Source organism: Bacillus sp. G1(2015b) (assembly GCF_001482475.1).
In the GTDB taxonomy this organism is placed as follows: domain Bacteria; phylum Bacillota; class Bacilli; order Bacillales; family Bacillaceae; genus Bacillus; species Bacillus safensis.
In genome coordinates this window covers 1-57,671 of record NZ_LKIC01000027.1, presented here as the reverse complement: position 1 = coordinate 57,671, position 57,671 = coordinate 1, and the positions used below count along the sequence as shown (strand labels likewise).

The following is a 57,671-nucleotide window of genomic DNA, read 5'->3' as shown; positions in this document are numbered from 1 at the left end:
GTATCAAAAAGGTCTGGCATATCGTTTGCCCCCATTTTGACGCGGATCATATCTTCATAGCTGTTGCCTGGGAAATTGGCATCGAATCGAATGTGTTGATGCTCCTTTTCAAACTCACGAATCACTTCTTCAAACGCTTTTCTTTCCCCGCTGTTGCTCATCGTTGAAAATAGCGTCAAGGTGACCTTTCCATTTGCTTCAGAAGAGCCGTTATTGCCGCAAGCAGACAAAATCATGGTCAAGAAAATGGCTGCAATCAGCAGCATGATTTTTTTATTCATGGTTTCCTCCTTTTGATCACTGAAAATTCAGACGATAATCGGTAGAATTCATGCAGTTGCGGAAACAAAAGAAGTCCATTATACTGGAATTCTATTCTTTTCAAAGAGATAAGAGAGCATACCGGCAGGCTGCCTTGTTCTTAGCATGATCTGGCCATCATGCTAAGCAGCTTGTTTTCTGCTTTTTTGTCTCTTTTTTGTTTGCTGAAATCGATGGTTCACCCCCTTTCATGGATGAGACATGTACTGCCTCGCTCGATGAGTGTTGTTGGCACGACGACTTTTAGAGGAAGTTTTCTTCCGTTTATTCTCTCAAGCAAAAGCTTCAGACCGACTTCCCCCATTTCTTCTGTATATACTTTGACAGTCGTAAGCGGCGGGCTTGAAAATGATGCGGCTTCAATGTCATTAAATCCAACAATGGATACATCTGAAGGAACGTGTAGACCGGCTTCATGGAGAGCGCGCATTGCCCCGATGGCCATAGAGTCACTTCCAATGAAAAAGGCCTGCGGCAGTTTTCCTTTTTTGATAGCTTGCTGCATAAGCGAATAGCCTTCTTGCATGGAATATTCACCAATGTGGATGTCTTCCATATGAAGAGCGCCCGCTTCCTGCATTCTTTTCATAAACGTCGTTTGTCTTTCGTCCTCAATCACAGCGTTGCCTTCGAAATAATGCTCCCGCTCTTTCCCGCCAATATAGCCTAGATGTGTATAACCGAGTGATTGCAGATGACGAATGGCGCGATCTGCCGCTCTGACAAAATCCACATGTACACAATCATACAAATCTTCATCCGCATAATGATTGATAAAAACAATGTGTTCCATTCGATTTGTCATTTTTTCAACCGTATCGGGGCTGATTCGTCCAATGACAATCAAGCCGTCAATATCCTTTAGCATCGCCCCTTTATCCATGCTTCTTAGGCGAAAGGTATGGAGAGTAGACAGGCCTTGTTTGGCATATTCTTTTTCAATTCCTTTTCGAATCGATGAAAAAAAGGGATCATTTAATTCTTCGTCAATGGATTGAGCGACAACGATACCGATGACTGGGGATTCAGATGGGTTTTTTTCTTCTGCTTGATCGGCTTTTCTTGCTCTCACTGGGGTATAGTTTAACTTCTTAGCAATGTCGAGGATGTTTTGTCTCGTTGCATGTGAAACGGCAAGTGTTTGATCGCCATTTAACACACGGGATACAGTGGAAACGGACACTTTTGCATCATGAGCAATATCTTTGAGTGTGGTCATAGGCAAACTCCTCATCGTTATTTGACTAAATATTTACTAAAGATATTTGAAGGATAACATATTAATAAAGCGCTTTCAATTATAGATTTGCGATTTTTATTTTGTTTTTGGGTAAGTTTTGGTGAGTAAATATCATTTTAGTAAAAATTGCGTAAAAAAAGAGGATGGGTTTCATCCTCTCTTTTACTAACGCGATTCGATTGAAGCTGTTTCTTTTGAAAATATTTGCTTCATTGTTTCCCAAGCAGTGTCGAGTTGTTTATGAAGTCCAAATAAACCTGAGGTGCCGATGATGTAGATCTCATTTCCAGCCTCAGCAAGCAGCCGGAACGTGCTCTCATTACAAGAGCCGTCTACTTCAATTGAAAACGAGTATCCTCCGTGTTTTTTGATATCTTTCACCTGTTTAATTTTCTGAAGCATTTCTTTAATAAATGGCTGTCCGGCAAAGCCTGGATCGATCGTCATGATCGTCACTCGGTCTATTAAATGAATAAAGGACTCTAATGCTGCAACTGGTGTGACGGGGTTTAAAACAAAGCCAACCTCACATTTTCTTTGGTGAATATGCCGTATGATTCGAAAGGCATCTTTCTGCACGACTTCTGGGTGTAAACAAATCATCGTTGCGCCTGCATCAATACATGCATCGATTAAAAATTCCTGGGGGTGTTCAGCCATTAGATGAACATCAATCGGTACATTTGTCAGTTTCCGAAGCTGTTCAATGAAAAAGGGTGATAACGTCAAATTCTTCACATAATGCCCATCCATCACATCGACATGGTACCGGTCTGCTCTCGTGTTGAGAAAATGAATTTGTTCACGGAAGTGCGTGAGATCCATGCACATCAATGAAGGTGAAAAAGTGGCTGTCAATCTCAGTCTCCTCCTTTTTACAGCTGAAATAAAAACTTGATCAATCCAATTAAGATTCCGATGATACCAAAGTCTGTATCTCCAAACGTTGTCCCTTCAAAGCCGAGGGTTCCGAGCACAGGTAATAAACAAGCAGGTAAAAAGGAAAGAAGCAATCCATTTACAAAGGACCCAGCGACAGCACCTCTTACCCCTCCTGTTGCATTGCCATACACTCCTGCTGTAGCACCGCAAAAAAAGTGCGGGACAAGACCAGGGACAATGACAGTTAAACCAAACAAAGGTAAAAGAAAAATGGATACGATGCCTCCTGCAAAGCTGCATAGAAAACCGATAATCACCGCATTTGGCGCAAATGGAAAAACGGTTGGCGCATCAAGTGCCGGCTTTGCTCCCTTCACGAATCGATCGGCAATCCCCTTAAAAGCAGGCACGATCTCGCCAATGGCCATCCGTACCCCTGCTAAAATAATGTACACACCAGCAGCAAACGTAATCGCCTGAATGAGAATGAAGACAGCGAAGTTCGTGCCCCCGCTAATTTGTTCTATAAAAGGAATTCCTGCAAACGGTGCAATCGCAAAGAACAGCAAAGCCATCGTAATCGAAATGGCAACAGATGTATCTCTTAGAAAACCGAGTGATTTAGGCACTTGAATGGTTTCCGTTGATTTTTCAGGAGAACCAACCCATTTGCCGATCATTCCCGCAGTAAAATACCCGAAAGTACTGAAGTGTCCGAGCGCGAGATCATTGCTTCCGGTGACTTTCCTCGTAAACGGCTGAAGGATTGCGGGGGCAATGACCATAGCTGCCCCTAATATCATTGAGCCAGTGGAGATGAGCAGCCACCCGTGCATACCGGCGGTCGAGAGAACGACGGCGAGCATAGCCGCCATATACAACGTATGATGCCCAGTCAAAAAGACGTATTTAAAGGGTGTGACTCTTGCAAGTAACAAATTGACCAGCATGCCAAAAATCATAATGAGTGCTGTCTGTGTACCGAATTCCTTTTGAGCAATGGCGGCCATAGCATCTGTATTTGGCACAACCCCTTGAATGTGAAAGGCTGCTTCAAACATCTTTCGAAAAACCCCGAGTGAATCAGAGACGACTGTAGCGCCCGCCCCTAATATTAAAAAGCCCATGGTTGTTTTCAAGGTGCCTGACACAGTATCTGCGGCTGATTTTTTCTGCAAAAGTAAACCGGCTAGAGCAAATAAACCGATAAGAATGGCAGGTGTGCCCAATATATCGTTCATGATCAGTTCTATCATGATGTGAATCCCCCTTTTTCATGACTTAAATGTGTTGACGAAGGACGTCCTTAATGGCTTTCTGGTCTAACAAATTATTTAAGCCAGCCACATTTCTTGTGCCGTCATTCAGCTGGTCAATAATATCAGCTGCGCCGATATAAAGATCTGCTTGTTCATTTTTACTTGTACTGAGATCGGTATGATCCACTTCAGCTTTAAGACCTAATTCTTCTAATGCTTTTTTGACATTCATTTCTACAATAAAGCTGCTTCCTAACCCGTTTCCACATACAACTAGAATTTTTTTCATTCTCTTTTTCCCCCTTTATACTTGTGAAAATTGATCAATTAATTCTTGCACCGATGCTAAATCTTCTGCTTCAATCAATTGTTTCGTCCGTTTCTCTTCACTTAACAGCATGGTCAGCTGTTTGAGTGCTTTCAAGTGGCTCATGCTGTCAATAGCGGCTAACACAATGACGAGCCTCACCTGCTTTTTGCCATCCTTTGAAAACGAAATGGGCTGTTTGAATGACATGAGTGTCATGCTCAATTTGTTCACGCCATCCTCGGGCCTTGCATGTGGAATGGCCACTTGTGGTGCAATCACAATATAAGGACCATTTTGATGAACAGACTGAATCATGGCTTCTACATAACTTGTTTCAATGGCATTTTGGTCAAGTAAAGGCTGCGCCGCTTTTGTAATCGCCTCTTGCCATGTGTCTGCTGTTTGGTGGAGCTTAATGGTTTGTTCTGTTAATAAATCGTTTAACACTGGGTTCCACCCTTTCTGATAGGATACATATGTGGGATGAAGCAGCTCCTGAATGTCACGAAGCAGTGCTTGTTTATTTTGTACGATGGTATGCTGCTGAATGATGTTGAATAGAGCGTTTACATGCTGCTCGTCAACCATCGTTTCTAAGCCTTTCCCGTATTGAAGTAATGTTTTTTTCTCATAGGCAGTTAAAATAGGATGAACGAGATGAACTGGTTTTCCTTTAAACGAAATAGGTGTTGTGGACACAACGAAATCTGCATCAACGGCTGCTAATTCTTCATATGCACGCTTTGATAACAGCCCTCGTACTTCGATGTAGCCGATTAATTCGAGGAGCTGAGTTTTCAGCATGTAACTTGTGCCGATTCCTTCTCCGCAGACAATGTATACAGAGCGCTTAACAATGGATGAAATTCCTTCCCTTCTCATCCAGCTGCCAAAATGCATGGCGAGATATGCAACTTCATGGTCACTCAACTTTGAACAGGCCGCCTTTTCTAAATGGCAGGCAACTTTTTGAGTGATTTCAAATACTTCTGGCTGTGCTTTTTTTATAGACTCCGTCAGTTCGTTGATTATACCAATGTGATAGATGAGCCTGTAATAAGCTGGAATTAAATGCATGGTTAAGTTTTGCTCCAATGCTTTTGGTTCTTGAAAGGAAATACAAGCATATCGCTGAAAGTCAAATATCATTTGTCTGGCGATGGTGCGAATGAGATGTTCTTCTGGTTTTTTAATTGATGGAAGTTTTTGCTTTTTTGCACTGAGCCATAGGGTGCTAAGAAAATAGATCTCATCATCATGAACAATGAGACTGGCCTCTTTTTGAATCTGTGCCATGAAACGAATAGCCGCCAAGCATTCCTCTGTTTCCTGCAATGTTCGCTTTTCTTCGTTTGAAATGTGTACAGCATGCCCTAGCTTCATCCGCTTGAAGTAGAAAAAGAGATCCAAAGAGAGCTGATCCAGCATCTCATCTGCAAATTCAAGCTTAAGTTCTTGTTCTGACTGCTGGAGGAGATGGTGTACCCGTTTGGACGAAATAGGTCCCTTTAACCAAAATGACGGAAACGTTTTTTCGTTTTTTATCATTGTGCGAATGAAATGTATATAAGGTTTGAGTGCCAATCGAATGACCCTTTCGTCTCCTGAAATCACATAGCCGCTTGTTGCCTGATAGCGGAGTGTGATCTCCTGCTTTGAAAGCGCCTCTTTTAGCTGTTTCATATCCTCGAGCAATGTATTTCGGCTCACCTTTGTCATCTTCATGAAATCATCAATTCTTAGGCAATGCTCACTGCATGCTATGGATAAAAGCAAGATAGCCCTTCGTTCCTTTTTACATGGTTCATAATCGTGACCAACAAGAATGGTATCAGCTTTTTGAATAATGATTTCTTTTTCCAGAGGATTTAAATAATAGCCAAGTTGACCTTTTCGCTGCACACCACTAAGCTGATGAGTTTCCAGCCAGCTGTTCATTCGTTTGATTTCAGCGTAAACTGTTCGAGTCGAGACTTTCATCCGATTCTGTAAATCTTCTATTGATAGATAAGATGTCGTGTGAAGCAGCATAGATAGTAAAGTCGTGCCCCTTTTGGTTAAGTACAGTTGGAATTCCTCCTTTCTTCTCTTTGCTTATAAGTCTAATCAACTCACATGCATCAAAGAAGTCCAAATGTCTTCAGCACGTGCTGTGCAGCGATTGTGTGTTCTTTTCATAAGAAAAACACACTGATTGAGTGTGCTTTCAGGCTTTTATACAAAGAGTTCTTTAGAAACCTTTTTTGAATGCTTTTTTTGATCCTTCACAATGCTTTTGGCATTCGTGATTCACACATATTGACTGGACTTCTAAAAAGTGTTCTTCTACTAAGGTATCGTGACCAAAAAAAGGACGCCGAACAAGGCATTTAAAATGTTCAAGGCGTCAGCGTCCGTAGGCTCTGGCTTCTTGGCAAATTTTCACTCATTTTGTTATTCCATTTTCATTGCTTCCTCCCTTTGCTCTATTCATCTATCGTTTCTTCTAGTGAATCGATATTCTGATGATTCGAAAGATTGAGAAAATGGAACTCTAGGCAAAATAAAAAGAGCCCATTAATGGACTCTTTAAATTATTACCAGCCTAAAGACTGTCTGAATAGGTTTGGTGGTAATCCAACAAGTTGAACATCAAGTTTCAATGATCCTTCAACTCTGGAACTAGCGTTATGAATACGAGCAGAGATTGTCCAACCCTCATCAAGAACAATTAAAATCGTGTTATCTGATTCAGGCTTGAAATGAATATCATAAAATCTTGTTGGCAGTCTGAATTGCTGCATTCTTAGAGTTGGTCTTACGCCAGGAGATCCCTGATTCAATGTTCCTTGTAAGTTGAAACCTTGGAGCTCGGTTGTTCTGCGACCAGTTTTAACAATCGCTTTGTAGAAATCGTGTCGTCCCAATAAGTACGTTAATAATCTTTGAGGAATCTGACCACGATAAATCCCATCTAGTCTCCACAATTCATCGATTAACGCATTAAGGACGGGTATATAATATCGAGTAGCCTTATCAGGAATCTGGTTCCATAACGTACCTTGCGTTCTTAAATTACTTAGCTCGTTAAAGATTGGTACTATTTGGCGGAAATAATCAGCTGTTGAATTATAACCAAACCAGGAATCGCCTACATCAATTGTTGCTGATAAACGTGAATGCTTAAGAGCAGCATGATTATTCTTACAAGAGATTCCTATCTCCCAACCTTCAGTGCTCCTAACAGCTAGCACGTCACGAACATCACCAGCTTTACCTGCTGAATCAGGTAATATTGAAAGCTGTAAAGTTCCATTGTCATGAGTTAGACGTGGCTCTAATTGAAGAATGGTATTTATTCCTGCGTCAGCACCTTCACTCATTTTCTGTTGTGTCATCTGTGGAAGGGATAAAAAAGCGTTATGCGCTGTTTGTAACTGAGGAGAACCAATTACTTGAACATTAGCTCGTCCATTTAAAGATTGATCAAGAGATTGTAAAAATGCAAATTCTAAGGCCTTTCCATTTACTGTTTGACTTGCCATTAAATCACTACCTTCGTTTTCTCTCTTTCTATGGCTTTCTCGAGTGCTTCGGCAAATTTGTACCCAACGGCTTCGGCAAGTTTCGGTGGAACAGCATTTCCAATCTGCTTATACTTACTAGTTAAATCCCCTTCAAATACAAGAGATTCTGGAAATGTTTGAACAGCCGCAGCCTCCTGCCAGCTGAATCGTCTTGTTGTTCCTTCACCGAATTTCCATAAGTCTTTTTCAAGTTTAGTCATATCTGGTGAACTTGGATGTAATGTTACTTGTTTAGCCATTGCTGGTATAGTGTAACTCACATTATCCCAATCACGTTTTCTGTTTCGACTCATGTATCTTGATGAATATGGATCTTGGCAAACATCATTTGAATTTGGTTCTGGAAAATGTCCAATTGCCTCTCTAAGAGTAATTCGACCAGTGGGCTCGGGAAACTCAAACCCTTTATCAATATCTTGTCTGATTCCGACTAGAATTACTCGTTCACGATCCTGTGGAACTTGATAATCGGCAGCATTAAGAACTTGGTGATACAGATTGTAACCTTTTGAACTAAAGTCTTCAACAATTTTCTTTAAGATCAGACCATCTTCCATTGTTGTAAGTCCTTTAACGTTTTCCGCTAAAAATCCAATCGGCTGTTTAGCCTCTACAACTCTACAAAGTTCTAAATATAGTTTATTTCGTACATCAAGAGCTTGGCGTGGACCAGCTGCCGAGAATCCTTGACACGGAAATCCACCGGTAACTATGTCAATATCGTCTGGAATTTCATCTGCACTAATATTTTCTACTTTGCCGGGTACTACAATTGCATCTGACCACTTCGAAAAAGTCTTACAAGCATCCTTGTCCATATCATTGGCAAAGATCGTCTGGAATTTTCCAGTTGCTTCTAATCCTAAGTCTAGACCACCAGCCCCACAAAATAAAGAGACTACTTTAAATTTCTTCATATTATTTACACCTCATAACTTGTATTATATCTTTTTTTATCTGCTTATCCAACCATTTAAAATCGGAATATAATGCGAACTCTTGTTCTCATTTTACTATAAATGACCGAGCTTGTAAAAATAAAAAAGGAAGGTTGGCACTTTTTGTTCCTTTTGATATTGAGGTATTAAGTAGATTGCTTCTCAATATCGATTTTTGCCTTGTAGATTTGACGATATCGCTTTTCCGTCATTTGTCACATTCATCATTTGAACGTACAATGCCATTATAGCTTGCTGCTCCGTCTCTGACAGCATATTCATCTTTTAAATTTTGAGCAAGCTGCAATGCTTTGTTTTAAATTGCTTTAATGTCTCTTTAGAAACAGAATCCCTGATCTTCATTTCACTCGCTCCTTGCCGAATAAGCACCACCTTACGCTATTCGCTTAAATAGATTTTGAAATGATGACTACACTCCGAGAGGATGCCAAGTACAGTCAATCATCAAATAAAACGAAAAACTGTCCTCGATACGGCTGCCGCAGACCAGCTGCTATCCAGGCTCAGAATGTCCATCTCGTATGACCACATTCCTCAACACCTTTGTTCCGTATCCAGATACGCCCTTGATAAGGGAAAGGCGCGTCTCCCAAATAAAAAAAGCGGACACCAATCAAGGCACTTAAAATGCTCAATGATCAGCATCCGCAGGTTCTTCCTTCTGGACAAAATATTCACGTTGGTTTTGCTTGTCTCTTTCATATGATAATCCACATAGAAAAAAGGTCCCCTTTTTTATACCCCTTTTTGTCGGGGTTTTCTTGGTATGAAGACCAATAAACACAAAAACCTTGATAGGCATAAAGCCAATCAAGGTTTTTTACTTCCTACTATAAATCTTTTATTTTTCCTATACGTGACGTTTAGAATTATTTTTTGTTTAAACTAAATCCGAAATCCAAATCGTTTTCAAATGAAATACAAATACACCAATCACCTTTTAATGATATAAAGTAGTGGTGCTGTGGGATATCTAAAAAATAGACTAGTAACTCTTCTAAATGTTTTAATTCAAACTGGTACCCAAACTCTGTAAGGTTATCCCCTATGTAAATTACTTGTAAGTGATTAGCTAAATATTTGCCTTTTAATTCAGTTATAAATAGAAGAGCATCAGGAAGTAACGATTCATTATTTGAGCTCTTACTATAATGTTTATTGGTTTGTAACCAATCTATTTTTGAACCAGCAAAATCAAATTTTTGTTCTATTAAATCTAAATAAATTTCGGGATTTTTATGTACTTTGACACTTTTAAGAAGGTCTTTTAATTCCAAATCCTTTATTAGTTCTTCATCATAAGAAATCAATAAAATTAACCCCTTTATCTAAAATGTATTTAACTGCCTTCTTGTCAAAATTCATAGGAATCGGTGTTCCATCATTTGTCGCATTCATCATTTCGGCTTACAATGCCATTGTAGTTTGCTGATCTGTCTCTAACAAAGAATATTCACCTTTTAAATTTTGATCGAGTTCTATTAAATCTTTAACCGTTTCTTCCGCAGCTGAGATCTACAGAAGATGGAAGTAAGATTGGTGGTTCATTGAGATTTGATTCGAAATACGACTCACCTTCATGTATCTAATATGAGGTCTAACCAGCATTGATTATGGACAATATAGGAGTAGTCTCTCTTGTAAACTTTCAAAGATTTCTACAGGCATTTCCCGGACCTTGATATCATCGCCTAGGAAAAATAGCCAATTTGTTATTTCGGTTATTTCTTCTGAATAATTAACATTGATAAAAGTCTTTAAAATGGCTGTAGTTTGGTAAGGATTCGTATAAGAAATTGACATTTTGAAAGGATGGTATTTTTTGAACTGTGCAATTGCCTTTGGACCAAGTTCAAGGACAAGGTTGATTACCTCCTCCTGCTTACTTAGTTTTTCTAAAATCTTTTTCCTGCTTAATCTATTTTTCGTAGAGCATGGTTTTACATCTGTGAGATTGTCGACAGGCAGAATCCGTTTCTTCTCTTCCTTTACATCAAAGCCTTCAATCAACCACAGGCTTTTTTCACGATAAAGGTTCAAAAGGTAAATGGGATAGGACTTGATCACTTTCTCCTCTCTAACGGTAATCAGTAAATATCGATCCAAAATAAGCAGTTGGATTAATTTTTCTAACATGGGGTGAGGGAGATCGGACAAATCAAGCAAATCAGGATTATTCGGGTTGGTCCCTTCAAATAGCAAAAGGCGATTTAACAGAACAAGGTCATCTTGCTGGGTTTCAGAGATGAGTCCTAGTAATTTTTCAGCTAAAGACTGGCGACTCTTTAAATAAGGGAGTTGTTGGTTTCTCGTGGCCATAAAGGCAATAAAAAGAGCTTTAATCTCATTATCGGTAAAACGGACAGTTGGCAGGACAGAATTGTTCATTACAAAATATCCTCCGTCCCTTCCTACTTCTGCGACAAGTGGCATCCCCATAGCTTCAATTTCTCTGATGTCTCTAATTGCTGTCGAACGAGAGATATGAAATTCTCTCATGATTTCAGTAATTGTAAAGTTGGAGCGGTTGTTAATATACCGCATGATGGTATTAATCCGTTCAACTTTTTTCATCTGGTCCTCCTAAACAGTATCATTTTTTGACATGGTTTAAGCCTATTATATACCTATCAAGTGAAAAGACAGAATCACTTGGTTCATTTTTCGAAAAGGAAGTGTTGAATATGGCAGAATATATACTAGAAGAAAAAGACAGCTTTCACGTGTTAGGTATTGGAACTGAACTTAAGAGTCATTACACAGACTATGCGGGCATAACGAAGGAAAAAGCAGACTTTTGGCAAGCAGTCAACCAAGAAGGTAAGCTTGACACCTTAAAAGCCATTGCCACAAATGACTATATTTTTATCGTAAACGAAGCGGTAAATAATAAGCTGATGCATTATGTCGGGGTCATGACAGAGGAATCGTTACCAGAAGCGGACAGAGTGATTCAATTTCCTAAAGGGGAATATCTAATCGTTAAAGGGGAAGCTAAAACCGCTGATGAATTGCATCAAACGCTTACTGGTATTGCATTTGGTCAAGTCTTGCCTGAAGCAAAGAATTTCGCCTATGTTGGTGGACCAAATGCAGTGGTAGAAATGGGACAGCGAAACGACTTATTACTTGGTGAGATGTGGATTCCTGTTGTACGGAAATAACAAGGATATGGAGGGATAGAAATGGCTTATATCGTTGATTTTAAACATGTGTCTACGATTGGTTTAGAGTCTTCACCTGTAGCAGAAGCACTTGCTGGCTTACGAGCGAATGAGGCTCGTTACTTTATGAACAAATATAAGCATGCATTTACAGTATTACCTGCCAGCGAAAGTCAGGAGACCCTTGATTATGTGAACCGAGTGTTAAAAGAAGAACGTGAACTAGAGTTTGCAGCCAAACCATTAGAAACGGCAAGTTTTCAAGTGGAAAATATCAAATGGACCTACGTCTTTTATGAGGATGGTCTTGCAATTAACGTCCTGTATACAGTGGATGACCCGAAAAAACGTGCTGTTGGTTTTAAGCTTTCTGAAGGGATGGAAGTACCAAAGGAATTAGAAGGAAAATTTAAATTTGCTAGGCAGAAGTCTAAACTAGCTGGAACGATTCGTGGGTCATTCTTTAAAATTAAAGGGGAATATTGAGTTGAGAAACCCTTTCTTCACTCGAATTTGTGAAACTGATTGAACAAATAAATTAAAATAATTTCCACCTTCTAAACAGAGCAGCATTCTCTATGCATTATTAGAGGATGTTTTTCTGTTTATTGTACCAACCTCATTTTCTTATGAAGAAGTTCGCCGTTAAAGTGGCTGGTCTGTTTAACATCTATACTTTTTCAAGAAAAAGATGTAAAGTATCCCTCATTCAAAAAACACTCACTATAAAAGCTGTGAGTGCTCATTTTGGCTTGTCTCTATCATACGTGACCCACACAGGAAAAAAGGTCCTCATCTCCCTTTTTGTCGTTTTTTTCTCAATTTGAAGTACAATAACACAAAAAACCTTGAAAGGCATTAAGCCAATCAAGGTTTTTTTGCGTAATCTCATTAAAAAAAATGAACTAATTTGAATGCATGTTTGAAAGAAAGTCTTGAAGAACTCCTTTTACTGGTGAATTCGTAGTAGTAGCCACTACATGATTTACACGTTCTAAAATTTGAGGTTTGTTCAATATCAATTTCTTGCCTTCTTCAATTGGGAAACTTCTCAAAGTATCAATACAAATCTCAAATAATTCGTTATCATTAGTATTCAACAAATCTATTAAAATATTTAACTCATATTCTTTGCACTCATTATCCAGACAATAAGCGATTTTACGCCGCCACTCTATTGGTTTATTAAGCACCTGATTTGATAGTTCTTTCCAGTCGTTTAGGCTAAAATCAGAGAGTATCTCACTAGCAATCAAACACCCGTCATCAGACCATGAATCTACTGTTGTATCAGCAGATAAAAGATTATCTAATTCTCTAAACATATAGAGTCTCCTAATTATGAAATTACTCTGAGAACACATTCGAGTACCTACAGCCTCAAAAATTGATCAAAAACGAGTAAAACTGAAGAAACTAGCGATGTTAATTTGTTAGTAAATAAGTATCTATTATTTTATTTCCACCAGTTGGATGTAATTTCTTTCAAATGAAATTCTATAAAATCAATCACTTTGGTATAGTCATCCGAGCTGAATTCCTCAATAGGATTGTCCCAATCTGTATTTTTAACTATTAGAACAAGGTAGTTACCATCAGAAGATAAATCAGGATACCACCCTAAATCCAATGTTATTGATGATTTCTCATGATAAAGTTGTAATAAACTTTCAGTGAACATAAACCATCTATCATCTTCTGCTTCTAACTTTTTAGGGTCAATTTCCCTAAAATTATTATAACGTACAATCCAACCTTCAGTTATTCTTAAAGGGTGAATGTTTACTTCGGGAATATCAAGTTTCACATATTTTCTCATCATCATCTGACCTCTTTGTTAATATTCTAGTTATTTTATTCCTAATTTATTTAAATATTTAGTTAATCTGTCTCCAGCAATCGGGTGGCCGTGATACACATTGCCACTCGTCAGTTCTCCCCTAATCCAACTAGTAGATTTACCATTATCATAACCAACAATTTTACCTGTATCATAAATGAAATAAAAATTATTGTTGCCGTTATCAATGATATGCCCTTTTTGAAGAGGAAGATGTCACTAGTCGAGGCAATCCCTACATGAATTAGGAATGCACTTAGAAAAAGCACACCCGCATCAGTGTACTTTTTACGATTTAGACTTAAGCAATTGAAGTTCTTGCTCCATGATATCTGCTGCTTCAGATATAAATTGAATAATTAAATCTAATTCTTCTGGTTTGTATTCATTTGTGAGTTCCTTCGTTGATGTTGATAAGGATCGAAAGAGTTCTTTCACCTGTGATTTCCCTGCCGTTAATGGAACGATGATAACTCTTCGTTTGTCCTTTGGGTCCTTTTCTCTTTTGGCGTAGCCCGCTTTTTCAAGGCGGTCAATAAGAGCTGTGACTGCACCTGAGCTAAGGCCAGTTTTTTCACTTAATTCTCCTGCTGTGAGGGGGCCGAGTTCGTTTAATAAATCGGCGGATTTGAGATCTGTTGGAAAAAGGCCAAGTGATTGTGCGGCCGCTTGGTGGAATAAAACGGTTCGTGTGGCGAGGCGCCTCATTGTATGGATGATCTGGGTTGCTCTGTCTTCAGCCTCGTTCTTTATTGACAACTTGTTCTCCTCCCTTTAAAATCAATTTATCTTGATCATCAAGATAAATGTTCTCTTACTTTAATATTTAAGTTGATCATAGCAAAAATAATGAGAGAACGTAAGCAGGAGGTAAATGAAATGAATCATGTGGATAAAGGCAAGGCATCCACTCGCTTTGTTGTCATCGGTTTGCTGTTAGGTATTTTTATGGCAGCGATGGACAATACCATTGTTGCAACAGCGATGGGAAGCATCGTAGCAGATTTGGGCAGTTTTGATAAATTTGCTTGGGTGACGGCTTCTTATATGGTGGCAGTAATGGCGGGAATGCCTATTTACGGAAAGCTTTCTGATATGTATGGTCGAAAGCGTTTTTTTCTGTTTGGACTTATTTTCTTTTTAATTGGATCAGCGCTGTGCGGTATCGCACAAACGATGGATCAGCTTATTATTTACCGAGCCATTCAAGGGCTTGGAGGCGGTGCCCTTCTTCCAATCGCATTTACAATTATCTTTGACATCTTCCCGCCTGAAAAGCGCGGAAAAATGTCTGGTATGTTTGGAGCTGTCTTTGGTTTATCAAGTGTACTCGGACCGCTCTTAGGTGCTATTATTACGGATTCGATCGGCTGGCATTGGGTTTTTTATATTAACGTACCAATCGGTATTGTCAGTGTCTTCTTGATCGCCAGATACTATCAGGAATCGCTTGAACATCGTAAGCAGAAAATCGACTGGTCAGGTGCTATTACACTTGTCGTTGCGGTTGTCAGCTTAATGTTCGCCCTTGAGCTTGGCGGTAAATCTTATGCTTGGGATTCGGTGCAAATCCTCACCCTTTTTGCTGTGTTTCTTGTGTTCGGTACGATCTTCTTTATTGTTGAGCGTAAAGCTGAGGAACCGATTATCTCATTTTGGATGTTTAAAAATCGATTATTTGCGACATCTCAAATTTTGGCGTTTTTATATGGTGGGACATTCATTATTCTTGCCGTCTTTATTCCTATTTTCGTGCAAGCGGTGTACGGTGAATCTGCGACAAGTGCAGGGTTTATTTTAACACCGATGATGATTGGATCAGTCATTGGCAGTATGATTGGCGGAACGATGCAGACGAAAGTGCCTTTCAGACGTCTTATGACCATCTCTGTCATTTCATTTTTCGCTGGGATGCTGCTGCTTGCCAATATGTCACCAGATACAGCAAGACTGTGGCTCACACTCTTTATGATGATATCAGGCTTTGGCGTTGGATTCAGCTTCTCCCTCCTACCGTCAGCTTCAATGAATGATCTTGAGCCGCGCTATCGAGGCAGTGCAAACTCGACCAATTCATTTATGAGATCACTTGGGATGACGCTCGGTGTCACGATTTTCGGGACGATTCAAACCAATGTGCTGACAAATCGTTTAGCTAATGCCTTTAGCGGAATGAAAGGAGCCCCTTCTCAAATAGGCGATCCACAGGCTATTTTCCAAGAAGGTGCCCGCTCACAAATTCCGACTGATATTTTAAATAAAGTCATCGATGCAATGTCACAAAGTATTACGTATGTATTTTTGCTTGCTTTATTCCCGATTGCACTTGCGGCGATTACAGTCATATTTATGGGAAATGCACGAGTACGTACATCAAATGAAATGAAAGAAAACGAATAATGTGAAAAAGCAGAGCAATTGCAGCTCTGCTTTTTTTCTTATTGATATAGCGGATGGGCTTTGCCCTCACTGCCAACGATTCGGATTTTCGATTGGACCATGTCTTTTGCTGCTTGTTTTGCTTTTTGTAAATACATACGCGGATCTAAGCTTTCAGGTTCATTTGAGAAATGATCACGTATGGCCTCGGAGTATGCATTTTTCAATTCAGTTGAGACATTCACCTTTGCCATACCAAGTGCAACGCATCGCTTCACATCCTCATCCGGTACAGCAGAACCACCGTGGAGAACAAGTGGTACATCGACCAGGTCCGCAATTTGTTCAATGCGGGCAAAGTCAATATCCGGCACCCCTTTATAAATGCCATGGGCAGTACCAATCGCAGGCGCTAAAGTGGGCACCCCAGTTTCTTCTACAAATTGACGGCATTCTGATGGAACGGCTTTTTCAGCATCCTTTTCATCAACAACGATATCATCTTCAACACCGCCTACCTTGCCTAATTCTGCTTCGACATTTACACCCACTTTTAAGGCAAGATCCACGACTTCTTTTGTGCGACGAACATTTTCTTCATATGAATGCATAGATGCATCGATCATAACGGATGTATATCCCGCTCTGATACAGGTGAGAATCACATCAAAGTCTGTGCAATGATCGAGGTGAAGACCGATTGGGATTTGATATTGATCAGCCGCCGCCTTCACTGTATCTGCAATCGCTTTTGCTCCAAGAGATTGAACCGTTCCAACCGTTGTTTGCAATATCACAGGTGACTTTAATTCTGCTGCCGTTTCGAGTACCCAATAGATACTGTCAAAGGAGTGTACATTGAATGCCACAATTCCGTATTTTTCTTTTTTCGCAGCCTCAAGCATTGGTGTTGTTGAAAGTAAAGGCATGATCAAACATCCTCTCTAGTTAAAATATCCGTTTTTAATACAGCCAGCATGTCTTCATTTGTTCTTGTTTCCAGCAGTTTTTGACGTTTCGTTTCATCCATTAAGCCTCGTGAAAGGGCAGAAAGAGCCTTTAAATGAGTCGTACCTGCTTCACTTTTAGGAATCAATAAGGATAAGAAGAAAAAGCAAGGCTTCCCATCAAAAGCGTCCCATTCAATGCCTGTTTCCGTGCGGACGATCACAAGTGCTGGTTTCGTGATGGCTTCTGTTTGTGTATGCGGAATGGCAAATCCATCTTGAAAACCGGTTGTACTCAGAGCTTCTCTTTCCGCTAAGCCTTTTTTGACTTCCTCTGGTGAGGTGCAAATACCTGCTTTGTAGGCAATGTCAGCAATGGCTGCGAACACGCCAGCCTGTGAAGAAGCTGTTTCGTGAAGATTCATATAGATATGTTCCATTATTTCTCTTCCTCCCTCTTAAACTGCGGGTTTGTCTATTTTTTTACGGTAAAGTCCGTATAGAATCGCACCTACAATTGATCCGATTAGTATGGAAAGCACCCATTGGAATGCACCTGTGACAACTGGAAGGACAAGGAATCCACCATGCGGAGCTGGAACCTGCACGCCAAACAAATATGTCAATATAGCAGAGATGGCGGAACCAAACATGATAATTGGCAGGACAACGACTGGGTTTTTTGCCGCAAATGGGATGGCTCCTTCTGTAATATGTGTCGCCCCCAGAATATAGTTGATTGCCCCAGCATTTCGTTCTTGTGGCGTGAAATGTTTTCGGAAAATGGTTGTAGCAATCGCAATGATAAGTGGTGGTGTGATACATGCTGCAGACACACCTGCCATAAAGTAAAGGTTGCCTTGTGCAAGTAAAGCCGTTCCTGTAACATAGGCTGCTTTGTTAAATGGTCCGCCCATATCAAATCCACACATTGCTCCCACAATTAAGCCTAAAAGCAGCGGATTTGTGGATTGTACAGATGAGAGAAAATCCATTAAGGAATTATTTAACCCTGTGATGGGAACCAATAGCGGGGTCATCACAGCCCCAATTAAGAAAATACCGATGACAGGATAGATGAAGATCGATTTTAATCCATCAAGTGATGCTGGTAATTTTTGAAGCAAGAATTGAAGCAATAAAATGATATATCCTGCTGCAAAACCTGCGATAATACCGCCTAAGAAGCCAGCACCTCCATCATTTGCAAGGAGCCCTCCTATAAAACCGACGACCATCCCTGGGCGTCTTGCAATTGAATCAGCGATAAATGCTGCTAAAATTGGTACCATTAAGCTAAAGCCAAGTCCGCCAATGCTTTTCAAATAGGCAGCAAACGGATGATACGTTTCGTGCTGAGGATCAGCAGAGTAGATTCCGAATAGGAAGGAAATAGCTATTAAGACCCCGCCTCCAACGACAAATGGCAGCATGTGCGATACACCGTTCATTAAGTGCTTATAAATAGTGTGTATCCATTTATTTGCCGACTTTTGTTGAGAGGATGAAGGAGCAGATGGTTTCTCTGTTCCAGAAGCTCTTCCTTTCACTTGATGAACGGGAGCATCTCCATTGATAATGCTCTGAATCAGCTCAGTCGGCGTGCGAATGCCTTTGGCTACAGGCACTTCAATCAGTGGCTTGCCGTGAAAACGGTCTGTATGCACATCTTTGTCGGCTGCCACAATGACTCCATCTGCTTCCATAATGTCTTGATCAGTTAAAGCGTTTTCAATTCCTACTTGACCATGCGTTTCGACTTTGATGTCGACCCCTAGTTGCTCAGCAGCGATTTTTAATGCTTCAGCTGCCATAAATGTGTGTGCAATGCCTGTTGGACAGCCGGTTGCAGCGACAATTTTTTTACGGCTCATGTGTATTCCCCCTTATATTTTCTGTATGTGTACTTGCTCAATCAATGAATCAATGTCATGTAAATCACTTAAGCCTTTCGAAAATGCGGTAGAGGCTCCTGTTGCAATGCCGTATCGTAAGCATTCTTCAGGTGAATGTCCTTCAAGCTGTTTACTAAGAAAAGCTGCAAGCATCGCATCTCCAGAGCAAGCTGTGTTTACTACAATGCCTGTCGGTGCGTTTCCTTTTAAGACGGCGTTTTTCGTAATGAACAAAGCCCCTTCTCCCCCGCGGGAAATAAGCACTTGCTCTGCACCCATCTCAATAAGCTTTTCTCCTGATTGAATGAGTTCTTTTTCTGACAGAGGATGTGTTTTGCCGAAAAAAGCAGCAATTTCTTCTTCATTTGGTTTTAATAAATACGGCTTGTATTGAAGCGTCTCAAGAACCGCTGCAGAGCTTGTGTCTAAAATGAACTTGACCTTCTGTTGATGGCAAATAGCTGCTACTTCTGAAAAAATGCTGGCAGGAACGCCCTTTGGCAAACTGCCTGACATGATGAGGATGCCCCCCTGCGGGATAGCTGCAATTTTCTCACGAAAGGCGTGAAGCGCTCTTTCTTCAATCGCAGGGCCCTGGTTCACGAGCTTGTATTCTTCTGTCGTATTGATAAAAACATTAATGCGTGTAATTCCCTCAACCGAGATAAAATCGGTCTGAATAGAGAGATCCTTTAAGGATTGTTCAATATAAGAGCCTGAAAACCCAGCGATAAACCCTAATGCAGTGCTGGTGAAGCCATATTTCTTTAGCATAATCGACACGTTCACGCCTTTTCCATTCGGCTGATAATCTTCATCTTCCGTACGGTTGACTGCATTTGCCCGCATTTCTTTTAATGCAATATATAGGTCAATAGCAGGATTTAAGGTGCAGGTATAAATCAATTGGTTTCACCTTCTTTCTTTTCTCTAAAGAAAGTATCTCATACGATTCAGTGAAAATGTTTTCAGAATGTGTAAAGGTTTTCATGAGAAAAAGCCTTCCAGATCAAAGTCTCGAAGGCTTTCTTATTGGTTATTTCATTCGGATCACATAGGCATCGAGTAAAATGCGGGCAATGACATGGAGAGACAGGCGGGATCTGACTTCATAATCTGGGAAGAAAGATTGTTCCCCTTTATATCCGACTAGTGTCATATCTGATATTTTGCTTAATGTAGAATCAATTCTTGTCGTGACAGTTATAGTTGTGACTTGCTTCATGCTGAGGTTTTGACACGCTTCAACGAGCTCAGCTGTTTCGCCATTTAATGAAACAAAGATGGCAAGCTCACTTTTTTCAATGTCTCGCGATTTCAGCCGAATGATATTTGGATCGTCGTGTACTTCACATGTTTTCCCGATGAGCTGTAATTTGATGGTCATCTCTTTGGCGATCATTTCTGAGAAGCCTCTGCCGAAAATATAAATTTTGTCTGCATTATGTATTTTTTGAACGGCATCTTCAATTTGTCCAATACTTTGCAGCTGGATCGTCTTTAAAACCTCTTCTTCATTTTTCCGAATCGCTAGTTTGATGTCTTCATCAATATTCTTGAGCTGGTCGCTTGCATCTGTCATTTTCTTTTCTTGTTTCAATCGATATTTAAAGGATGTATAGCCATTATAACCAATTTTTTTCATCAGTCTGACAATTGTGGCTGTCGATACATTGGCTCTTTCGCTTAAAGTGACAATGGATAAGGTGGAGATATCCTCTAAATGCTGGTGAATATAATTGAGTAAATAACGTTCTGTTTCACTTAACGTTTGATATACATCGCTTGGGATGTTAAATAATGATTCGTTCAATTCGATTCCCCCTTACTCATTTCATACTATAATTAAATGCCCAATAAAAACAAGATGATTCTTTTGTCATGTATTTAGGTGAAAGGCGAAAATGAGTGAAATTTTATTTTTGACATAAACTAAGGAAAATTTGTGTCTATGTGAAAGGAGCTGATCCGTATGCTTCATCTTTTGTTTTATCTGATCCTTCTCTATGTCGTTTATGTCTTTTTGACCGCATTTGTTTTGTTTTATTTACCGATTCAAAAAACATGCAAAGAACATTGTATCTATAAAGCCTCTTCCATCTCAGGAGACGATCAGGGCACAAATCAAGTGATGCTTCTTGACGATGGATTTGAGTCTGGCCAGGCCAGAATTCAAATGATTCGTGAGGCAAAGAGGATGATCCGTCTTAGTTATTACTCCATTCAAAAGGGAAAAACAGCCGAATGGGTACTAGGTGCTTTAATTGAAGCAGCTGATCGTGGGGTGAAAGTTCAGCTGCTTTTAGACGGCATCTGCCACAGTTTGCGTGGACCGCTGAAGCATTTACGGTATGCCGTGGCAAATCACCCGAACATGGCCATTCGTTTTTATGAGCCCTTTCGGTTATTTAAGCCATGGACGTGGCATAACCGCCTTCATGATAAGCTGCTGCTGGCAGATGGCCGAGTAGCTGTCATGGGCGGAAGAAATATCGGTGATAAATACTTTGCAGATCAGCCGCCGAAAGACTTTGCATTCGACCGCGATGTGCTGCTTTATAACGACAAAAAAGGAAAAGTATTAGATGAAATGGAGCAATATTTCGTTTATTTATGGAATCATAACTTTACGAAAAAAACAAAAGCCGTGTTCTCCAAGCAAAAAGCAAAAAAAGGCTTAAAACTAAGAAAGAAACTGCTTAGGTCCTATCAGGAGGCAGTGCGTACGAAAGAACCTTTTGTGATGTCGTCCTTTAATTGGGCAGCAGATACCACCTCAGTAAAACAGATTGCATTCTTTACAAATCCAGTGGAGCGCTTCAATAAGCGTCCTCTTGTACTGAAAAAATTAAACGATCTTGCTCACCGGGCAAAGCGATCTGTGCTAATACAGACGCCTTATATTATCCCGACACGACCCATGAAGGACGGCCTCACTCCATTAGCTAGCGAGATTCAAACAACAGTTGTCACGAATTCTCTGACAGCCACACCAAATCCTTTAGCTTTTGCAGGCTACTTAAGCACGAAAAAGGAACTGATGAAAACAGGCGTTCATTTGTACGAATATGAAGGTCCGTATTCCATTCATGCGAAATCGATGGTCATTGATGATTATTTAAGTATTATTGGAACATATAATTTAGATGCGAGGTCTAGTTTTTTAAATACAGAGTCGATTTTGGTCATTGATAGTGCCCCGTTTGCGCTATCACTTACTCAGGCAATCGAACGTAAAATCGCCTATAGTATTCTCGTCGCGAAGGACAAAGCAGCCTATAAAGCGGACGGCTATGGGCAGAAAAAAAAGCCTTTGATGAAAAGGCTCCTTTTAAATGGTTTATCCGCGATAACCGTTTTATGGCGGCGGTTGATCTAAAGGGCAGCTACTCTTGTGGCAGCCCTTTTTCTTCTGATTGCTCTTCTTCTGCTGGTTCCAATTTGGTCAATTTAAACACCAAGATCCCTGCAACAATCACAATGACACCTAATAGTTTTGCGGGAGAAAATTCCACTTTCTCTAACCCAAGCCAGCCAAGCGAATCAAACAAAAGCGCGCAGCCAAGCTGTGAAATCAGGACAATTGAGATTCCATAAGTCGGACCAAGACGTTTGATTGCTTGAACGAGGCAGATGACCACCCCTACTCCAATGGCTCCGCTAATCCAGTACCACGCTTCCATATGTCTTAATTGAAACATGCCGGTTCCTTCTAGCAAAAGACCCATCAAAAGTGAAGCAATAAAGCCCATACCTAGAACGAGAGTGGTTGTTGACCAAGAGCCTGTCTGCTCATTGACCTTACTGTTAAAAATGGTTTGTAAGCTGACGAGTGCGCCAGCCGCGATGGCTAATCCTATTCCTATGATCATGTCTGAATCCCTTCATTTCTTCTATTCATAAATGTTGTGCTCTGCTATTTCTAAGAGCCCTTTCCGGTCAAGAATCGTAATCTCGCCTCTTTGCCTCTCTATCAGCCCTTTTTCACAGAATTGCTGAATCACCCGGTTAATATGCCTGTAGCTTGTACCAATTAAGCTCGCCGCATCGGTAAGACGAAGTGCGCTCGCGCTGTTATCACCTGTTAACACAGACAATAAGTAGCTTGCGAGCCTGACCTCTACAGGATATAAAAGGTGGAAGCTCAAATCGTTTGATTTCGTATAAAATTTGTTTGTAATACCTTTTAATAAAAAGGTTAATATGCGGGGGTCATCCTTCGCATGACGCATGAGCGCTTGATGAGAAATCCTTAGCATATGTACTTCTGTGACAGCCTCCACTGTATTGACCATATCTGTCTGCTGAACGTATTCAATATCTCCAATCGCTTCAAGAGGATGTTTAAAACTAAGAATAAAGGTCTTCCCTTCCTTTGTGGTGGTGAAAATCTTTAATTTCCCTTTTACTAACAAGTACAAGTGCTCCCTCTGATCTCCCTTTGAACAAATCAGCTCACCTTGCTCATAGCGCCATAAGCTGACATGTGATATGAGTTTCTGATGAAAGACGTTTTCTAATTGATGTGCCTTGAGATAAGAGGAAAATAGACATTCATCATGAAGCTCTTCCATCTGACGCCCTCCTTTATAGCTTTAAAATGATTACACCCGCGATCATCAATAGAATTCCTGCATAATGCGGCCATTTCATTTTCTTCTTCTGTACACCAAACCATCCTTTTGCATCGATTGCAAAGGTAAATGCCAGCTGTGCAATGAGTAAAGCAGCGATCGTCAGTGTGACACCGATCATTTGAATCGCAGTGACTTCATTAAAAATAATAATGGCTGCAAATGCGCCGCCTACTAAATAAAGCGGCTGCACCTTTCGATATTCTCGAACGTGTCCGTCACGTACGATCAGTAAAATGATAAGTGCGATAACAAAACCTGTCAGCTGCGTGATGGTTGCCGCCTGCCATGTCCCGATATCCTGGCTGATTCTTGCGTTTGCTACGCCTTGCAGTGTAATACAAGCGCCTCCTAATAAAGCGAAAATAACACCTTTCATTCGTTCAAATGCTCCTTCTTTTTTCAGTCTAGTTCCATTAAATGATAGATGCCCTGATGTTGAAAAGGACATATGTCCCACTTTGCGTATTATATCAGAAACTTTTTCTTTTACAGTTTCATCGTTTTAGATTTTTCACAGTGGGTACAGTTTTATATCACCTGAAAACAGAATATTGAATGGAATCACATATAAAAAGGAGACATGTCAGAATGAGAAATCAAGAGAAACATTTTATTAACGGAGAATGGATCGCATCAACAGGAAACGAAACGACAGAGGTTATCAATCCTGCTACAGAGGAAGTCATTGGCACCATTAGTTTAGGTACAAAAGAAGATTTAGATAAGGCAGTCCAAGCTGCTCGTGCCGCCTTCCCTTCTTTCTCAAAAACATCTCGAAATGAACGCGTAAAGATGCTTGAAAACATTGTGCGCGGCTACGAAAAACGTAAGGATGAACTGATAGAAGTCATGACACAAGAGCTCGGTGCACCGCTGAAAGTATCAGAAGAGGTTCATTACAAAATGGGACATGAACATTTTTCTAAAGCAGCGGAAGCACTTAAATCTTATACATTTACTGAGGACCGCGGCGGGCATACCATTATAAAAGAAGCGATTGGTGTCAGCGGATTGATTACACCTTGGAATTTCCCAACGAATCAAACATCACTTAAAATCGCAGGTGCCATTGCAGCAGGTTCACCAGTCGTCTTAAAGCCTGCGGAAATTACACCTTTTGCCGCAATGATTCTTGCAGACATCATTAATGAAGCAGGCGTACCAAAAGGAGTCTTCAACCTAGTTAACGGAACTGGTGACGTCATTGGTGACGGCATTAGCTCACACCCTGATATTGACTTTGTTTCATTTACTGGATCAGGTGCTGTCGGCTCTAAAATAATGGAGAACGCTGCAGACAATATTAAGAAAGTGGCTCTTGAGCTCGGCGGGAAATCCCCTCTTATCGTCTTAGATGATGCAGATGTGGATGAGGCAGCCGAAACAGCCGTTCATCATATTGCGATGAATACAGGTCAAGTATGTTCCGCAGCTACACGTGTGCTGATTCCTGAATCAATGAAAGACGCATTTGAAAAAGCGCTGCTGAATGCCCTGCCGAAGTTTACAGTTGGTGATCCGCGAGAAGATCACGCCACTGGCCCGCTTGTCTCCAAAAAGCAATGGGATACCGTGCAGTCTTATATTGAAAAAGGAATTGAAGAAGGTGCCAATCTGCTTGCTGGGGGAACTGGGAAGCCGGACGGACTAGACAAAGGATATTTTGCCAAGCATACTATTTTCACAAATGTGAAAAATGATATGACCATTGCGCAAGAGGAAATATTCGGACCCGTCATGAGTGTGATCACATATCAAGACCTGGATCATGCCCTTGAGATTGCCAATGATACAGTTTACGGTCTTGCTGGCTATGTAGTTGGAAAAGATGAAAAAACATTAAAATATGTAGCTGAACATATTCGTGCCGGTCAAATTACCATTAACAATGCCGAAACAGATTACTTTGCCCCGTTTGGCGGCTTTAAGCAATCTGGTATCGGAAGAGAATGGGGCGACTTCGGAATCGAGGAATATTTAGAAGTGAAAGCTGTGATGGGACTTCCAACAGCATAATTTGAGAAAGGAGAAAAACCTTAGGGTTTTTCTCCTTTTTCATGATAGAAAGAATCTGCCCCTGCTCCCCTACTTATCCATCATGATGTGATATTTTTTGACCGTTGCTTTAGGAGGAGCCGATTCTTGTAATTCATCAAACCAAACCTCAATCGTTTGACCCTGTGACAGCTTTTTAGAATCTACTTTCGTTAAATCAGAACATAAAAAAGTCATTGGGGTTTAAAGTGGTGACTATAATAATGATCGTGAATTCACTTTTCCACTGATCCCAAAAATTACTTCAACCTCTTTAATATGATCTAATTCATAGAACATAAAAAATTCAGCTTCTTTTCGATTTGGAGATTTCATTAAAATCTCGAAACGGTCAGAATAATGAACACAAGAAATTACCTTCCAATTCATAGCTCTTCTCTTTTGCATTTGTTTATAATCCTTTTGAAATTGTTCCTCTCGTTTTAATTTCATGTCATATATTTCATCAATTAAATTAAAAAGTTTATTTGTTTTGGAAACATCAAATCTTCTACTGAGAAGAACAATAAAAACACATAACAATATACTTAAAGCGATATTCAGATAAGTATCCATTATATTTATTGAAATTTCATCGAAAGCATTTTGCAATTTCGAATCGTTAGTTTTGTGCTTTTTAGTAATAAAATCTAATCCATAGTTAAAATATGAATTAAAGTAGGAGTTCAAAAATAAAAATGCTGGCACAATTGTTATTGTTATAATTGAAGCTTTTGTGGAAAAATTGGCAGCTCTCTCATATTTATCTTTCGCATAAATTCGAAGATCTGCAACTTGATTCAGATTTAATTTTTCTAATTCCTTTCTATAGATAGACACCTTCTTTGCTAATTTAAACTTAACTTTTGGATCTTCCAAATCTCTAATAATACTCATATTTCCTCCTTGACAGAATAAACTAATTTCACCTTGCAAAGGTATTAGAAATCTTAATCATGACAATCAATATTATATATTTTACTTAATGGCAAACTTTCGGTAAAGTTCAAATTGAACCTATATATATAATTCCTATCGAATTAATCTATGTTTATATTCCTTGTGAGGTGGATATCGTTGCAACTTCATGTATTGAACAGTCCGTTTAGTCAGCAGCAGGCAGAGCTGCTTAATCAGCTGCTTCCGACTTTAACAGATCAGCAAAAAATTTGGCTTACCGGTTATTTATCAGCACAGGCAGCTTTAACCGGATTAGAAAATACTGCCCAAACCCCTTCTCTTTCTGCTGAAGCACCAGCGCAGCCTGTCAGCAAAGATGTGACCGTGCTTTATGGCTCGCAAACAGGCAATTCTGAAGGGTTAGCAAAAAAGACAGCGCAGCATCTTGAAGAGAAAGGTTTTCAAGTGACGCTCTCTTCTATGTCAGATTTTAAACCAAATAGTCTGAAAAAAATAAACAATTTACTGATCATTGTCAGCACACATGGTGAGGGAGATCCGCCTGATAATGCCCTTTCTTTCCATGAATATGTTCACGGCAGACGTGCACCAAAGCTTGATCATTTAAGCTTTTCTGTCCTTTCACTTGGTGACAGCTCTTACGAATTCTTCTGTCAAACAGGTAAAGAATTTGATGAGCGTTTAAAAGAGCTTGGCGGAACGCGTCTTTTCGATCGAGTGGACTGTGACCTTGATTATGATGAGCCGTTTTCTGAATGGCTTCAAGGGGTGGCATCTTCACTTAGTGAAGGCGGAGCCGCAGCAACCCAGCAGGAATCAGCAGGAGTAAACACTCAAACCGCTGCATCTGAATACTCAAGAACAAATCCTTTTTATGCTGAAGTGCTTGAAAATCTCAACCTAAATGGCCGCGGCTCTAACAAAGAAACCCGTCATTTGGAGCTTTCTCTTGAAGGATCAGGACTTGTTTATGAGCCAGGTGACAGCCTTGGTATTTATCCAACAAATGATCCTGCGCTTGTTGATGAACTGATCACAACATGCGGATGGAATGCAGAGGAAACCGTCACCGTTCATAAAAACGGCGGCACGCTTCCTTTAAAAGAAGCACTCACCTCTCATTTTGAGATTACCGTATTAACAAAACCTCTTCTTCAAAAGATGGCGTCCTTTACAAAAAGCGAAGCCTTGCAGGCCCTTTTAGAAGAAGGAAGCGAAGAAAAATTAAAAGCGTATATAGCAGGAAGAGATTTAGTAGATGCTGCTCGTGATTTCGGTCCTTTTGAAGGAACAGCGGCAGACTTCGCTGCGATTTTAAGAAAAATTCCTGCACGCCTTTATTCCATTGCAAGCAGCCTTAAAGCAAATGAAGAAGAAGTTCATTTGACGATCGGTGCTGTGAGATATGATGCTCACGGAAGAGAACGTCAAGGTGTCTGCTCAATCTTATGTGCGGAGCGCTTAGAGCCAGGTGATAAGCTACCTGTTTATATCCAGCACAATCAAAACTTTAAGCTTCCTGAAAACCATGATGCACCGATCATTATGGTGGGACCAGGCACAGGTATCGCCCCTTTCCGTTCATTTATGCAGGAGCGTGAGGAAGTTGGTGCAGATGGAAAGTCATGGTTGTTCTTCGGTGATCAGCACTTTGTGACGGATTTCTTATATCAAACCGAATGGCAAAAGTGGTTAAAAGATGGTGTGTTAACGAAAATGGATGTGGCTTTTTCAAGAGATTCAGAGGAAAAAGTATATGTCCAGCACCAAATGAAGAAACAAAGTAAAGAATTATTCGAATGGCTGGAACAAGGTGCCTATGTATATGTCTGCGGAGATGAAAAACATATGGCGCATGATGTTCATGATACCCTTCTATCAATCATCCAAGAAGAAGGTGCGATGAGCAAAGAGAAAGCAGAAAGCTATCTAGCCAACTTGCAGCAGCAAAAACGCTATCAGCGTGACGTATATTGATTGAATGCTTGAGAGAAAGGAGCTTTTACTTACATGGTGAAGACAGCATTAACAGCGCCGGATGGACCTCCGAGCGACGTAGAGGAAATCAAAGAAAAAAGTGATTATTTACGGGGTACATTAAAAGAAGTGATGCTTGATCCGATTTCAGCGGGTATTCCTGATGATGACAACCGCCTGATGAAGCATCATGGCAGTTATTTACAGGATGATCGTGACCTGAGAAATGAACGGCAAAAACAAAAGCTTGAGCCTGCCTATCAATTTATGCTGCGCGTCCGCCTGCCTGGCGGAATTGCTACATCCAAGCAGTGGCTTGTCATGGATGAGCTTGCTCATAAATATGGAAACGGTACGTTAAAGCTGACAACTCGTGAAACCTTTCAGCTTCACGGTATTTTAAAATGGAACATGAAAAAGACCATTCAAGACATCCACTCTACTATGCTTGATACAATCGCTGCTTGCGGCGATGTGAACCGTAATGTCATGTGTACGTCAAATCCCTATCAATCAGAAGTACACCATGACGTATACGAGCTCGCCAAAAAATTAAGTGATGACCTGCTTCCGCAAACAAGAGCATATCATGAAATTTGGCTTGATGAGGAAAAAGTAGCGGCTACGCCTGATACAGAGGTTGAGCCGATGTATGGTCCGCTTTATCTGCCAAGAAAATTCAAGATTGGTGTGGCGGTCCCTCCTGCTAACGATATAGATGTCTTTTCGCAGGATTTAGGCTTCATTGCGATTATTGAAAATGATCAATTAGTCGGCTTTAATGTCGCGATTGGCGGCGGAATGGGCATGACGCATGGTGATACAGCGACCTATCCTCAGCTTGCAAAAGTGATTGGCTTTTGTACACCGGAACAAGTTGTAGAGATTGCCAAACAAGTGATCACTATTCAACGTGACTACGGAAACCGTTCGGTGAGAAAAAATGCCCGCTTTAAATATACAGTGGACCGTCTCGGTCTTGAGAATGTAAAAGAAGAGCTTGAACGCCGCCTAGGGTTTACCCTTTTAGACGCAAGAGATTACCACTTTGATCATAACGGTGACCGCTATGGCTGGGTAAAAGGCATCAATGGCAGATGGCATTATACGATGTTTGTAGAAGGCGGCCGCATCACGGATTACGATGACTACCCGCTGATGACAGGCATCCGTGAAATCGCAAAGATTCATACAGGTGACTTCCGCTTAACAGCGAATCAAAATTTAATGATTGGAAATGTCACAACGCATAAAAAGAAACAAATCGAGCAGCTCATTCAGGAGTTCGGTTTATCAGCTGGCCAGCAGCACTCGGCACTGCGCCGCAGTTCAATGGCCTGTGTTTCTCTTCCAACATGTGGTTTAGCGATGGCAGAAGCAGAACGCTACCTCCCGCGCTTGATTGACAAAATTGAAGAGATTGTCGAAGAAAACGGCTTAAGTGATAAAGAAATCACGATTCGTATGACTGGATGTCCAAATGGATGCGCCCGTCATGCACTAGGTGAAATTGGCTTTATCGGGAAATCACCTGGCAAATACAACATGTATCTTGGCGCTGCTTTCGATGGCAGCAGATTAAGTAAACTGTACCGAGAAAATGTTGGAGAAGAAGACATTTTAGACGAGCTTGGCTCTCTTCTCCCCCGCTATGCCAAAGAACGTGAAGAGGATGAACATTTCGGTGATTTTGTGATTCGGGCAGGAATTGTAAAAGCAACAACAGATGGCACGAATTTTCATGTGCAATAAAAAAGACAGGGATCTCTCCTGTCTTTTTTTATATACTTTGTTTCCTTTTCAAGTATTCGCAAATGCATTTGTAGACATTCGGATTATCTAAAGAAGATAGATCGGGTGAAGGCTGCTGTTCATACGCGCCTTTTAATAAACGCCGGACGATTTTTCCGTTTCTTGTTTTCGGTAAAGCTGAAATGAGATGAATTTCCTTTGGAGTGAGCGCTTTCCCCGCATATGAACCAACATGAGTTTTAAGCTCTGAAATGAGTGCTGCTTCTTCGAAAGACTGTAAACTGGCTACAACGAAACAAACAAGTGCTTCTCCCTTCACCTCATCCTTGACTCCAATCACAGCAGCCTCATGTACGGCTGGATGCCCGACAAGAATGGATTCAATTTCAGCTGGACCGACGCGTTTTCCTGCTGTATTAATGACATCATCCGATCTGCCCGTGATATGGAATGCGCCATCCTCTGATTGCATCACCCAATCACCGTGTGTCCACACCCCATCAAATCGTTTGAAATATGTGTCTTCATATCGCTCCGGATCTTTCCAAAATCCACATGTCATACCGACCCATGGCTTTTTCACAACAAGCTCCCCTACCTCATTCATCATGCTCTGTCCTGCCTCATTAAACACATCTGCCGCCATTCCTAAGATTGCCGCATTAAAAAGGATCGGTTTGATTGGACGAAGCAGCGTACTTCCTACAATACCGCCAGAAACCTCTGTTCCCCCTGAGTAATTTAAGATCGGAATGTGCTTTTGACCAATTGTGTCAAAAAGCCATTGCCATGGTGCTTCATTCCACGGTTCACCTGTAGAAATGATGGCTTTGACATGCGGTAGCTCAATGTCTGCAAGGTTTTGCTGCATCGCAGAACGTACAAAAGTAGGTGAAAGTCCAAAATGGGTGACTTTTTGCTCGTGGATGAATGACCAAAGGTGCTGTTCATCTGGATAATCGGGAGCGCCGTCATATAAAACAATTGCAGCTCCATTGATCAAACCGCCAAAGACGAGAAATGGCCCCATCATCCATCCCATGTCTGTGAGCCAAAACAAGCGGTCTCCTTTTGCAACATCCATACAAAGACCAGCATCAAAAGCCGCTTTTACAGGAAAGCCTGCGTGGGTATGAACAGCCCCTTTTGGTGTACCGGTTGTTCCAGACGTGTATAAGATCATAAGAGGATCTTCATTTGAAAGATAAGTCGTTTCACTTAGTGGTTCTTCTTTTAACAAATCGTTTAGCTTCATATCCTCTTTATATCCCGTATGAGAGGAAGCGTGTACAATGACTGTTTTGACGGTCTTGGTTTTGTCGATTGCTTCTGCCGCACATTCCCGCATGTTGATCGTTTTTCCCCGGCGCGTCACGCTCGACCCTGTGACGACAATGCTTGCCCCCGATGCACGAATACGTACGGCAAGAGGCTCGCTTCCATAGCCAGAAAAAACTGGGCTAAAGATGACACCAATCTTTGCAAAGGCAAGCATGACGGCAGCCGTTTCCGGAAGCATCGGCATATAAATGACCGCCACATCCCCTTTTTGAATTCCCTTTTTCAAAAAACCAGCAGCGAGACGATTGACCTTTTCCTGAAGTTCGAGAAACGTCCATCTTCTTTCTTCTCCCGCTTCATTTCTCCAAATCACGGCTGTTTGATGCTGGGTTTCTTCATCTTCTGCCCATTTGTCAACAGCCGTTTCGACCACGTTGAGCCGGCCGCCTTTAAACCAATTGGGCCACATGAATGAATCTTGGCCTAAAACGGCTTCATACGGCTCCTTCCACACGGTGCCGACCGCCTTTTCAGCTTCTCTCCAAAACCAATCGGTATGGTCGATACTAGCTTGATAGAACGCATCGTAAGTAGAAAAACCAAGTGAATGCATCCATTTGTAAAGACGTGTTTGTTTGATCATCTGCTCCTCGGGGATCCACGCTGGTTTTAGGTTCATCATGAGGCCGCCCCCTTTAGACCGGATAAACCGGGTGTTTTCGTCTTGTAAATGTCATCTCTTTTGAGGTATAGGCTTGTAATCTATGACAAAGCTCATCTCGCAAATGGTCAAATGGGATGACACCATCGACAATCATTTCTGAGGCAAGCTCATATATATTCATATCTTCCTGGTATTCCTTTCGTTTCTCTTGTATAAATGCCGCTCTCTCTTCGGCAGGCAGTTCGGCAATTTTATTCGCATAGACAGCATTTACAGCGGCTTCTGGCCCCATGACAGCAATTTGTGCTGATGGAAGTGCGAGACAGCAGTCCGGTTCAAAGGCTGGTCCTGCCATCGCATATAAACCTGCACCATATGCTTTACGAACAATGACGGATATTTTCGGAACGGTTGCCTCTGACATGGCGGAGATCATTTTCGCCCCATGCCTAATAATACCTGCTTGTTCCACTTTTGTTCCGATCATAAACCCCGGTATATCCGCAAGAAAAACGAGTGGAATATGAAAGGCGTCACATAGCTGAATAAACTTGGCGGCTTTGTCGGCCGAGTCATGGAATAATACCCCACCTTTTACCCTCGGCTGGTTGGCGATAAGACCGACAGGCTGACCATTCATACGGCCAAATCCTGTGATCAGCTCTGCGGCAAATAGCTTTTTGATTTCAAAAAATGATCCTTCATCAATGAGTAAATCAATAAGCTGATACATATCAAAAGGGGTATTCTGCCCTTTAGGGATGAGGTCTTGAATGGTAATCTCTGATGGTTTAGGTGAGATTGCGGCTGCCCGTTTTGGTTTTTCTGTATAATTGGCAGGCATGTAAGTTAAATAGGTGCGAGCGATTTGAATGGCTTCTTCTTCTGTTTTTGCTAAAATATCGCCGCACCCAGAAATGCTGCAATGCATTTTCGCCCCGCCCATTTCTTCAAGTGATACTTTCTCTCCAATCACCATTTCGGCCATTCGCGGTGAGCCTAAATACATTGAGGCATTCCCTTCGACCATGACGACGATGTCACAAAAAGCAGGAATGTAAGCACCTCCGGCTGCAGAAGGACCAAATAGTAAACAAATTTGCGGAATACGTCCAGACAGCTTTACCTGGTTATAAAAAATGCGGCCTGCCCCTCTTCTGCCTGGAAACATGGCGATTTGATCGGTGATTCTAGCACCCGCAGAGTCGACTAAATACAGCATCGGACAGTTGAGTTTTTCGGCTGTTTCTTGGATTCTAATGATTTTTTCTACCGTTTTGACGCCCCATGATCCTGCTTTGACGGTAGAATCATTTGCCATGACGCAAACCGTCTGCCCATTCATCCGCCCCGTCCCTGTGACTACACCATCTGCTGGTAAATGTGCATCTTGACACTCGGCAAACATGGCATCCTCAATGAAAGAATCCTCATCCAATAACAACTGAAGGCGGTCACGGACGAACAATTTTCCTTTTTCTTTGTTTTTTTGATGGTATCGCTCGGCCCCGCCTTTCAGAATCTGCTGTTTTTTGAGTTCATAATCTTCAATCATACCCATTCCCCTTTCTTGCTACCTGCCTCTGTATTGAGGCGTGCGTTTTTCTTGGAAGGCTTGAAGACCTTCCGTTCGATCTTCTGTATCAATGAGTCGTAGATAGGCTTCGTATTCCTTCGTTAGACCTGTATGCAAATCGTGATCAAGGCTTGAATGAATCGCTTGCTTCGCTTCTTTTAAGGCAAGCGGACCATTTTTGATGATTTGTTTTGCAAGAGAGATAGCATCGTTCATAAGAGAATCTGCTACAGAAATATGCTCAATCAGCCCGATTTGAATGGCTTCTTCTGCTTGTAATGATGCGCCTGTGAAAATAAGTTCTTTTGCTTTACCGAGTCCAATGAGGCGCGGAAGCCGCTGCGTCCCTCCGGCTCCTGGTATGATAGCTAGTCCTGTTTCCGGCAGGCCGAGTCTTGCTCCGGCTCGTGCAATGCGGAGATCACAAGCGAGCGCGAGCTCAAGTCCTCCACCAAGTGCGTGTCCGTTCATCACTGCAATGACAGGTACAGGAATGGATTCAATCTCGATAAAGGTTTGCTGAATTGCAAGAACAGCGCCTTTTGCTTCTGCTTCTGTCATCAATCGTCGTTCTTTTAAATCTGCACCAGCGCAAAAGACTTTTGAACCGGCTCCTGTAATGAGCAGACAGCGGATGCTTTCATCGTGTTTGATTTCTTGAATGATTTGATTGATCTCCTCGAGCATTGTAGAGGATAGGGAATTCGCTTGTTCTGGCCTGTTTAAGGTCATAATGCCGATCTGTTCATCTTGTATTGAAAAATGGACCAATGATGTCATGTTATTCATCCTTTATGAAGTAGTCTAAGAGTGAAAAGCGCGTAAACAGTGACTAGGCAGGGTTCGGTCTACTTTTGCTTCAATCCATTCTGCCGCTTGAATTAATGCAGGAAGGTGAATATTTGTCTCAATTCCTAGTTTTTGAAGCATATGCACCACATCTTCTGTCGCCACGTTTCCGCTGGAGCCAGGTGCATAGGGACATCCGCCAAGCCCTCCGCTGGAGGAGTCAAATATCGTGATTCCGGCTTTTAATGCCGTATAAATATTGGCAAGAGCCATCCCCTTCGTATCATGAAAATGAAGAGCGATTTTATCAGCAGGAAAACGTTCAAGTAAAATGTCTAAGCGCCTTTCTACTTGTAGCGGATGGGCTTCACCGATGGTGTCACCGAGCGATATTTCATCAATGCCATAAGAAAGCAAAATATCCGTTAATCGCAGGACTTGATCCATTGGTACTTGTTTTTCATACGGGCAGCCAAACACGGTGGAAATATACGCGCGTGTCCTTTTTCCTGCTGCTTTTAAATCAGCTGTCATTTGTTTGATGACAGGAAGTGTTTCGTGGATGGATTGATTCATATTTTTCTTGTTATGTGTTTCACTCGAAGAGATAAACATAGCGCCTGTGTCAAGATTAGCTTCAAAAAAATGAGCTAAGCCTTTTTCATTGGGAATGAGTGCTGCATAGGTGATGTCGTCTTTTTGGTTTAAGGATTGGGTGAGTTCTTTGGCATCTTTTAAAGCTGGAACCCATTTAGGATGAACAAATGATGTGACTTCAATATAAGGGAGCTGGGCTGCTGCGAGCAGATCTATCCACGTTCGCTTCTCGCTTGTGTCCAGCCAGACTGATTCATTTTGCAGTCCGTCCCGCGGGCCGACCTCCCTGATAAGGACACTCTTTGGTAACGCCATCTGGCTCCCTCCTATTCTGTCAGTTCTAAAAGAACCTCTCCTTCATCCACAAACTCTCCCTCTGCCTTATGCACTTTGCGGATGATCCCGGCCTCTTCAGCAACGATCGGAATTTCCATTTTCATTGATTCTAAGATGGCAACCTCCTGTCCTTTTTGCACTTCATCGCCTTGTTTCACAAGAAGCTTCCACAAGTTTCCGGCCATTTGAATCGTGACAGTTTTCATGAACGGTTTCCCTCCCTTTTTTTCATGAGAAAATCGGTAGTGATGCTGCCTTGTAAGAAGGCAGAAGATCCGGCCATTTCCCTTAAAAGTGGTAAGTTGGTTTTGATCCCTTCTATTTCATATGCTTGTAATGCCCCTTTTAATCGTTCTATTGCAAGTTTTCGTGTATCACCGTAAACGATCATTTTCGCAATCATTGGATCGTAAAAAGGGGTTATAATGCTTTCCTTTGTCACACTTGACTCATGACGGATATACGGAGCTTCAGGCGTAGAAAGCCGAGTGATCGTTCCTGGTGAAGGATAAAAGGTGACGGGATCTTCCGCATAAATTCTAACCTCGATGGCATGCCCGATTTGATGAATATCCTCCTGATTAAAGGAAAGCGGCTCACATGCAGCGATTTTCAGCTGCTCCTCAACAAGGTCAATACCTGTAATTTCTTCTGTGACAGGGTGCTCTACTTGTAATCTTGTGTTCATTTCTAGGAAATAAAATTGTTGATGCTGATCGACTAAACATTCAATCGTTCCTGCATTTTCATACCCAATCGCTTTGGCTGCTTTGACGGCCATCTCCCCCATCTGACGTCTCACCGGTTCATCGAGACAGGCGGCTGGTGCTTCTTCAATGATTTTTTGATGTCTTCTTTGGAGTGAACAGTCGCGCTCAAATAAGTGAACCCCATGGCCGAAGGAATCAAAGAGAACTTGAATTTCAATGTGCCGCGCGTTTTCAATGACCTTTTCCATATACAGCGTCCCATCGTTGAAAAAGCTTTGTGCTCTTTTTTGATTCCCTTCAAAAGCCCTGTACAGCTCATCGTCATTTTGCACGAGCTGCATACCAATTCCGCCGCCCCCGCTTGATGCCTTGAGCATGATCGGATAACCGAGTGACTGCGCTTGACTCACTCCTTCTTCTGCATCATGCAGCGGAGCTGAAACGCCTGGTACAATGGGGATACCTGCTTGAGCCATCGTTTTTCTTGCTTCAATTTTATTCCCCATTCGCTGAATGACTTGTGCAGATGGTCCAATAAAGGCAATACCTTCGCTGCGGCAGCGTTCTGCAAAGGCCGCATTTTCTGATAAGAGGCCATATCCTGGGTGAATAGCATCTGTATTTGTCTGCTTGGCAACCCTAATGATGGTTTCCATGTTTAAATAACTTTCAGATACTTTCGCGCCTCCAATCAGATAGGCTCTGTCTGCTTCTTGCACATGAAGGGCATGCTGATCTGCTTCTGAATAAACGGCAACGGTGTGGATCCCGAGCCTTTTACATGTTCGAATAATTCGCCTGGCAATTTCGCCTCGATTGGCAATCAGTACTTTTTGAAACATCGCTGCCTTCACTCCTTTATTAGATCAAGCGCCTGTTTTTTCAGACGAAATTTTTGAATCTTCCCTGATGCGGTCATCGGATACTCGTCAGTGATGAAAAAATATTTAGGAATTTTGTAGCGCGCCATTTGCGACTGACAATAGCTGGTGAGTGTCTCAATCGTCACCGCTCTACCTTGCTTGAGCCGAATGAATGCGGCGGCTTCCTCTCCATACGTCTCGTCAGGTATACCAACAACCTGTGCATCAAGAATGTCCGGATGAGTATAAAGAACATCCTCAATCTCTTTTGGGTATACATTCTCCCCGCCTCTAATGATCATATCTTTCAGCCGTCCTGTGATTTTCACATAGCCGTCCTCATCCATCTCTGCTAAATCTCCCGTATGAAGCCAGCCGTCCTGATCAATCACTTCATTTGTGGCTTCTTCATTTTTATAGTAGCCTTTCATCACATGATAGCCTCTTGTACACAGCTCGCCTTGTTCTCCTCTTGGTACTTCCTCCGGCGTGCCTGGAACGGTGATTTTCACTTCGATGTGAGGAAGCGCCCGGCCGACCGTTTGAACCCGTCTTTCAAATGAATCATCCGTTCTTGTTTGGGTAATGACAGGAGAGCTTTCAGTCTGTCCGTAGGCAATCGTGAGCTCCTTCAGTCCCATTTGTTCAATGACGGCTTTCATCACATGGGATGGGCAAAGAGATCCTGCCATAATGCCCGTTCGTAATGTGGACAGATCGTATTGGTGAAAATTCGGATGGTCGAGCTCTGCAATGAACATTGTCGGGACGCCGTGAAGGACGGTGCACTTCTCTTTTTCCACGGTTTGAAGGACTCGCTCTGGGTGGAAGGATTCAACCGGAATAATCGTTCCTCCTTTTGTGAGGCAAGCAAGCACGCCAAGAACGGATCCAAAGCAATGAAAGAAAGGAACGGGGATACACATTCGATCCTTTTGGGTAAGCTTCATACAATCTGCGATTTGGCTGGCATTGCAGACGATGTTTGTATGGCTGAGCATGACTCCTTTTGGATAGCCGGTTGTGCCTGAAGTATATTGCATATTAATGACGTCATCTGGCGCAAGCTCATCCATTCGTTTCTCCCACTCGTGATCCTCAGTTCTTTTAGCAGCAGCTTGAATACTGTTCCAGCTGCGCATGCCTTTTGGCGTGTGCTCGCCAATATAGACGACACTTTTTAAATAAGGAAAAGATGAGGAGGTGATCTCGCCTTGATGAGCGTTTTGAAGCTCTGGTATGAGTTCTTCCAGCATTTTGACATAGGATGTCTCTTTAAAGCCGTCTACGATAAACAGCATGCTGCTATCAGAATGCTTGAGTAAATAGGCGAGTTCCTGTGCTTGAAAATTCGTATTTACAGTGACAAGAACGGCTCCAATCGACGCGCAGGCGAATTGCAGCATGAGCCATTCAGGTACATTAGGCGCCATGATGGCGATATGATCCCCTTTTTGAACCCCTAATGCCATAAGACCTTTTCCTGTTTCCTTGACTTCTCGATAAAACGCTTCATATGAATAACGTAATGAACGTTCTGGATACACAATGGCTTCATGTGCTGGATGCTGCTCCCTTTTCTCTTTTAAAAGGGAGCCGATTGTCTCTGGATGAATCGACATGATGGCTTTCCTCCTCCATTGATAGTAAGCGTTTTCATTATCGGATTACGCTAACAGTTGTCTTGCGATGACTAGACGCTGAATTTCAGAGGTCCCTTCTCCAATTTCCATGAGCTTTGCATCTCTCACTAGCCGTTCTACACCACATTCTTTCATATAGCCTGTTCCTCCATGAATTTGGACAGCATCAAGACTTGCTTTTGTCGCCATTTCAGAAGCGAAAAGTTTGGCATAAGCAGCTTCTTTTGTAAACGGCTTGCCGTGATCTTTCAGCCAAGCGGCTTTCCAAACCATTTGTCTCGCGAGTTCTATTTGCATCGCCATATCTGCCAGCTTAAACTGAATGGCTTGGAAGGAAGAAAGGGTTTGCCCAAATTGCTTTCTTTCCTTTGCATGCGAGAGCGAAGCATCGAGTGCAGCTTGTGCAATGCCAACTGATAACGCAGCAATTGAAATACGTCCTCCGTCTAATGTATATAAAAATTGCTTAAAACCTTTCGCTGGGTCTCCTAAAATATTCTGGGCTGGTACACGTACACCGTCTAAAATGATTTCTGCTGTATCTGACCCACGCACGCCCATTTTGTCATATGGATTTGTAATGGACAGCCCTTTTTGCCCTTTCTCCACAATGAAGGCGGAGATGATCGGGCGGCCGTGTTCATCATGATCCGTGACAGCGGTGACAATAATGGTTCTGGCAAAATTGGCGTTTGTGATCCAGCACTTCTCCCCGTTGATGACATATTCTTGTCCGTCTTTGACTGCTTTTGTTTTCGTCCCTTTTGCATCTGATCCTGCGTTTGGTTCTGTTAAACCGAAGGAACCAAGTGCTGTCCCAGAAGCCAGCGGGACAAGGTGGTCCATCTTTTGGTCCTCTGTACCGAAGTAATAAAGCGGGCTTGCGCCTAAGGATACGGCTGCGGCATAGCTAAGACCTGTACTGGCACACTGTTTTCCGATTTCTTCTACAGCGAGTGCATACGATATCGTATCTCCTCCTGAGCCTCCGTATTTCTCTGGAAAGGGGATGCCCATAAAGCCGAGCTCCCCCATTTTTTGAAACGTTTTGGCTGGGAATACGGCCTGTTCATCAATCGTTTGAGCGTGTGGTGCAATTTCTTCTTTGGCAAAATCTTTGACCATCTGGCGGATCATTTGTTGTTCTTTCGTTAATTCAAAATCCATCTTGCTTCCCCCTTTGTCTCTTTTCTATCATATTTATTAATCAAGCAGCTGCTTCATGCCAAGCTTGATTGAATTCAGAAAATTAAAACAAGAATAATAGAAAAAAAGCATGAACGAAGAAAATCCTCATTCATGCTTTTTTCGTTATTTTACTATTTTTGTAGAAGGCTTGCTTTCGTGATGAAGACGATTAAGAGCCGTAATCTTATAAGTATCAATCGTCTTTTGATTGATTGGTAGGTCTTTAATCGTTGTGATGGCGCCTTTTTCTTTTCTAACTGTTTGCACCAATTCATATGTTCCTTTATTTGTCAATCGATAGACTGCATAATAGGATACGGTAGAATGTGGATCATTTTTGATTTGCAAAGCCGCACCATCCGCTGTCTTTTTCACAGATTGAATGATTGGTTTTTTAGGCGCTTTCTGATGAAGCCAAGGCATTTCTGGAATGAGAGCTGGTTTGCGGTATGACTCTTCTATGAATCGATCCTTTACATTCAAAGGGTTGCGATTGAGATCCTTCAAGCTGAAATGCATGCTTCCCTGCACGAGCTGTGACTGCCTGTTCAGCTCAATCTGCCTAAAATATTCTTCCGGGTCAGACCAAGCAGGATCACTGTTTTGGTTAATTTTATAGGCCGCCTGACCAATATACAGGTGAACCGGCTCCCCTTTCACCTCATTTGACCACCATTTCGTCAGCACGTCATAAGCGGCAGCTTGAAAACCGATGCTCCAGTAAATTTGCGGAGTGACATAATCAATATCGTGCTGCTGAATCCACTCTCTTGTATCAGCATACAAATCATCGTAGTTGGTCATTCCTGCCGTGGTGTTTGAACCAGTCGGGTCATCTTTTATGTTGCGCCAAACCCCGAATGGGCTAATACCAAATTTCACATACGGCTTTTCTTTCTTAATGGTGTCATTGATTTGTTTCACCAGCTGATTCACATTATCTCTTCGCCAATCTTCTATATGTGTAAAAGCTTTTTTCCCATATGTTTCATACGTTTCTTGATCTGGAAACGGCACACCGGCTATTTTATTCGGGTAAAAATAATCATCCATATGCACTGCATCAATATCGTAGTTTTTCACAACCTCTTCTATGCCGAGGGCAATGAAGTCCTGAACCTCAGGGATGCCAGGGTTGTAATAAAGCTGATTACCGTAGGCAATGGTCCATTCAGGATGTTGTCTTGCAGGGTGATCAGCTGATAAACGGCTGAGATCAGTATGATTCATCGTGATTCGGTAAGGATTAAACCAAGCATGAAATTCAAGGCTGCGTTTATGAGCTTCTTCTATCATAAACTCAAGCGGATCATACCCAGGATCTTTCCCTTGCGTTCCAGTCAAATACTCTGACCACGGCCCGTATGCTGAAGGATAAAAAGCATCTGCTGTTGGTTTAATTTGCATAATGACGGCATTCATATTCATCGCTTTGATCTCGTCTAACAAACGAATGAACTCTTTTTTCTGCTCTGCTACGGGCAGCCCTTTCTTTGAGGGCCAATCTAAGTTATAAACCGATGCAATCCATACCGCGCGCATCTCTCTAGTGCTCTCAAGCTTCCCTTTTGGCACTGGACGAGCTGCTAGACTGCTAGAAGGAATCAATAAGAATACAAACATTAACATTAGTGTTAGAACTGTCATACTGATCTTTTTCAGCATGTTTTGCATCACCTCATATTCAGTTTATTCCGCTTTTTGTGATGGAATGCCAGCAGATGGTGTAAGCAGAATGTTTTTCATTTGATTGAGCTGAGCTTCAGGGACTTTGCAGGCTTCAATTAAATATCGCTCTGCACTCCCGTATGTCTCCAGCATTTCGTGCAGCACATCTTCAAGATAATCTTGCTGCACACCGACAAGCGGCTGAATTTGTTCTTTTGATACCCGGTATAAACTCATCCATCGGACAAATCGTTCCTGCCTTCTGACAAGCATTTGCACGCCTTCATTGGACCGCATGTATTCACTTAAAACGACAGTCAGCGGTACACCTGCTGTTAACTGAATCAGGGCAGATAAAAAACCTGTACGGTCTTTGCCGCTCGTGCAGTGAAGCATCAGCGGATAATGGCTTTGATCTGAAAGCAGTGTGAACAGCTGCCGAATCTCTTCTTTACGCTCAGTGAGCATGCTTTTATATAAATCTTTCATGATCGGTGTAAATGAGAGAGACTTCCCTTCTGTTACCAGCATACGAAACATGGTCCATTTACTCGGCATCTTACTGTCAGGCTGCATCGGAATATGGACGATTTTGTCGTGTTCCTTGATCTTTGGTGGATGTGATTTACGTTCTGAGGTTGTACGGAGGTCGCAAACGGTTTGAATTCCGAGTGTTGAGAATATCTCGATGTCTTGTTTCGTCAAACGTGATAAGTCAGCGGATCGATAAATCATTCCCTCTTTGATCACCATCCCCTCTGTTGTTTGAAGTCCCCCTACTTCTCTAAAATTCGCAAGCTTTGAAAATGGGTTGTTTGATTGATTCATAGAAGTGAAAGTCCTTTCTGGTTTCGTTCTTTTTTCTATCATACGCTTTTATATCAAAGGAGAAAAGAGAATCAATTGACCTAATCCATGTAAGAGAATTTATTGGTATAATGGAAAAAGGACATTCGGATTGATTGGAGATATGAAGCATGATAAAAACAAAACGGATTCAGCAAATTAAAGAGTATGTGTTTGACCGGGAATCTGCTTCACTTGATGAGCTTGTGGCGCATTTTGGTGTCTCAAAAAACACGATACGCCGAGATGTACAGGCATTGGTCGAGTCTGGCGTGCTCAAAAAAGTGTATGGCGGAGTGGCTGTGAACCACTCAACGTTAGTGGTGTATCAGGAGCGAAAGATCCGTCAGCTCAGTAAAAAGCAATTGATCGGTCAGACGGCTGCCGCTTTTGTGGAAAACGGGGATATGATTTTTATTGATTCTGGTACGACAACGCTTGAGATGCTCCCCTATTTGACTGAGAAACAGGTGACCATTGTCACCAATAATGTTGATTTCATTACACAAGCGATGCCTTATGAAAATCTCACCATCTTTTCTACTGGCGGGATGCTTGAAAGGAAAACAAATTCTTTCGTTGGCTATCAAAGTGTAGAGCGCTTAAATGCTTACAATGTGAATAAAGCCTTTATCGCATCAACTGGTTTATCCATTGATCACGGCGTCACGAATTCGTCCCCGCTTGAAACCGATATTAAAAAGACGCTCGTTCAAAAAAGTGCCAAAACGTTTTTATTAGTGGATGATAGCAAATTCGATCATTACGCCTTGACCACGTTTTGTGATTTGCACGAAATTGATGTCGTCGTGACCAATCAGGAGCCAAATGAACATTATCTTCAATATGGAAAAGAGCATGATGTGCGGTTTGTCACGCCTTCATCAAATGAATAGATCAAAAAAAAACGGCTCAGGAATTTGAGCCGTTTTTTGATTCATTGATTTCAAGCTGCATGACCATACGGAATAAAAATCGGTACACAGCCGAGATAACGTCAATGAAAGCCATATCTTCGTGGATGTCCTCAAGCTCAAGAAGCTGTAAATTCACATCAAATAAGCCATCTTGTCCATTAAATTGAAGCTGAGCACCATTTAATGGCGATAGCAAGTCCTTTAAAATATTCGTGTCTTTCTTAGGACGTTTGAAACCGAATAACACGGTATACGTTTGAAACACTTCGTCCCATTCAATGGCCAAGCCATCTACTTTCACGACATCAAACCACTTTGATTCGATATAAATAAATTCTTTTTGATGTTTTTTCACATATGTAAGCGGTGTGTTTAGAAATGAGGCGTCTTCTGTTTGAATCATGTCCTCTGATTCCTTGTCTACACGCTCTATATATACATCGCCAAAGCGTGCTTCTTCTTTTATTCTCGCCCCTTCTAAAGGCCAATTGCGGCTCGCCGCTTCATCATATTCGAAGTCTGTCAGCGCTTGTCCTTCTTTCAGTAAATCTTGTAAGCGATTTTGCAGTGACATGGCTATGTCTCCTTTCTTCTCCTTCATGTGCGTTTATTATTTTAGCATAACTCAGGAAAAGAAAGATATGTCCTAGCATATGATGGTATGATAGTGTCAAAAGAAACATCTCGGAGGGGTACATTTTGCTCACAATGACACTGGCAGAAAAGATTGTAGACGAAGTGAAAAAGGTGCTGATTGAGGAAATCATCATCGCACAAACGAACGGCACCATCATTGCAGCAACAGATCCAGCGCGCATTGGACAATTTCATGAAGGAGCGTATCTGACATCTTTTGAAGGACAGAAACGAATTCTCACAAAGGATGACCAGCAGCACATGAAAGGCGTCAAAGCTGGCATCAATCTGCCTATTTATTTTAAGCAAGAGGTCATCGGGGTCATTGGAATGACAGGAGATCCTGTACATGTGTCTCCTTTTGGCGAAATATTAAGAAAAATGACCGAGCTGCTCATTCATGAACATGAATTTTTTCAAGAAAACGAAACGGATGAACGTCAGCTCGAAGCGTTTGTATTCGACTGGCTCCACCTGCCAGAGACAGCGATTGATCTCAATGAAAAAGCAACGCGGCTTCAGCTTGATATCAACAAGGAGCGCACAGTCGTCCTGATCGATTGTCAGGATGAATCGTTTATGAAACAAAATCAATACAAAGAATTAAAGGAAACGCTGCATCTCACTAGTCAGGAGATCATCGTCCGCTGGGGGCATGCACGCTTTTTGCTTATGCTGCAAACAACAGCAGATGATCGTAAAACACTGCAGCAGCGCCTATTTCACATCCATGCCTCCCTTACGGCGCAGAGCACGCCAGGGGTTTTGATTGGGGCGGGAAAACCAGCAGCTGCTCATTTGATGAAGCAATCCTTTCAACAAGCCTTTCGTGCATTAAAAATGGCACATGCTGATACGCCAATTGTATTTGATGAAGATTTAACGCTTGAACTTTTTATGGAGGAAGTCAGTCAGGAAACAAAGGAAGTGTTTCTTGATCGAACGATCGCCCCTCTTCTCCCCTATCCTGAATTAGTGAAAACATTGCGGGTACTCATGACATCAGATTGCTCATTGAAATATACCGCAGAAGCGATGCATGTCCATATCAATACACTGCATTACAGGCTAAAACGAATCCAAGATTTAACGACACTTGATCCAAAGCGCATGCAAGATGCAATGCTCTTTTATTTAGCCTTCATGCTATTAGATCATGATCCAAAAAAACGAAACGAACAGCCCGATATTTTGTAGAATCGTCCATAGGCATGAGACGATTCTTTTTTTATACTGAAAGAAACGATACGTCTAATCAGTAGGAGTTGAATGCGCATGTTAAATTCTGAATTTTTAAATCAATTGAAAAAGATTGTTGGTGCGCCTTACGTACAGGACAGTAAAGCAGATCGGCTTGCTTACTCTTATGATGCAACACCAAATTTTCAGCAGATGCCAGATGTCATCGTAAGCCCGCATACGGCTGAGGAAATCCAGCAAATTGTCCGGCTCTGCGCCTCATATCATATACCGATCGTGCCAAGAGGATCAGGAACGAACCTTTGTGCAGGTACATGTCCCACACAAGGCGGACTTGTGCTGCTATTTACAAGAATGAACCAATTAATAGAAATAGACGAAGAAAACCTGACAGCAACGGTGCAGCCTGGTTTGATCACACAGGAACTCATTCGCCAAGTAGAGGCAAAAGGGCTTTTCTATCCACCTGATCCAAGCTCTATGAAAATCTCTACATTAGGCGGAAATATTAATGAAAATTCAGGTGGTCTCCGGGGCTTAAAATATGGCGTGACAAGAGATTATGTACTTGGACTTGAAGTGGTTCTGCCAAACGGTGACATCATTAAAACAGGCGGCAAACTTGCAAAGGACGTGGCCGGGTATGATATGACCCGTTTGTTCGTAGGTTCAGAAGGAACGCTCGGGATTGTCACTGAAGCTACGCTGAAGCTTTTGCCGCTTCCAGAAACAAAACAAACGATGCTTTGCTTATATGAAAGCCTAGAGGAAGCAGCCGCTTCAGTGTCGGCGATTATTGCAGAGCGTATCATCCCCGCCACATTAGAATTTATGGATCAGCCGACCCTGGAAGTCGTTGAAGACTTTGCAAAAATTGGTCTGCCGACGGACGTTCAAGCGGTGCTGTTGATCGAACAGGACGGCCATCCTGAGGCGGTTTCCCGTGATATGCAGAGCATCGCAAAAGTCTGCCAGCAGCACGGAGCAAAAGAAGTGAATATCGCTCATTCTGAAGAAGAGGCAAATGCACTTTTAACAGCGAGACGATCCGCTTTATCTGCCCTCGCCCGGTTAAGCCCAACGACCATTTTAGAAGATGCAACTGTCCCCCGGTCTGAAATTGCCAGCATGGTACGGGCAATCGAAGATATTGCGAAGGAGTACAAAGTGAAAATCTGTACATTTGGTCATGCAGGTGATGGCAATTTGCACCCTACTTGTGCAGCAGATGCAAGAAATGAAGAAGAAATGAAACGGGTGGAGGAAGCCTTTCAGGCCATTTTTGAAAAAGCCGTCTCACTTGGCGGCACCATTACGGGTGAACATGGTGTGGGTCTTATGAAAGCCCCTTACTTGGAACTAAAGGTCAAAAAAGAAGGCATTGCAGCAATGAAAGCGATCAAACAAGCGCTAGACCCAGAAAATATGATGAACCCTGATAAAGTGTTTGGTAAAGCCGCAAGAAAGCGGGTGGTGGTCTCATGAGTTCCTCTAAACAAACAGAGATTCAGCAATCATTTCAGCAGCAAATGGACGAAAAAGAGCTGCTCAATTGCATGCGCTGCGGCTTCTGCCTTCCCTCCTGCCCAACTTATATTGAATCTGGTCAACAAGAAACACACTCTCCCCGCGGCCGAATTGCTTTAATGAAGGCGGTAAGAGACGGCGTCATTGAGCCAGATGAAGATGTCGAGCATTCATTGAATCTTTGTCTTGGCTGCCGTGCATGTGAACCGGTCTGCCCTTCTGGCGTCAAATATGGCCGGTTACTTGAGGATGCAAGAGACATCATTCAGCAGCACAAAAAACAATCCATCCCTGTCAAACTTGTGAGACGTGCAGTATTCAAAGGACTCTTTCCTTCACAAAGCCGAATGCGGCAAGCGGCAGGACTTCTTCGATTTTATCAAACATCTGGTCTGCAAACAGCCGCCCGTAAAACTGGCATGCTGAAGGTGCTTCCACCGCACTTACGCCTGATGGAACAGGCGCTTCCAACGGTGCCGCGTCAACAAAAAAGCCGTTTGTCGGAATATAAAGCCGCAGGCCCAGCTAGAAAACGTGTCGCCTTTTTTACTGGCTGTTTAATGGATACCGTTTTTTCCAGTACAAACGAAGCGACCATCCAGCTTTTGCAGTTGGCAGGCTGTGACGTCATCGTCCCTCCTATTCAGACGTGCTGCGGAGCGCTTCATGGTCATAGCGGAGAAAAAGAGCAAGCGAAACAGCTAGCAAAGCGGAATATTGAAACATTTGAAAAGATAGATGCAGATGCCATAGTCATGAATGCGGGCGGTTGTGGTGCTTTTTTAAGTGATTACGATCATTTGCTTCACGATGATCTGGATTTTCAAAAACGAAGTGAAATCTTCTCAAAGAAAATCACCGATATATCAGACATTTTAGTGGAGCTGGAATTTCACCGCCGCATGCCGCTTGCTTTGCCAGAGCAGGTCATCACCTATCAAGATTCCTGTCATTTGCGGAACGGAATGGGTGTACAGCATGCGCCAAGGGTGCTGATGAAGGCCATTCAAGGCGTATCATTTAAAGAAATGAAGGATTCGGGCCGGTGCTGCGGCTCAGCTGGCATTTACAACATCTTGCAGCCAAAGATGTCGATGCAAATTTTAGATCATAAAATGACAGAAGCAAGGGAAACAAAGGCTGCTGCCATTGTTACATCTAATCCAGGCTGTCAGCTGCAAATGGCAGCAGGCATCAAACGCGCGGAGCACTCGCCGACCATGCGTGCCGTCCATCTAGCTGATTTATTATTAGAAGCCGTTCAATATGGAAAAAAAGCGTCCAGCCCATCAAGCTGAACGCTTTTTTCATGCATATCTTTAGACAATCGGTTAGATAATAGAGCCAAATCGCCGAAGGAGCTGGTCCAAATGCTGAAGAAAAACAAACAACAAAAGGACCCGAATTCAGTATTTGAAGCATTGTCACGTTCTGCTGATTTTACAAATGAGCTGTCTCGAAATGGAGATTTTCTGTATAAGATTTCCTTTTTTCGATCTTTAATTAATGGACATCTTCTACATGAACAAATTCTCCCCTCTCTCAAACAAATGCACCTGACACCTACTCTTGAAGAGCTGAAAGAACAAATTCCCATTGAGCAGGCTGTCATCACGAACGATCTTCAAAAAGTGGAAGAAGCCCTTCACCGGGGCAGCATTGCCATTAGACTAGAGACAGATTGGGGCAAAACGCTTCTTTTGCCGATTGAAGAAAAGAAAGGCAGACAAGTTGGTCCGCCTGAGATTGAATTTGGCATTATCAGTGCACAGGAAGCATTTGTGGAGGTTTTAGATACCAATTTAAATTTGGTCAGGCGGCGGCTGCCGACGCCTAACCTGAAAGTTGAGGAAAAGACGGTTGGTACGCTCTCTCAAACAAAAGTAGCCGTGTTATATATTGAAGAAATCGCTAACCCAGAAAACATCGAAACGGTTCTTCAGCGAATTGAGGACGTTGATTATGATCAGATTTTAGATGCGAATTACCTCGCTCAAATGCTTTATGATGTGTCCAATACGATTTTCCCGTTGTTTTTGAATACAGAAAGACCCGACCGCGTGTCTTCAGGTTTATCAGAAGGGAAAATTGCCATATTAGTGGATGGCTCGCCTCATGTCTTGCTTGCCCCAACTATTTTACTTGAGTATTTTTCCACTATGGAAGACTACAATATGTCGTGGATTGCGGCTTCTTGTTTTAGGCTGTTACGCATATTTGCTGTGATATTTTCCATTTTTGCGACACCTTTATATGTCGCCGTTTTAACCTTTCATTATGAGCTGATCCCAAAGGATTTATTAGAAACCATTGTATCCTCGCGCTATCTTGTTCCATTTCCTCCGATCATTGAGGCACTATTTTTAGAGACTTCGATTGAATTACTAAGAGAAGCAGGGTCAAGGCTCCCAGCTAAAGTCGGGCAGACGCTCGGGATTGTTGGAGGGATTGTCATTGGACAGGCGGCTGTAGCAGCAGGCTTAACGAGCAATATTTTACTCATTATTGTTGCCCTGTCTGCTCTCGCCTCATTTGTCACGCCTATTTACAAAATGGGTAGTACCATTCGGCTGCTGAGATTCCCTTTTTTACTCGCAGCACAGGTTTGGGGCGCATTAGGCATTGCTGTGATGGGATCTTTTCTGCTCACCCATTTAATGAAATTAACTTCAATTGGCCGCCCATATTTAGAGCCTATTTTTCCAATGCGCCTTGCTGATTTAAAGGGCAGTCTGATTCGTCCTCAGCTCCGTTTTTTGAACAAAAGGCCGGAAAATTTACGACCGCAAAATGAAACCATCCATCGCTCTAAGCCAAAGCAAGGCCGTAAGGGGAAAAATGATTTTTATGAATAAGGAAGTGAAGGCATGAGTTCTTCTTCTGTCAAAGAGAAATTTCAAGTATCTCCTTATTTTGTGTTTTTTCTCGTCAATGCCAATCAAGTCGGTGTCAGCATTTTAAACTTTCAAACAAACCTTGTTCGTTCTATCAATAATGATGGATGGATCGCTATTTTGATTTCTGGCATGAGCGTCAATGTGATGATCTTTCTCATGTACTTGATGTTTAAAAAGGCCCCTTCGGATGAATTTGGTGAAATCACGCAATATGTATTTGGCAAATGGATTGGGCAATTATTCAACATTCTTTATATCTTATATTTTGCTTCTTTGTCGCTGACCGTCCTTATCCATTACATGGATGTGATCCATGTATGGCTGTTTAAAGAAATTCCTGGTCTTTTGTTTGCGTCTGTACTGCTGCTGCTTGTGTATTACATACATACTGGTGGCTTTAGAACCATTGCTGGATGGGCATTTTTTAGTGTTGTACTGACGTATTGGATGACGTTTATCTGTTTTTATGCCATGAAGTATAGTCACCTTCGTTTCATGTTCCCAATGTTTGATCATACATTTTCGCAAATGCTTGTGGGAGTCAAAGATGCATCCTTATCCATGTTTGGTTTTGGCACCCTGCTTGTCTATTATCCCTTTATTAAACAAGCTCAGACATCTCAAAAATTTGCTCACATGGGGGTATTATTTACGACATGCTTAAACTTGCTCACTTTTCTCGTCTCTATAGCGTATTACTCAAGTGCTCAGCTCAAATTAACAAAATGGCCGACGCTAACGTTAACGAGCATTGTGAAGCTTCCGTTTATCCAGCGCTTTGAATTTATTGAAGTGTCTCTTTGGCTACTTCTGATCATTCCTAATATCACGATTCCATTATGGGCAGCGAGCCGAATGGCAAAAAAAATGCTTCATACGAACCAGCGCGTCACGTTCATCGGGCTCAGCATCCTCATTCTGATCATGTTTTCGTTTTTTGCCAGTGCAACTTCTTTTGAAACCTTTAATCAATGGGTGGAATTTAGCGGATTCATTCTGATCTATGGATTGATTATCTGTATGGTCATTGGACTGATGCTGAAAAAAAGGAGGGGGAAAAAACGAGCATGAAACGTTATATACTTACGGGCCTCATGTTGTGTAGTCTTTTGTTAACCAGCTGTGCAGAGCCCCGCCTTTTAGATGAATTAAATATCTCTCAGGCGGCAGGATTTGATTTATTGGAAGATGGAGAAATGAAGGGCTTCTTTGTCTTCCCTGTCTTTAAAAGTCAAGAGCAAGGAAGTTATCAAATATTAAGTGCAAGGTCAAACACCATTAGCAATATTCAATTTCTTGTATCAGAAAAATCGCCTTTTCCAGTCGTCATGGGCCAGGTGCTCGTTATTTTAGTCAGTGAAAAGTTAGCAAAAGAAGTCGGCATGATTGATTTAATGAATTATATTTATCGTGATCCTATCATTGGTTCACGCCAAGTGTTTGCCATTGTAGGCGGAGAAGTGGAAGAGTTATTATACACAAAAATGAATCAAACGAACTTAAATATAGGTGTATATCTCTCTGATCTGCTCACCCAAAATATGCGAAATGGCAATGAACCTGTCACCAATCAGCATATTTTTATGAATCAGATGCTGGCAAAAGGGGTCGATGCATACCTCCCTTACATCAAGAAAACAAACAGTGGCATCAAGATCACAGGAGTCGCTCTGTTTGATCATGAAAAAATGGTCAGTCATATACCTGGAAAAGACACGTTCACATTTAAAGCGATGATTGAAAATCATAAAAATGGCATCTATGAGTTTCAATTGGCAGATCAAGCAAAGACCCATGTCGTCATTGAAAATATCAAATCTCATGTGTCTTACCGAATCAAACCAACGAAAAACCTAACAAAGAAGCCTCATATCATGATTGATATCAAGCTGAAAGGCGAATTAAAAGAATTCATGAAGTCCAAAAAAATTGATAAACCTTCTATATTGGACCATGTTGAAAAAGAAGTAGAAAAACGTGTCGCTCAGCAAGGACAAGACCTTGTTCAATCCTTTAAAAAGCAAAACATAGATCCTCTTGGGCTGGGCCTTAGGTATAGATCAAAAGACAAAGCAGTGACACCAGAAAAATGGAAGAACATTTATCCTGATGCAGATGTACAAGTTAAATGCCACATGAAAATTGTTCAAACGGGAGTCAGCCAATAAAAAGGCTTATTCAAATATGTCTTGCTTGTTCTCCAAGATTTTGCACACTTTCATTTTCACTCGTGGAACATGATCTTTTTGATAATATTCATTTAAAAACTTTTCTACTTCATTTTTATCAGTTTTAAGGATTTTAGGTGAATATTGTTCCACTAGAGCAGGTCTATTCCCTTTTGCACAGGTTGCCATTGTATCTAGTGCAATTAAGCTGAAAGGTCTTCCTTTGTTTAGCCAAGATTTCATTCTCTCCCAGGTTGGGTAGCTGACGGCTGCCAGCCTTCCCCACTGATCGTGAAAATGGGTGCAATTTGACTCCATCCAATCCAATATTTTATTAGAACGGAAACGGTGCAGGCAAATAAAAGCACAATTCTTTTTCACTGACAGATTTCATTTTATCTAGAATACGTTGTAATCCCTCATCTTTTGGCAAACTGCTGGCGGCTGCCCACGAAAGCGGATAAAGAAATTCTTCATCCGCTTGATCCAAAAGTTCCCTCACCCACCCAGCAGCAGAGGTACCTAACACATCAGCCGTAATTTCTAACATGCGCGATTTCACTTCGACATGATGTGTTTGATCAAACCTACTTTGAACAGCATCCAAGATTCTTTGCTGATCGTGCTGTTTCAAAGCAACGATGACATCATCCTCAAGAAACCATCTAGTGATTGAAAAGTCTAATAAAGACACAAAATCACGCCTAACCGCTTGTAATGTTGGTGCTTTTTCACTTTTGGTGATGACAACATCCTCCTCTAATTGGAAAGCCTGTCCGTCCTCTCCATAAAAATCATCGTGCAGTAAAAATTGTTTAGAAGAATGGAGAACAGCTAGGTTTTACCATTCAATAGGCCGTAATGAATAGGTAAGTAGTCTTTCGTGGCATTGACGGCATAATTCATAAGGCTGTTTCGGTTCATCAGACGCTTCTAAAATGTCCAATTCATTTTTTTGACAGGCTTCACATAAAGTAGTTGTCCCCAAAAATTCCACTTCCTTTTCCTGCAAATGAATGATCATTCTGCTTTTATCATTCGAGAAAGCATGAGGTGAAATAGAGATTAATCTTTCTATCATCCGCGGCCATTGAACCATGTTGATTCAATTGAAAAGATATTCTAATCTTCATCCTTTACATCGGGGTCTTCCGGAATCGGTTCATTTAAGATCTCTTGGACGAGCTCTTTATATTGTTCGAGCTGCTTTAAATGCGTTTGAAACTGCCCTTGATAAATAAGATAAGATTCCCCGTCAAATACGTAACGGATCTTTTTTTGCTGGATCAATTTTTCAATATACGCTTCTGATACTTCCAAGTATTCAGCTGTTTCTGCGATTGTTAAATACATGCTTGTGCACCACCCGTTCGTTTCATCTATCAAATTATATCATGATCTGCTGAAAAAACGGATGCAGCCTATTCTCTTTTCTGGTGGCCATTCTTCATATAGCAAGTAGATCGTCTAGATGCCGGCAAATATGGTATGATAAAATCTGCTAGATGAGAGCTTGCCAACATAAATTTGGTGAAAAAGCCAGGTTCAGTGGTGACTCTATGAGCCGCAAGCCATGCTGGCATATATAGAAAGCATACTCATGAGAAAAGCAAAACAAGCATAGGCTCTTATAAGGATGCTTGAAGAAAATTCGTATTTAAAGGCAGAGTGAAATGAATGGGAACCTTTTTTAATGAAATTTTAACCTGGCTGACAAGCCTTGGTTATGTGGGGGTAGCACTAGGGCTGATGATTGAAATCATTCCGAGTGAAATTGTACTTGCCTATGGCGGATATATGGTGTCAACAGGCACAATCGGTTTTGTTGGAGCTGTTATTGCCGGCGTCATCGGTGGTACGCTCGCCCAGTGTTTTATTTACTGGATCGGTCTGTACGGCGGAAGACCTTTTTTAACAAAGTATGGAAAGTATTTATTCATCCATGAACATCATATCGCGACTGCAGAGCGCTGGTTTGACCGGTATGGAACCGGTGTAGTGTTTACCGCGCGCTTTATCCCTGTTGTGCGCCATGCCATCTCGATTCCAGCAGGTATTGCCAAGATGCCTTTTTTGAAATTTGTTTTCTTGACAGGATTAGCTGCCATCCCTTGGTCTATTTTATTTATCTATCTTGGCATGCAGCTTGGGACAAAATGGGATCATATTCAAAGTGTTGCTCATACTTATACAACCCCTATTATGGTCATTGCTATTGTCCTGATTGTTCTCTATTTTGTACTCAAAAAAATTCGGACGAATCGAAAACGGACAATTTAACAAAAACGCCTTTCACTGATCTGGTGAAAGGCGTTTTTTTATGAGTGTGCTGATTGTTTTTTCATATATTGTGATAATTCTATAATCATTGCACCCATTCTCTCAAGTGAAGGGGCAAGAATTCGGTCTATTCCTTCTTCTTTTAAAGCTTCAGCAGTGACTTTTCCAACAGCTACTGCCAGAACGTCCTGCTCGAATAATGCTTGCAATTCTTCTTTTCTGCCCCATTCTGCGGCCAGTTTGAAAAAGGCGTGAACCTGGACAGCGGTTGTAAAACAGACAGCATGAACTTGTCCATCTTTCATTTCTTGCAGAAGCGTTTCAGCAGCCTCTGGTTCAGGTGGTGTGTGCTGATATGGTAAAAGCGGCAAAACATCTGCCCCCTTGTCATGTAAAAACTGAATGAGAGCTGGTGCATTTTCACCATGAAGCTGAACCATTACACGTTTGCCTTGAAACTCCTTGTCTTCAAGTTTTGAAATTAAGTCACGAACCGTACCGTCTTCATCAGAGACCTCCGGGTGAATCCCGCGTTTTTTCAGCGCAGCAAAGGTTTTGTACCCTCTTGAAGCAATATGGGCATTTGATAGAATGTTCATAAATTCATTACCAAGCTGCAGCTCTTCTGCACTCTCAATTAATGTATCTGTACCGATGCCTGTTGTTAAGATGACCCAGTCTGCCCCTTGTTTCACAAAGGTCTCTATGCCTGGCTTTAATTCTTCTTTTGCTAAAAATACGGTTCCTTGAAGAGAGCGAATAACGGCTTGTCCTCCTTGTTTTTCGACAAGTGTACGCATTTCTTCTGTTTTTCTCGTTCCACAAATGGCAATCGTTTTCCCAGATAAGCCTTTACTCATATTATCCCTCTTTTTCTATCACATTTGATATGTATTAAATATAGATTTATTTGGAAGACGATGCAAGTGTCTACTAAAAAAGAGCTTGACGTTTCTATCGAATTCGAGTATCTTTTGTAAGTGCAAATTGTAGGAGGTCATTATGGAAAAACAGAATGTTCAAGCAATTCGATTATCAATTGCAGACCCAACACCGCTTGGTTTGTTTGGTTTAGCAATGGTGACGCTCGTTGCGTCCTCACAAAAACTAGGAATCACAGATGGCACTTCCCTTATTTTACCTTGGGCTATCTTCCTTGGAGGAATCGCGCAGCTGATCGCGTCCATACAAGATTCAAAGCATCATAATATTTTTGGAGCCACTGCTTTTGGCGCATTCGGTCTTTTCTGGATGGGCGTTGGAACGACTTGGCTCATTCAAGCCGGCGTTTTTGGGAAAACGCTTGCGGGAGCAGCAGATCCAAAACAGCTAGGTTTTGCATTTGTTGGTTATTTGATTTTCAGCTTGTTTATGACGATTGGTGCAATGGAAACACATAAAGTGTTATTTTTGATTTTCGTCTTTATTGATTTCTTATTCATTGGTCTTTCCCTTAGCACGTTTGGTGTGATGTACGATGTGACTCATACCATGGCAGGTATTGCAGAATTGATCATTTCCCTGCTTTCATTTTATGGTTCTGCAGCTGTTGTGCTAAATACACATTTTGGCCGTATTGTTCTGCCAATTGGACAACCATTTCGCATTTTTACAAAAGCATAAATAAAAAAGAACTGCGCTGTGCAGTTCTTTTTTTGTTTATTTTTCTTGCGCCTCTTGAAAGATCTCTCCGATGATTTCATACGAGCGCATTCTTTCTTGATGGTCAAACATATCCGAATTAATCATCACTTCATCAGCTTGAGTAGCTTCAATAAAGGCTTCTAATTCTGTTTTCACCTTTTCTTTATCCCCAATGATAGTCGAGCTTAATTGTTCATCCACCATCGCCTTTTCATATGGACTCCAAAGACCGTCCATGCTGTCGACAGGCGCTTTCAGTTTTCCTGGTGTATTACGAATGAGACTTAAAAACCGCTGATAATGAGAGGTTGCCAAATATTCAGCACGCTCAGTTTGATCTGCAGCAAAAACCGTCACACCAACCATGGCATAAGGCTCTTTTAACACATCAGAAGGTCTAAATGACTGTCTGTACAATTCTAACGCGGGAATTGTATTTTTAGGTGAGAAATGTGCTGCAAAGGCAAATGGCAGTCCAAGTTCTCCTGCAAGTCTGGCGCTAAAACCACTTGAACCAAGGAGCCAAATTGGAATGTCCAGGCCTTCTCCTGGAACAGCTCTTACATGTTTTTTAACCTGACCGGTCGGCTTGAAATATTGCATCAGTTCTTCAAGCTGCTCAGGGAAATCTTCTCCGTTATGAAGATTACGTCTAAGCGCTCTTGCTGTTAACTGATCCGTCCCTGGTGCTCGGCCAAGACCTAAATCAATTCTCCCCGGATACAATGTCTCAAGTGTGCCAAATTGTTCGGCTATGACAAGTGAAGAGTGATTTGGCAGCATAATCCCACCAGATCCTACTCGAATTTTTTCAGTTCCTCCCGCAATATATCCAATTAAAACGGACGTTGCAGAGCTCGCAACCCCTTCCATGTTATGGTGTTCTGCCAGCCAGTATCTATGATAGCCCCACTTCTCCGCCTTTTTTGCTAAATCCATGCTACGATCAAAAGATTCTTTAATGGTGCCTCCTTCTGTCACAGAGGATAAATTTAAAACGGAATAGGCTTTGCCCTGTAAAACTGATTGACTCATAAATGATGTCCCCATTTCTGTCAAATATCATACTATTTTATACTTTCAACACCATAACATAAATCCATGAAAGATTTAAATAATTTGATTCGATGATTTTCGAAATGATGATTTTTTAGGTTTTACTTCCAATTTAAAAATTTGCACATAGAATGAAATATCAATTCTAGGAGATGGGCAATTTGTACAATCAATTCGAACACAAATGTCCCTTTTGCGGTAAATACCATGAACAGCCTCATTACAAAAGATCACGTCATGACCGTCCTCTAAAAAGAGACTGTCCATTCATTAAACAAGAATATATAAAACAAAATATATCTCAAGGGGATCACCCCTGCCACATTGCAAAAGGAATAAAGCAATCAAAACCAAATCAAAGAGCTGGACCAAGAGGCCCGGCAGGCCCAGCAGGTCCCCCCGGACCAACCGGACCTACTGGACCAGCTGGCGGGTTAACCGGCGCTATTCCTTTTAATCCCTCACAATCACAAGATTACGATGCAGGGCAAGTGGTCACGTTTGATGGCAGTACTTACATTGCCAATGTAGACGCTCCATCAGGAATACCTGGACTCTCCCCCGACTATACCCTTTTGGCTGCTTCTGGAGAAACTGGGCCTACGGGTCCTACTGGGATCGGATTAAGTGGTGTTGAATCCTATGATCCTGTAACGGCACCAACATATTCAGTAGGGCAAGTGGTCACTTATGGTGGGGGTACTTATCTTGTGAATTCTTCACCACCTTCAGGTACGCCAGATACGTCGCCAGATTACACACTTTTAGCAGCACCAGGTGAAACTGGACCTGCAGGTGCTACGGGTATTACTGGAGATACTGGTTCTACCGGGGCTACAGGTAGCACTGGAGATACTGGTCCTACTGGCGTCACAGGTAACACTGGCGTTACTGGTCCTACTGGCGTCACAGGTAGCACTGGAGTTACCGGACCTACTGGCGCAACTGGTATTACTGGACCAACGGGTCCTACTGGTGTCACTGGCATCACCGGAGATACTGGTCCTACCGGCGCCACGGGCAGCACTGGAGCTACTGGTCCTACTGGCGCCACAGGTAGCACTGGAGTTACCGGACCTACTGGCGCAACTGGTATTACTGG

General features: G+C 41.9%; 54 protein-coding genes and 3 pseudogenes (1 of these 57 running past the window's edge). 17 read left to right on the top strand and 40 right to left on the bottom strand.

The genetic code is table 11. The features are described from left to right. The 11 genes and pseudogenes from AMR95_RS14125 to AMR95_RS14075 form a co-directional block, all read right to left on the bottom strand. Nucleotides 1-92, bottom strand: a pseudogene (locus AMR95_RS14125) (ABC transporter substrate-binding protein) (it extends 978 nt beyond the left edge of the window). A 407-nt stretch (nt 93-499) separates the two neighbouring features. After that, on the bottom strand, nt 500-1,540 hold the full coding sequence (locus tag AMR95_RS14120) for a LacI family DNA-binding transcriptional regulator (protein WP_039179034.1): 1,041 nt from the start codon (nt 1,538-1,540) through the stop codon (nt 500-502). 186 nt (nt 1,541-1,726) lie between these two features. Continuing rightward, complete coding sequence (alsE, locus tag AMR95_RS14115) at nt 1,727-2,419, bottom strand: D-allulose 6-phosphate 3-epimerase (protein ID WP_058838643.1); 693 nt, start codon at nt 2,417-2,419, stop codon at nt 1,727-1,729. 17 nt (nt 2,420-2,436) lie between these two features. Beyond that, a complete protein-coding gene (locus AMR95_RS14110) occupies nt 2,437-3,699 on the bottom strand; it encodes a PTS ascorbate transporter subunit IIC (RefSeq protein ID WP_058838642.1) in 1,263 nt (420 codons plus the stop codon). Between the two features lie 25 nt (nt 3,700-3,724). After that, complete coding sequence (locus tag AMR95_RS14105) at nt 3,725-3,991, bottom strand: PTS sugar transporter subunit IIB (RefSeq protein WP_039179043.1); 267 nt, start codon at nt 3,989-3,991, stop codon at nt 3,725-3,727. A 15-nt stretch (nt 3,992-4,006) separates the two neighbouring features. Beyond that, the gene (locus AMR95_RS14100) at nt 4,007-6,079 is read right to left on the bottom strand and encodes a BglG family transcription antiterminator (RefSeq protein ID WP_268503137.1); all 2,073 of its coding nucleotides are present in this window, start codon (nt 6,077-6,079) and stop codon (nt 4,007-4,009) included. Nucleotides 6,080-6,588: 509 nt separating this feature from the next. Continuing rightward, on the bottom strand, nt 6,589-7,536 hold the full coding sequence (locus AMR95_RS14095; RefSeq protein ID WP_058838640.1) for a HaeIII family restriction endonuclease: 948 nt from the start codon (nt 7,534-7,536) through the stop codon (nt 6,589-6,591). Next, on the bottom strand, nt 7,536-8,495 hold the full coding sequence (locus AMR95_RS14090; RefSeq protein WP_058838639.1) for a DNA cytosine methyltransferase: 960 nt from the start codon (nt 8,493-8,495) through the stop codon (nt 7,536-7,538). The genes AMR95_RS14095 and AMR95_RS14090 overlap by 1 nt, the downstream gene beginning before the upstream one ends. Nucleotides 8,496-8,665: 170 nt before the next feature. Next, a pseudogene (locus AMR95_RS19600) lies at nt 8,666-8,820 on the bottom strand (T7SS effector LXG polymorphic toxin); the annotation flags it as partial. A 586-nt stretch (nt 8,821-9,406) separates the two neighbouring features. Continuing rightward, complete coding sequence (locus tag AMR95_RS14080; RefSeq protein ID WP_058838637.1) at nt 9,407-9,847, bottom strand: hypothetical protein; 441 nt, start codon at nt 9,845-9,847, stop codon at nt 9,407-9,409. Between the two features lie 301 nt (nt 9,848-10,148). Then, nucleotides 10,149-11,111 (bottom strand): helix-turn-helix transcriptional regulator, encoded by a 963-nt coding sequence (locus AMR95_RS14075; protein WP_058838636.1) that lies wholly within the window; start codon nt 11,109-11,111, stop codon nt 10,149-10,151. A 110-nt stretch (nt 11,112-11,221) separates the two neighbouring features. Here AMR95_RS14075 and AMR95_RS14070 point away from each other — a divergent pair, with 110 nt between their 5' ends. Together AMR95_RS14070 and AMR95_RS14065 are read left to right on the top strand one after the other, a co-directional pair. After that, on the top strand, nt 11,222-11,701 hold the full coding sequence (locus AMR95_RS14070) for a GyrI-like domain-containing protein (protein WP_058838635.1): 480 nt from the start codon (nt 11,222-11,224) through the stop codon (nt 11,699-11,701). A 21-nt stretch (nt 11,702-11,722) separates the two neighbouring features. Then, nucleotides 11,723-12,187, top strand: a complete 465-nt coding sequence (locus AMR95_RS14065; RefSeq protein WP_058838634.1) for a hypothetical protein — start codon at nt 11,723-11,725, stop codon at nt 12,185-12,187. A gap of 419 nt (nt 12,188-12,606) precedes the next feature. Here the strand turns inward: AMR95_RS14065 and AMR95_RS14060 are convergent, their stop codons facing one another. From AMR95_RS14060 to AMR95_RS14050, 3 genes are all read right to left on the bottom strand, one after another. Further along, nucleotides 12,607-13,026, bottom strand: coding sequence for a hypothetical protein (locus AMR95_RS14060; protein WP_058838633.1), 420 nt, complete (start codon nt 13,024-13,026; stop codon nt 12,607-12,609). A gap of 131 nt (nt 13,027-13,157) precedes the next feature. Continuing rightward, nucleotides 13,158-13,520: a hypothetical protein gene (locus tag AMR95_RS14055; protein ID WP_058838694.1), complete on the bottom strand. Its 363-nt coding sequence runs from the start codon at nt 13,518-13,520 to the stop codon at nt 13,158-13,160. 309 nt (nt 13,521-13,829) lie between these two features. Next, nucleotides 13,830-14,249 carry a MarR family winged helix-turn-helix transcriptional regulator gene (locus AMR95_RS14050; protein WP_048240310.1) on the bottom strand — a complete coding sequence of 140 codons (420 nt, stop codon included), beginning with the start codon at nt 14,247-14,249 and terminating at the stop codon, nt 13,830-13,832. A gap of 171 nt (nt 14,250-14,420) precedes the next feature. Between AMR95_RS14050 and AMR95_RS14045 the strand changes: the two genes are divergently transcribed. Next, nucleotides 14,421-15,941, top strand: coding sequence for an MDR family MFS transporter (locus tag AMR95_RS14045; protein WP_058838632.1), 1,521 nt, complete (start codon nt 14,421-14,423; stop codon nt 15,939-15,941). Between the two features lie 38 nt (nt 15,942-15,979). Here AMR95_RS14045 and AMR95_RS14040 read toward each other — a convergent pair whose 3' ends face one another. The 5 genes from AMR95_RS14040 to AMR95_RS14020 form a co-directional block, all read right to left on the bottom strand. Continuing rightward, entirely contained in the window at nt 15,980-16,849 is an 870-nt protein-coding gene (locus AMR95_RS14040; RefSeq protein WP_047203423.1) for a class II fructose-bisphosphate aldolase, read from the bottom strand. A gap of 2 nt (nt 16,850-16,851) precedes the next feature. Further along, complete coding sequence (locus tag AMR95_RS14035) at nt 16,852-17,310, bottom strand: PTS sugar transporter subunit IIA (protein WP_058838631.1); 459 nt, start codon at nt 17,308-17,310, stop codon at nt 16,852-16,854. A 15-nt stretch (nt 17,311-17,325) separates the two neighbouring features. Further along, on the bottom strand, nt 17,326-18,741 hold the full coding sequence (locus AMR95_RS14030) for a PTS fructose transporter subunit IIC (protein ID WP_039179080.1): 1,416 nt from the start codon (nt 18,739-18,741) through the stop codon (nt 17,326-17,328). 12 nt (nt 18,742-18,753) lie between these two features. Next, a complete protein-coding gene (gene pfkB, locus AMR95_RS14025) occupies nt 18,754-19,668 on the bottom strand; it encodes a 1-phosphofructokinase (RefSeq protein ID WP_058838630.1) in 915 nt (304 codons plus the stop codon). Between the two features lie 130 nt (nt 19,669-19,798). After that, nucleotides 19,799-20,575 (bottom strand): MurR/RpiR family transcriptional regulator, encoded by a 777-nt coding sequence (locus AMR95_RS14020; protein ID WP_024425669.1) that lies wholly within the window; start codon nt 20,573-20,575, stop codon nt 19,799-19,801. 159 nt (nt 20,576-20,734) lie between these two features. Here AMR95_RS14020 and AMR95_RS14015 point away from each other — a divergent pair, with 159 nt between their 5' ends. Next, entirely contained in the window at nt 20,735-22,141 is a 1,407-nt protein-coding gene (locus tag AMR95_RS14015) for a phospholipase D-like domain-containing protein (protein WP_039179087.1), read from the top strand. A 7-nt stretch (nt 22,142-22,148) separates the two neighbouring features. On the opposite strand, the gene AMR95_RS14010 is transcribed toward AMR95_RS14015, so the two are convergent. Genes AMR95_RS14010 through AMR95_RS14000 form a run of 3 tightly spaced genes read right to left on the bottom strand, consistent with a single transcriptional unit; the run spans nt 22,149 to nt 23,775 of the window. Then, entirely contained in the window at nt 22,149-22,634 is a 486-nt protein-coding gene (locus AMR95_RS14010) for a DMT family transporter (RefSeq protein WP_039179091.1), read from the bottom strand. Nucleotides 22,635-22,655: 21 nt separating this feature from the next. Then, nucleotides 22,656-23,336 (bottom strand): Crp/Fnr family transcriptional regulator, encoded by a 681-nt coding sequence (locus AMR95_RS14005; RefSeq protein WP_058838629.1) that lies wholly within the window; start codon nt 23,334-23,336, stop codon nt 22,656-22,658. Between the two features lie 13 nt (nt 23,337-23,349). Beyond that, entirely contained in the window at nt 23,350-23,775 is a 426-nt protein-coding gene (locus AMR95_RS14000) for a DMT family transporter (RefSeq protein WP_039183136.1), read from the bottom strand. Nucleotides 23,776-23,987: 212 nt separating this feature from the next. Here AMR95_RS14000 and AMR95_RS13995 point away from each other — a divergent pair, with 212 nt between their 5' ends. Then, nucleotides 23,988-25,415 carry an aldehyde dehydrogenase family protein gene (locus tag AMR95_RS13995; protein WP_058838628.1) on the top strand — a complete coding sequence of 476 codons (1,428 nt, stop codon included), beginning with the start codon at nt 23,988-23,990 and terminating at the stop codon, nt 25,413-25,415. Nucleotides 25,416-25,484: 69 nt separating this feature from the next. Here AMR95_RS13995 and AMR95_RS19595 read toward each other — a convergent pair whose 3' ends face one another. Continuing rightward, on the bottom strand, nt 25,485-25,631 hold the full coding sequence (locus tag AMR95_RS19595) for a DUF3221 domain-containing protein (protein WP_082672247.1): 147 nt from the start codon (nt 25,629-25,631) through the stop codon (nt 25,485-25,487). An 18-nt stretch (nt 25,632-25,649) separates the two neighbouring features. Next, complete coding sequence (locus tag AMR95_RS13990) at nt 25,650-26,330, bottom strand: hypothetical protein (RefSeq protein ID WP_058838627.1); 681 nt, start codon at nt 26,328-26,330, stop codon at nt 25,650-25,652. 180 nt (nt 26,331-26,510) lie between these two features. Here AMR95_RS13990 and AMR95_RS13985 point away from each other — a divergent pair, with 180 nt between their 5' ends. Together AMR95_RS13985 and cysI are read left to right on the top strand one after the other, a co-directional pair. Further along, complete coding sequence (locus AMR95_RS13985; RefSeq protein WP_058838626.1) at nt 26,511-28,331, top strand: assimilatory sulfite reductase (NADPH) flavoprotein subunit; 1,821 nt, start codon at nt 26,511-26,513, stop codon at nt 28,329-28,331. Between the two features lie 33 nt (nt 28,332-28,364). Beyond that, on the top strand, nt 28,365-30,083 hold the full coding sequence (gene cysI / locus AMR95_RS13980) for an assimilatory sulfite reductase (NADPH) hemoprotein subunit (protein WP_058838625.1): 1,719 nt from the start codon (nt 28,365-28,367) through the stop codon (nt 30,081-30,083). Between the two features lie 28 nt (nt 30,084-30,111). Here the strand turns inward: cysI and AMR95_RS13975 are convergent, their stop codons facing one another. The 10 genes from AMR95_RS13975 to AMR95_RS13930 form a co-directional block, all read right to left on the bottom strand. Further along, nucleotides 30,112-32,046 carry an AMP-binding protein gene (locus AMR95_RS13975; protein ID WP_058838624.1) on the bottom strand — a complete coding sequence of 645 codons (1,935 nt, stop codon included), beginning with the start codon at nt 32,044-32,046 and terminating at the stop codon, nt 30,112-30,114. Nucleotides 32,047-32,059: 13 nt separating this feature from the next. Continuing rightward, nucleotides 32,060-33,583 (bottom strand): acyl-CoA carboxylase subunit beta, encoded by a 1,524-nt coding sequence (locus AMR95_RS13970; RefSeq protein WP_058838623.1) that lies wholly within the window; start codon nt 33,581-33,583, stop codon nt 32,060-32,062. 18 nt (nt 33,584-33,601) lie between these two features. Continuing rightward, nucleotides 33,602-34,384, bottom strand: a complete 783-nt coding sequence (locus AMR95_RS13965; RefSeq protein WP_058838622.1) for an enoyl-CoA hydratase — start codon at nt 34,382-34,384, stop codon at nt 33,602-33,604. A gap of 24 nt (nt 34,385-34,408) precedes the next feature. Then, nucleotides 34,409-35,305, bottom strand: coding sequence for a hydroxymethylglutaryl-CoA lyase (locus AMR95_RS13960; protein WP_058838621.1), 897 nt, complete (start codon nt 35,303-35,305; stop codon nt 34,409-34,411). 11 nt (nt 35,306-35,316) lie between these two features. Beyond that, nucleotides 35,317-35,532, bottom strand: a complete 216-nt coding sequence (locus AMR95_RS13955) for an acetyl-CoA carboxylase biotin carboxyl carrier protein subunit (protein ID WP_039179120.1) — start codon at nt 35,530-35,532, stop codon at nt 35,317-35,319. Next, entirely contained in the window at nt 35,529-36,878 is a 1,350-nt protein-coding gene (locus AMR95_RS13950; RefSeq protein ID WP_058838620.1) for an acetyl-CoA carboxylase biotin carboxylase subunit, read from the bottom strand. Before AMR95_RS13950 ends, AMR95_RS13955 begins: the two co-directional genes overlap by 4 nt. 8 nt (nt 36,879-36,886) lie before the next feature. Next, complete coding sequence (locus AMR95_RS13945; protein ID WP_058838619.1) at nt 36,887-38,521, bottom strand: AMP-binding protein; 1,635 nt, start codon at nt 38,519-38,521, stop codon at nt 36,887-36,889. A gap of 45 nt (nt 38,522-38,566) precedes the next feature. Next, nucleotides 38,567-39,709, bottom strand: a complete 1,143-nt coding sequence (locus AMR95_RS13940) for an acyl-CoA dehydrogenase family protein (RefSeq protein ID WP_058838618.1) — start codon at nt 39,707-39,709, stop codon at nt 38,567-38,569. Nucleotides 39,710-39,853: 144 nt separating this feature from the next. Beyond that, nucleotides 39,854-41,395 (bottom strand): glycoside hydrolase family 10 protein, encoded by a 1,542-nt coding sequence (locus AMR95_RS13935; protein ID WP_058838617.1) that lies wholly within the window; start codon nt 41,393-41,395, stop codon nt 39,854-39,856. 24 nt (nt 41,396-41,419) lie between these two features. Further along, nucleotides 41,420-42,226: a tyrosine-protein phosphatase gene (locus tag AMR95_RS13930; protein ID WP_058838616.1), complete on the bottom strand. Its 807-nt coding sequence runs from the start codon at nt 42,224-42,226 to the stop codon at nt 41,420-41,422. A 149-nt stretch (nt 42,227-42,375) separates the two neighbouring features. Here AMR95_RS13930 and AMR95_RS13925 point away from each other — a divergent pair, with 149 nt between their 5' ends. Further along, on the top strand, nt 42,376-43,140 hold the full coding sequence (locus AMR95_RS13925) for a DeoR/GlpR family DNA-binding transcription regulator (RefSeq protein WP_058838615.1): 765 nt from the start codon (nt 42,376-42,378) through the stop codon (nt 43,138-43,140). 16 nt (nt 43,141-43,156) lie between these two features. On the opposite strand, the gene AMR95_RS13920 is transcribed toward AMR95_RS13925, so the two are convergent. Then, nucleotides 43,157-43,735, bottom strand: a complete 579-nt coding sequence (locus AMR95_RS13920) for a hypothetical protein (RefSeq protein WP_039179141.1) — start codon at nt 43,733-43,735, stop codon at nt 43,157-43,159. Between the two features lie 125 nt (nt 43,736-43,860). Between AMR95_RS13920 and AMR95_RS13915 the strand changes: the two genes are divergently transcribed. The 6 genes from AMR95_RS13915 to AMR95_RS13890 all read left to right on the top strand — a co-directional run bounded on the left by AMR95_RS13915 (nt 43,861) and on the right by AMR95_RS13890 (nt 51,589). Then, complete coding sequence (locus AMR95_RS13915; protein ID WP_058838614.1) at nt 43,861-44,994, top strand: CdaR family transcriptional regulator; 1,134 nt, start codon at nt 43,861-43,863, stop codon at nt 44,992-44,994. 78 nt (nt 44,995-45,072) lie between these two features. After that, a complete protein-coding gene (gene glcD / locus AMR95_RS13910; RefSeq protein WP_058838613.1) occupies nt 45,073-46,482 on the top strand; it encodes a glycolate oxidase subunit GlcD in 1,410 nt (469 codons plus the stop codon). Continuing rightward, complete coding sequence (locus tag AMR95_RS13905; protein ID WP_058838612.1) at nt 46,479-47,822, top strand: (Fe-S)-binding protein; 1,344 nt, start codon at nt 46,479-46,481, stop codon at nt 47,820-47,822. Before glcD ends, AMR95_RS13905 begins: the two co-directional genes overlap by 4 nt. 72 nt (nt 47,823-47,894) lie before the next feature. Next, the gene (locus AMR95_RS13900; protein ID WP_058838611.1) at nt 47,895-49,379 is read left to right on the top strand and encodes a spore germination protein; all 1,485 of its coding nucleotides are present in this window, start codon (nt 47,895-47,897) and stop codon (nt 49,377-49,379) included. A gap of 12 nt (nt 49,380-49,391) precedes the next feature. Further along, on the top strand, nt 49,392-50,492 hold the full coding sequence (locus tag AMR95_RS13895; protein ID WP_058838610.1) for a GerAB/ArcD/ProY family transporter: 1,101 nt from the start codon (nt 49,392-49,394) through the stop codon (nt 50,490-50,492). Then, nucleotides 50,489-51,589, top strand: coding sequence for a Ger(x)C family spore germination protein (locus AMR95_RS13890; RefSeq protein ID WP_058838609.1), 1,101 nt, complete (start codon nt 50,489-50,491; stop codon nt 51,587-51,589). The genes AMR95_RS13895 and AMR95_RS13890 overlap by 4 nt, the downstream gene beginning before the upstream one ends. Before the next feature lie 6 nt (nt 51,590-51,595). On the opposite strand, the gene AMR95_RS19425 is transcribed toward AMR95_RS13890, so the two are convergent. The 3 genes from AMR95_RS19425 to AMR95_RS13880 form a co-directional block, all read right to left on the bottom strand. Then, a complete protein-coding gene (locus AMR95_RS19425) occupies nt 51,596-51,832 on the bottom strand; it encodes a hypothetical protein (RefSeq protein WP_231746895.1) in 237 nt (78 codons plus the stop codon). A gap of 91 nt (nt 51,833-51,923) precedes the next feature. Continuing rightward, nucleotides 51,924-52,283, bottom strand: coding sequence for a hypothetical protein (locus tag AMR95_RS19420; RefSeq protein ID WP_231730895.1), 360 nt, complete (start codon nt 52,281-52,283; stop codon nt 51,924-51,926). A gap of 428 nt (nt 52,284-52,711) precedes the next feature. Continuing rightward, nucleotides 52,712-52,942, bottom strand: a complete 231-nt coding sequence (locus AMR95_RS13880; protein WP_039179160.1) for an excisionase family DNA-binding protein — start codon at nt 52,940-52,942, stop codon at nt 52,712-52,714. A gap of 324 nt (nt 52,943-53,266) precedes the next feature. Between AMR95_RS13880 and AMR95_RS13875 the strand changes: the two genes are divergently transcribed. After that, nucleotides 53,267-53,869, top strand: a complete 603-nt coding sequence (locus AMR95_RS13875; RefSeq protein WP_039179163.1) for a DedA family protein — start codon at nt 53,267-53,269, stop codon at nt 53,867-53,869. A 38-nt stretch (nt 53,870-53,907) separates the two neighbouring features. Here the strand turns inward: AMR95_RS13875 and AMR95_RS13870 are convergent, their stop codons facing one another. Then, nucleotides 53,908-54,729 carry a uroporphyrinogen-III synthase gene (locus AMR95_RS13870; RefSeq protein WP_039179165.1) on the bottom strand — a complete coding sequence of 274 codons (822 nt, stop codon included), beginning with the start codon at nt 54,727-54,729 and terminating at the stop codon, nt 53,908-53,910. Between the two features lie 142 nt (nt 54,730-54,871). Between AMR95_RS13870 and AMR95_RS13865 the strand changes: the two genes are divergently transcribed. Beyond that, a complete protein-coding gene (locus AMR95_RS13865; protein ID WP_047203394.1) occupies nt 54,872-55,492 on the top strand; it encodes an acetate uptake transporter in 621 nt (206 codons plus the stop codon). Nucleotides 55,493-55,528: 36 nt separating this feature from the next. On the opposite strand, the gene AMR95_RS13860 is transcribed toward AMR95_RS13865, so the two are convergent. Then, on the bottom strand, nt 55,529-56,548 hold the full coding sequence (locus AMR95_RS13860; protein WP_058838608.1) for an LLM class flavin-dependent oxidoreductase: 1,020 nt from the start codon (nt 56,546-56,548) through the stop codon (nt 55,529-55,531). Nucleotides 56,549-56,730: 182 nt separating this feature from the next. Between AMR95_RS13860 and AMR95_RS13855 the strand changes: the two are divergent. Continuing rightward, a pseudogene (locus AMR95_RS13855) lies at nt 56,731-57,671 on the top strand (hypothetical protein); the annotation flags it as partial.

Coding starts and splice junctions, on each gene's coding strand:
- AMR95_RS14120 (WP_039179034.1), bottom strand. CDS start 1,540: ATGACCACACTCAAAGATATTGCTCATGATGCAAAAGTGTCCGTTTCC.
- AMR95_RS14110 (WP_058838642.1), bottom strand. CDS start 3,699: ATGATAGAACTGATCATGAACGATATATTGGGCACACCTGCCATTCTT.
- AMR95_RS14105 (WP_039179043.1), bottom strand. CDS start 3,991: ATGAAAAAAATTCTAGTTGTATGTGGAAACGGGTTAGGAAGCAGCTTT.
- AMR95_RS14095 (WP_058838640.1), bottom strand. CDS start 7,536: ATGGCAAGTCAAACAGTAAATGGAAAGGCCTTAGAATTTGCATTTTTA.
- AMR95_RS14090 (WP_058838639.1), bottom strand. CDS start 8,495: ATGAAGAAATTTAAAGTAGTCTCTTTATTTTGTGGGGCTGGTGGTCTA.
- AMR95_RS14075 (WP_058838636.1), bottom strand. CDS start 11,111: ATGAAAAAAGTTGAACGGATTAATACCATCATGCGGTATATTAACAAC.
- AMR95_RS14070 (WP_058838635.1), top strand. CDS start 11,222: ATGGCAGAATATATACTAGAAGAAAAAGACAGCTTTCACGTGTTAGGT.
- AMR95_RS14065 (WP_058838634.1), top strand. CDS start 11,723: ATGGCTTATATCGTTGATTTTAAACATGTGTCTACGATTGGTTTAGAG.
- AMR95_RS14060 (WP_058838633.1), bottom strand. CDS start 13,026: ATGTTTAGAGAATTAGATAATCTTTTATCTGCTGATACAACAGTAGAT.
- AMR95_RS14055 (WP_058838694.1), bottom strand. CDS start 13,520: ATGAGAAAATATGTGAAACTTGATATTCCCGAAGTAAACATTCACCCT.
- AMR95_RS14050 (WP_048240310.1), bottom strand. CDS start 14,249: ATGAGGCGCCTCGCCACACGAACCGTTTTATTCCACCAAGCGGCCGCA.
- AMR95_RS14045 (WP_058838632.1), top strand. CDS start 14,421: ATGAATCATGTGGATAAAGGCAAGGCATCCACTCGCTTTGTTGTCATC.
- AMR95_RS14040 (WP_047203423.1), bottom strand. CDS start 16,849: ATGCCTTTACTTTCAACAACACCAATGCTTGAGGCTGCGAAAAAAGAA.
- AMR95_RS14030 (WP_039179080.1), bottom strand. CDS start 18,741: ATGAGCCGTAAAAAAATTGTCGCTGCAACCGGCTGTCCAACAGGCATT.
- AMR95_RS14015 (WP_039179087.1), top strand. CDS start 20,735: ATGCTTCATCTTTTGTTTTATCTGATCCTTCTCTATGTCGTTTATGTC.
- AMR95_RS14010 (WP_039179091.1), bottom strand. CDS start 22,634: ATGATCATAGGAATAGGATTAGCCATCGCGGCTGGCGCACTCGTCAGC.
- AMR95_RS14005 (WP_058838629.1), bottom strand. CDS start 23,336: ATGGAAGAGCTTCATGATGAATGTCTATTTTCCTCTTATCTCAAGGCA.
- AMR95_RS14000 (WP_039183136.1), bottom strand. CDS start 23,775: ATGAAAGGTGTTATTTTCGCTTTATTAGGAGGCGCTTGTATTACACTG.
- AMR95_RS13995 (WP_058838628.1), top strand. CDS start 23,988: ATGAGAAATCAAGAGAAACATTTTATTAACGGAGAATGGATCGCATCA.
- AMR95_RS19595 (WP_082672247.1), bottom strand. CDS start 25,631: ATGACTTTTTTATGTTCTGATTTAACGAAAGTAGATTCTAAAAAGCTG.
- AMR95_RS13990 (WP_058838627.1), bottom strand. CDS start 26,330: ATGAGTATTATTAGAGATTTGGAAGATCCAAAAGTTAAGTTTAAATTA.
- cysI (WP_058838625.1), top strand. CDS start 28,365: ATGGTGAAGACAGCATTAACAGCGCCGGATGGACCTCCGAGCGACGTA.
- AMR95_RS13975 (WP_058838624.1), bottom strand. CDS start 32,046: ATGATGAACCTAAAACCAGCGTGGATCCCCGAGGAGCAGATGATCAAA.
- AMR95_RS13970 (WP_058838623.1), bottom strand. CDS start 33,583: ATGATTGAAGATTATGAACTCAAAAAACAGCAGATTCTGAAAGGCGGG.
- AMR95_RS13965 (WP_058838622.1), bottom strand. CDS start 34,384: ATGACATCATTGGTCCATTTTTCAATACAAGATGAACAGATCGGCATT.
- AMR95_RS13960 (WP_058838621.1), bottom strand. CDS start 35,305: ATGGCGTTACCAAAGAGTGTCCTTATCAGGGAGGTCGGCCCGCGGGAC.
- AMR95_RS13955 (WP_039179120.1), bottom strand. CDS start 35,532: ATGAAAACTGTCACGATTCAAATGGCCGGAAACTTGTGGAAGCTTCTT.
- AMR95_RS13950 (WP_058838620.1), bottom strand. CDS start 36,878: ATGTTTCAAAAAGTACTGATTGCCAATCGAGGCGAAATTGCCAGGCGA.
- AMR95_RS13945 (WP_058838619.1), bottom strand. CDS start 38,521: ATGTCGATTCATCCAGAGACAATCGGCTCCCTTTTAAAAGAGAAAAGG.
- AMR95_RS13940 (WP_058838618.1), bottom strand. CDS start 39,709: ATGGATTTTGAATTAACGAAAGAACAACAAATGATCCGCCAGATGGTC.
- AMR95_RS13935 (WP_058838617.1), bottom strand. CDS start 41,395: ATGCTGAAAAAGATCAGTATGACAGTTCTAACACTAATGTTAATGTTT.
- AMR95_RS13930 (WP_058838616.1), bottom strand. CDS start 42,226: ATGAATCAATCAAACAACCCATTTTCAAAGCTTGCGAATTTTAGAGAA.
- AMR95_RS13925 (WP_058838615.1), top strand. CDS start 42,376: ATGATAAAAACAAAACGGATTCAGCAAATTAAAGAGTATGTGTTTGAC.
- AMR95_RS13920 (WP_039179141.1), bottom strand. CDS start 43,735: ATGTCACTGCAAAATCGCTTACAAGATTTACTGAAAGAAGGACAAGCG.
- glcD (WP_058838613.1), top strand. CDS start 45,073: ATGTTAAATTCTGAATTTTTAAATCAATTGAAAAAGATTGTTGGTGCG.
- AMR95_RS13905 (WP_058838612.1), top strand. CDS start 46,479: ATGAGTTCCTCTAAACAAACAGAGATTCAGCAATCATTTCAGCAGCAA.
- AMR95_RS13900 (WP_058838611.1), top strand. CDS start 47,895: ATGCTGAAGAAAAACAAACAACAAAAGGACCCGAATTCAGTATTTGAA.
- AMR95_RS13895 (WP_058838610.1), top strand. CDS start 49,392: ATGAGTTCTTCTTCTGTCAAAGAGAAATTTCAAGTATCTCCTTATTTT.
- AMR95_RS13890 (WP_058838609.1), top strand. CDS start 50,489: ATGAAACGTTATATACTTACGGGCCTCATGTTGTGTAGTCTTTTGTTA.
- AMR95_RS19425 (WP_231746895.1), bottom strand. CDS start 51,832: ATGAAATCTTGGCTAAACAAAGGAAGACCTTTCAGCTTAATTGCACTA.
- AMR95_RS13880 (WP_039179160.1), bottom strand. CDS start 52,942: ATGTATTTAACAATCGCAGAAACAGCTGAATACTTGGAAGTATCAGAA.
- AMR95_RS13875 (WP_039179163.1), top strand. CDS start 53,267: ATGGGAACCTTTTTTAATGAAATTTTAACCTGGCTGACAAGCCTTGGT.
- AMR95_RS13870 (WP_039179165.1), bottom strand. CDS start 54,729: ATGAGTAAAGGCTTATCTGGGAAAACGATTGCCATTTGTGGAACGAGA.
- AMR95_RS13865 (WP_047203394.1), top strand. CDS start 54,872: ATGGAAAAACAGAATGTTCAAGCAATTCGATTATCAATTGCAGACCCA.
- AMR95_RS13860 (WP_058838608.1), bottom strand. CDS start 56,548: ATGAGTCAATCAGTTTTACAGGGCAAAGCCTATTCCGTTTTAAATTTA.